The organism is Rhodococcus sp. 66b (genome assembly GCF_002076325.1).
Classification (GTDB): Bacteria; Actinomycetota; Actinomycetes; order Mycobacteriales; family Mycobacteriaceae; genus Rhodococcus_F; species Rhodococcus_F erythropolis.
In genome coordinates this window covers 57672-115342 of the sequence record NZ_MUZB01000020.1, presented here as the reverse complement: position 1 = coordinate 115342, position 57671 = coordinate 57672, and the positions used below count along the sequence as shown (strand labels likewise).

At 63.5% G+C, this 57671-nt stretch carries 46 protein-coding genes and 1 pseudogene (2 of these 47 cut by a window edge); 21 read left to right on the top strand and 26 right to left on the bottom strand.

What is annotated here, in order from left to right; all coding sequences use genetic code 11:
• Positions 1-364, bottom strand: the 5' portion of a protein-coding gene (locus B0E55_RS28400; protein WP_029255775.1) for a GNAT family N-acetyltransferase. It extends 368 nt beyond the left edge of the window; 364 of the gene's 732 nt are visible here — the first part of the coding sequence; it begins with the start codon at positions 362-364; its stop codon lies beyond the left edge, outside the window.
• A 216-nt stretch (positions 365-580) separates the two neighbouring features.
• Between B0E55_RS28400 and B0E55_RS28395 the strand changes: the two genes are divergently transcribed.
• A complete protein-coding gene (locus B0E55_RS28395; protein ID WP_019749288.1) occupies positions 581-1351 on the top strand; it encodes an HD domain-containing protein in 771 nt (256 codons plus the stop codon).
• A gap of 508 nt (positions 1352-1859) precedes the next feature.
• The gene (locus tag B0E55_RS28390; protein WP_046379971.1) at positions 1860-7343 is read left to right on the top strand and encodes an ATP-binding protein; all 5484 of its coding nucleotides are present in this window, start codon (positions 1860-1862) and stop codon (positions 7341-7343) included.
• A gap of 69 nt (positions 7344-7412) precedes the next feature.
• On the opposite strand, the gene B0E55_RS28385 is transcribed toward B0E55_RS28390, so the two are convergent.
• From B0E55_RS28385 to B0E55_RS28375, 4 genes and pseudogenes are all read right to left on the bottom strand, one after another.
• Positions 7413-7694 (bottom strand): hypothetical protein, encoded by a 282-nt coding sequence (locus B0E55_RS28385; RefSeq protein ID WP_021344953.1) that lies wholly within the window; start codon positions 7692-7694, stop codon positions 7413-7415.
• Positions 7695-7705: 11 nt separating this feature from the next.
• Positions 7706-8899, bottom strand: coding sequence for an HAD-IC family P-type ATPase (locus tag B0E55_RS32320; RefSeq protein ID WP_241896157.1), 1194 nt, complete (start codon positions 8897-8899; stop codon positions 7706-7708).
• Positions 8900-9431: 532 nt separating this feature from the next.
• Positions 9432-10151 (bottom strand): annotated as a pseudogene (locus tag B0E55_RS32315) (HAD-IC family P-type ATPase); the annotation flags it as partial.
• Between the two features lie 1673 nt (positions 10152-11824).
• Entirely contained in the window at positions 11825-12250 is a 426-nt protein-coding gene (locus B0E55_RS28375; protein WP_080910922.1) for a hypothetical protein, read from the bottom strand.
• Between the two features lie 183 nt (positions 12251-12433).
• On the opposite strand from B0E55_RS28375, the gene B0E55_RS28370 reads away from it, so the two are divergent.
• Complete coding sequence (locus B0E55_RS28370) at positions 12434-13381, top strand: aldo/keto reductase (RefSeq protein WP_007732210.1); 948 nt, start codon at positions 12434-12436, stop codon at positions 13379-13381.
• Positions 13382-13383: 2 nt separating this feature from the next.
• On the opposite strand, the gene B0E55_RS28365 is transcribed toward B0E55_RS28370, so the two are convergent.
• Both B0E55_RS28365 and B0E55_RS28360 read right to left on the bottom strand, forming a co-directional pair.
• Positions 13384-14154, bottom strand: coding sequence for a hypothetical protein (locus tag B0E55_RS28365; RefSeq protein WP_019749294.1), 771 nt, complete (start codon positions 14152-14154; stop codon positions 13384-13386).
• Between the two features lie 136 nt (positions 14155-14290).
• Positions 14291-15520: a hypothetical protein gene (locus B0E55_RS28360; protein ID WP_047888028.1), complete on the bottom strand. Its 1230-nt coding sequence runs from the start codon at positions 15518-15520 to the stop codon at positions 14291-14293.
• A 104-nt stretch (positions 15521-15624) separates the two neighbouring features.
• On the opposite strand from B0E55_RS28360, the gene B0E55_RS28355 reads away from it, so the two are divergent.
• A complete protein-coding gene (locus B0E55_RS28355) occupies positions 15625-16971 on the top strand; it encodes a DUF5691 domain-containing protein (protein ID WP_080910921.1) in 1347 nt (448 codons plus the stop codon).
• Between the two features lie 58 nt (positions 16972-17029).
• Here B0E55_RS28355 and B0E55_RS28350 read toward each other — a convergent pair whose 3' ends face one another.
• From B0E55_RS28350 to B0E55_RS28330, 5 genes are all read right to left on the bottom strand, one after another.
• Positions 17030-18160: an acyl-CoA dehydrogenase family protein gene (locus tag B0E55_RS28350; protein WP_080910920.1), complete on the bottom strand. Its 1131-nt coding sequence runs from the start codon at positions 18158-18160 to the stop codon at positions 17030-17032.
• An 8-nt stretch (positions 18161-18168) separates the two neighbouring features.
• The gene (locus tag B0E55_RS28345; protein ID WP_065351181.1) at positions 18169-19344 is read right to left on the bottom strand and encodes an acyl-CoA dehydrogenase family protein; all 1176 of its coding nucleotides are present in this window, start codon (positions 19342-19344) and stop codon (positions 18169-18171) included.
• Positions 19345-19451: 107 nt separating this feature from the next.
• Entirely contained in the window at positions 19452-19898 is a 447-nt protein-coding gene (locus tag B0E55_RS28340) for a hypothetical protein (protein WP_020970172.1), read from the bottom strand.
• A 67-nt stretch (positions 19899-19965) separates the two neighbouring features.
• On the bottom strand, positions 19966-22500 hold the full coding sequence (locus tag B0E55_RS28335; RefSeq protein ID WP_080910919.1) for an ABC transporter permease: 2535 nt from the start codon (positions 22498-22500) through the stop codon (positions 19966-19968).
• Positions 22501-22504: 4 nt separating this feature from the next.
• Positions 22505-23278, bottom strand: a complete 774-nt coding sequence (locus B0E55_RS28330; RefSeq protein ID WP_003945134.1) for an ABC transporter ATP-binding protein — start codon at positions 23276-23278, stop codon at positions 22505-22507.
• Between the two features lie 260 nt (positions 23279-23538).
• Between B0E55_RS28330 and B0E55_RS28325 the strand changes: the two genes are divergently transcribed.
• From B0E55_RS28325 to B0E55_RS28310, 4 genes are all read left to right on the top strand, one after another.
• The gene (locus tag B0E55_RS28325; RefSeq protein WP_019749300.1) at positions 23539-25101 is read left to right on the top strand and encodes a long-chain-fatty-acid--CoA ligase; all 1563 of its coding nucleotides are present in this window, start codon (positions 23539-23541) and stop codon (positions 25099-25101) included.
• A gap of 22 nt (positions 25102-25123) precedes the next feature.
• Complete coding sequence (locus B0E55_RS28320; RefSeq protein WP_019749301.1) at positions 25124-25534, top strand: YchJ family protein; 411 nt, start codon at positions 25124-25126, stop codon at positions 25532-25534.
• 56 nt (positions 25535-25590) lie between these two features.
• Positions 25591-26181, top strand: coding sequence for an AMIN-like domain-containing (lipo)protein (locus B0E55_RS28315; protein ID WP_019749302.1), 591 nt, complete (start codon positions 25591-25593; stop codon positions 26179-26181).
• A gap of 92 nt (positions 26182-26273) precedes the next feature.
• On the top strand, positions 26274-28172 hold the full coding sequence (locus B0E55_RS28310; RefSeq protein ID WP_019749303.1) for an ABC transporter ATP-binding protein: 1899 nt from the start codon (positions 26274-26276) through the stop codon (positions 28170-28172).
• Between the two features lie 101 nt (positions 28173-28273).
• On the opposite strand, the gene B0E55_RS28305 is transcribed toward B0E55_RS28310, so the two are convergent.
• A complete protein-coding gene (locus B0E55_RS28305) occupies positions 28274-30049 on the bottom strand; it encodes a DEAD/DEAH box helicase (RefSeq protein ID WP_003945121.1) in 1776 nt (591 codons plus the stop codon).
• A 102-nt stretch (positions 30050-30151) separates the two neighbouring features.
• On the opposite strand from B0E55_RS28305, the gene B0E55_RS28300 reads away from it, so the two are divergent.
• From B0E55_RS28300 to B0E55_RS28285, 4 genes are all read left to right on the top strand, one after another.
• Positions 30152-30979, top strand: a complete 828-nt coding sequence (locus tag B0E55_RS28300) for a carbon-nitrogen hydrolase family protein (protein WP_020908425.1) — start codon at positions 30152-30154, stop codon at positions 30977-30979.
• 55 nt (positions 30980-31034) lie between these two features.
• On the top strand, positions 31035-31661 hold the full coding sequence (locus tag B0E55_RS28295; RefSeq protein WP_024487772.1) for a phosphoribosyltransferase: 627 nt from the start codon (positions 31035-31037) through the stop codon (positions 31659-31661).
• A 126-nt stretch (positions 31662-31787) separates the two neighbouring features.
• Positions 31788-32486, top strand: coding sequence for a hypothetical protein (locus tag B0E55_RS28290; RefSeq protein WP_019749306.1), 699 nt, complete (start codon positions 31788-31790; stop codon positions 32484-32486).
• A 139-nt stretch (positions 32487-32625) separates the two neighbouring features.
• The gene (locus B0E55_RS28285) at positions 32626-34413 is read left to right on the top strand and encodes an AMP-dependent synthetase/ligase (RefSeq protein WP_019749307.1); all 1788 of its coding nucleotides are present in this window, start codon (positions 32626-32628) and stop codon (positions 34411-34413) included.
• A 56-nt stretch (positions 34414-34469) separates the two neighbouring features.
• On the opposite strand, the gene B0E55_RS28280 is transcribed toward B0E55_RS28285, so the two are convergent.
• From B0E55_RS28280 to B0E55_RS28270, 3 genes are all read right to left on the bottom strand, one after another.
• Positions 34470-35465, bottom strand: a complete 996-nt coding sequence (locus B0E55_RS28280) for an NAD-dependent epimerase/dehydratase family protein (RefSeq protein WP_080910928.1) — start codon at positions 35463-35465, stop codon at positions 34470-34472.
• Positions 35466-35543: 78 nt separating this feature from the next.
• Complete coding sequence (locus B0E55_RS28275) at positions 35544-36914, bottom strand: FAD-binding oxidoreductase (protein ID WP_080910918.1); 1371 nt, start codon at positions 36912-36914, stop codon at positions 35544-35546.
• On the bottom strand, positions 36911-37612 hold the full coding sequence (locus B0E55_RS28270) for a FadR/GntR family transcriptional regulator (RefSeq protein ID WP_021344968.1): 702 nt from the start codon (positions 37610-37612) through the stop codon (positions 36911-36913). Before B0E55_RS28270 ends, B0E55_RS28275 begins: the two co-directional genes overlap by 4 nt.
• A gap of 92 nt (positions 37613-37704) precedes the next feature.
• Between B0E55_RS28270 and B0E55_RS28265 the strand changes: the two genes are divergently transcribed.
• On the top strand, positions 37705-38322 hold the full coding sequence (locus B0E55_RS28265) for a cysteine hydrolase family protein (protein ID WP_042952418.1): 618 nt from the start codon (positions 37705-37707) through the stop codon (positions 38320-38322).
• Positions 38323-38327: 5 nt separating this feature from the next.
• Here the strand turns inward: B0E55_RS28265 and B0E55_RS28260 are convergent, their stop codons facing one another.
• Positions 38328-38969, bottom strand: coding sequence for an alpha/beta hydrolase (locus B0E55_RS28260; protein WP_080910917.1), 642 nt, complete (start codon positions 38967-38969; stop codon positions 38328-38330).
• An 83-nt stretch (positions 38970-39052) separates the two neighbouring features.
• Between B0E55_RS28260 and B0E55_RS28255 the strand changes: the two genes are divergently transcribed.
• Positions 39053-42496 carry a TM0106 family RecB-like putative nuclease gene (locus B0E55_RS28255; RefSeq protein ID WP_080910916.1) on the top strand — a complete coding sequence of 1148 codons (3444 nt, stop codon included), beginning with the start codon at positions 39053-39055 and terminating at the stop codon, positions 42494-42496.
• 28 nt (positions 42497-42524) lie between these two features.
• Here the strand turns inward: B0E55_RS28255 and B0E55_RS28250 are convergent, their stop codons facing one another.
• Together B0E55_RS28250 and B0E55_RS28245 are read right to left on the bottom strand one after the other, a co-directional pair.
• Positions 42525-43700: an amino acid deaminase/aldolase gene (locus B0E55_RS28250; RefSeq protein WP_080910915.1), complete on the bottom strand. Its 1176-nt coding sequence runs from the start codon at positions 43698-43700 to the stop codon at positions 42525-42527.
• 70 nt (positions 43701-43770) lie between these two features.
• Positions 43771-44418, bottom strand: a complete 648-nt coding sequence (locus B0E55_RS28245; RefSeq protein WP_172403544.1) for a TetR/AcrR family transcriptional regulator — start codon at positions 44416-44418, stop codon at positions 43771-43773.
• Positions 44419-44496: 78 nt separating this feature from the next.
• Between B0E55_RS28245 and B0E55_RS28240 the strand changes: the two genes are divergently transcribed.
• On the top strand, positions 44497-45810 hold the full coding sequence (locus B0E55_RS28240; RefSeq protein ID WP_080910913.1) for a D-arabinono-1,4-lactone oxidase: 1314 nt from the start codon (positions 44497-44499) through the stop codon (positions 45808-45810).
• 3 nt (positions 45811-45813) lie between these two features.
• Here B0E55_RS28240 and B0E55_RS28235 read toward each other — a convergent pair whose 3' ends face one another.
• The 4 genes from B0E55_RS28235 to B0E55_RS28220 all read right to left on the bottom strand — a co-directional run bounded on the left by B0E55_RS28235 (position 45814) and on the right by B0E55_RS28220 (position 49671).
• Positions 45814-46779 carry an adenosine deaminase gene (locus B0E55_RS28235; RefSeq protein ID WP_019749316.1) on the bottom strand — a complete coding sequence of 322 codons (966 nt, stop codon included), beginning with the start codon at positions 46777-46779 and terminating at the stop codon, positions 45814-45816.
• 7 nt (positions 46780-46786) lie between these two features.
• On the bottom strand, positions 46787-47548 hold the full coding sequence (locus tag B0E55_RS28230; RefSeq protein WP_019749317.1) for a crotonase/enoyl-CoA hydratase family protein: 762 nt from the start codon (positions 47546-47548) through the stop codon (positions 46787-46789).
• Positions 47549-47583: 35 nt separating this feature from the next.
• Positions 47584-48777, bottom strand: coding sequence for a class I adenylate-forming enzyme family protein (locus B0E55_RS28225; RefSeq protein ID WP_080910927.1), 1194 nt, complete (start codon positions 48775-48777; stop codon positions 47584-47586).
• 93 nt (positions 48778-48870) lie between these two features.
• Entirely contained in the window at positions 48871-49671 is an 801-nt protein-coding gene (locus B0E55_RS28220; RefSeq protein ID WP_021344976.1) for an enoyl-CoA hydratase/isomerase family protein, read from the bottom strand.
• Between the two features lie 40 nt (positions 49672-49711).
• Here B0E55_RS28220 and B0E55_RS28215 point away from each other — a divergent pair, with 40 nt between their 5' ends.
• Entirely contained in the window at positions 49712-51070 is a 1359-nt protein-coding gene (locus B0E55_RS28215) for an FAD-binding oxidoreductase (protein ID WP_443216817.1), read from the top strand.
• Here the strand turns inward: B0E55_RS28215 and B0E55_RS28210 are convergent.
• Both B0E55_RS28210 and B0E55_RS28205 read right to left on the bottom strand, forming a co-directional pair.
• Entirely contained in the window at positions 51030-52514 is a 1485-nt protein-coding gene (locus B0E55_RS28210) for a DHA2 family efflux MFS transporter permease subunit (RefSeq protein WP_019749321.1), read from the bottom strand. The genes B0E55_RS28215 and B0E55_RS28210 overlap by 41 nt on opposite strands.
• 2 nt (positions 52515-52516) lie before the next feature.
• Positions 52517-53140, bottom strand: a complete 624-nt coding sequence (locus B0E55_RS28205) for a PadR family transcriptional regulator (protein ID WP_019749322.1) — start codon at positions 53138-53140, stop codon at positions 52517-52519.
• 144 nt (positions 53141-53284) lie between these two features.
• On the opposite strand from B0E55_RS28205, the gene B0E55_RS28200 reads away from it, so the two are divergent.
• On the top strand, positions 53285-53974 hold the full coding sequence (locus B0E55_RS28200; protein WP_019749323.1) for a GNAT family N-acetyltransferase: 690 nt from the start codon (positions 53285-53287) through the stop codon (positions 53972-53974).
• Between the two features lie 35 nt (positions 53975-54009).
• Positions 54010-55044: a glutathione S-transferase family protein gene (locus B0E55_RS28195; RefSeq protein WP_020970189.1), complete on the top strand. Its 1035-nt coding sequence runs from the start codon at positions 54010-54012 to the stop codon at positions 55042-55044.
• Between the two features lie 10 nt (positions 55045-55054).
• Here the strand turns inward: B0E55_RS28195 and B0E55_RS28190 are convergent, their stop codons facing one another.
• Positions 55055-55465 (bottom strand): VOC family protein, encoded by a 411-nt coding sequence (locus B0E55_RS28190; protein WP_019749325.1) that lies wholly within the window; start codon positions 55463-55465, stop codon positions 55055-55057.
• A gap of 154 nt (positions 55466-55619) precedes the next feature.
• Here B0E55_RS28190 and B0E55_RS28185 point away from each other — a divergent pair, with 154 nt between their 5' ends.
• The 3 genes from B0E55_RS28185 to B0E55_RS28175 form a co-directional block, all read left to right on the top strand.
• On the top strand, positions 55620-56369 hold the full coding sequence (locus tag B0E55_RS28185) for a hypothetical protein (protein ID WP_080910925.1): 750 nt from the start codon (positions 55620-55622) through the stop codon (positions 56367-56369).
• 68 nt (positions 56370-56437) lie between these two features.
• Positions 56438-57439 carry an ABC transporter ATP-binding protein gene (locus tag B0E55_RS28180; protein WP_041815089.1) on the top strand — a complete coding sequence of 334 codons (1002 nt, stop codon included), beginning with the start codon at positions 56438-56440 and terminating at the stop codon, positions 57437-57439.
• Positions 57436-57671 carry the 5' portion of an ABC transporter permease gene (locus tag B0E55_RS28175; RefSeq protein WP_019749328.1) on the top strand. The gene runs 538 nt beyond the window's last position, so 236 of the gene's 774 nt are visible here — the first part of the coding sequence; it begins with the start codon at positions 57436-57438; the stop codon falls past the right edge of the window. The genes B0E55_RS28180 and B0E55_RS28175 overlap by 4 nt, the downstream gene beginning before the upstream one ends.

The following is a 57671-nucleotide window of genomic DNA, read 5'->3' as shown; positions in this document are numbered from 1 at the left end:
TTCCGAGAAGTTCGACCGACGGATCAACGGAGACTTCGAGTGCGGAACCGTCCATCTGCACCGAGCCGAACTGATCCACAACGCGCCACCCTTCCGGCGGCTGATGATCAAATCCTCGTAAACCTACTGTGCCGCCTGGACCTACGAGTGTGCGTAGGTTCTCCCAGTCTTCGGCGTCCAACTCGGGCGGATGACCGACAAACGGAGCGACTGTCGGGTCGTATCGCGCAACTCTCCCTGCCCAGCGAGCGAATTGCGCATGATGTCCGCGAAGACCTTGTCGCACAGGATCGTCCAGTGGATGGATGTCGACATCCGTGTCAACAGTCTCGACAAACGACGCCAGGGTCGCCTCCGTGGTCATCGAACCTCTTCCTACCCAAGTCTTCCAGTGATGGAGGCGACCGAAACTCCCCGCCCACCTCGATCACAACGCTAGGAACACTTGCCGTCGTAGTCGCCGGATAGAATCAAGATGATTCTGACTTCCGCCCCACGCCCGGTGACGACCACGGTTCGAGGGCAGATTCTCACAAAGACTTTCGTCGCGACACCTACACCAAACGAAAGGCTGTTCGCCATGAGCCACTCCGACCCGATCAGATCTGCATTCGACCAGCTACCTCTGAAGGAAATGGACGCAGCGACGCTGGTCTTCGCGATCGAGAGCGCCGTCGACGAGATGGCTCTCCCGGGTGAAACCTTGCGGCTCGCCATGGAGGTCGCGACCCTCGCCCACCTCGATCAGTTCAGAAAGAACGGGATCAAGTCAAACGAGGATCCCTACATCGTTCATCCCCTACGAAATGTGTTGCGACTGCTTCGGTACGGATGCTCCGATGTCGAGATCCTGAGCGCAACCGCGCTTCACGACACGGTCGAGGACCGACCACACGCCGTCATCGCACTCCTCGGTGGCCGGACTGCGGACGACATGTCTGCATCCGAAGCGCAAGAACGTGCGTCAACACTCATCGCCTCGCACTTCGGCCACAGAATCTCCGAACTTGTTGAGGCAGTGACCAATCCAATCGACTACCCGCACGACAACACCACCGGCTACCAGGATCACGTCATCCGCGCGATCGCGGATCCCGCAGTGTTCCTCGTGAAGTTCAGCGACTTCGTCGACAACGCGGGAAGCGTGAAGTACCTGAGCGAGACCGACAGGCTGAGGCTGGTCACGAAGTACGAACCACTCGTGGAGCACTTCAAGCGGGCTTCGCTTGCTCTCGCCAACGCATTGCAGCTCCCTCCCGCAGGACTCGACGCGATCGCACAGCACATTGCAACCATCGAAGGCGATTTCTCGAATACAGTCCGAGGGGACATAGAAAATACTCGCCAGTAGTACCGATCAGTAATAATCGAGCAATCGGGAGAATTCTCCGAATACGCGATTTTGTTACCAGCGAGTATTCACTTTCTTGCCAATTTCATTACCATCGTGATCCGTGTCACAGGGTCGAATTCCATTGCACCGCAATGATTTAACGCTATAAGTGTAACCGTGGTTCACGTTGACTAATATTCTTCAATTCGCCCAGGTGACATGAGCGTCGACATACTGCATTCTTAGATAAACCAGGGATTCCCTGGAAGCAGACACAATATGTTGCTGATTCGTGATTGGAGCGGTTCTGAGTCCACGCCTGCAGGGTGGCGTACAAGGCACGCCGTGCCTGAGCGCAGGGGACTCTACGAACCGGAAGGGCAATCACTTGCCGACGCGCAACCGGGGGAAACACAGCGCATCGCGGCGTAGTTCACGAACCAGGTAATCCGGGTATGTGGGACACGGTCGGCTCATATCGCAACGTACGTGACGAAGAATCTCATCAAGGACGGTGGCAGTGACAATGTTCAAACGAATCGCAGTGGTCAATCGAGGTGAGGCCGCGGTCCGGCTGATCAGGGCTGTACGCGAACTGAACGCCGAACACGACTACGGCATTCGCGTCATTGCACTGCACACCGAGGCCGAGCGCCGCGCCATGTTCGTCCGCCAGGCCGACGAGGGTGTGACCCTGCGCAGCACCGGCACCGGCAGCCCGTATCTCGACTACGCCGAACTCGAGCGAGCACTCCTCGCAGCCAAGGCCGACGCAGTCTGGGTCGGCTGGGGCTTCGTGGCCGAGGATCCCGCCTTCGCCGAGATCGTCGCGAAACTGGGCATCACGTTCATCGGCCCGAGCGCCGACGCGATGCGCCTGCTCGGAGACAAGGTTGCCGCCAAGATCCTGGCCGAGAAGGTCGGCGTACCTGTCGCCCCGTGGAGCGGCGGACCGGTCGAAACGCGCGCCGACGCTCGTCGTCATGCTCAGTCCATCGGATACCCCCTGATCATCAAGGCCCGAAGCGGCGGCGGTGGACGCGGTATCCGCAAAGTCTGGGCCGAAGACGAACTCGAAGTTGCACTCGAGCGCACGCAGGGCGAAGCAGAGCGGTCCTTCGGCGACCCCGTCGTCTTCCTCGAACGCCTTGTCACCGATGCACGCCACGTCGAGGTACAGGTCATCGCCGACAACCACGGCAATGTCTGGGCTCCGGGCGTTCGCGACTGCTCGATTCAGCGTCGCAACCAGAAGGTCATCGAAGAATCCTCCTCCCCCGTCCTGACCGAAGAACAGTCTGACCACCTCAAGAAGGTGTCCGCCGAACTGGTCAAGGCAGCCGGATACCAGGGCGCAGGCACGGTCGAATACCTCTACCAGCCCGAGAACAAGCTCTTCACGTTCCTCGAGGTCAACACCCGTCTGCAGGTCGAGCACCCGATCACCGAGGTCACCACCGGAATCGACCTCGTCAAACTGCAGATTCTGGTCGCCAGTGGTGACGAATTGGTCGGTGACTGCCCGCCCGCATTCGGCCACGCCGTCGAAGCCCGTCTCAACGCCGAGGACGCGGACAACGATTTCGCGCCGGCACCCGGCACGGTTCAGCTCCTCAAGTTCCCGCTAGGCTCCGGCATCCGGGTCGACACCGGCATCGCTGCCGGGGACGTCATTCCGCCCGACTACGACTCGATGGTCGCGAAGGTCATCGCCTGGGGTCGCAACCGCTCCGAGGCACTTGCGCGCCTGCGTACCGCCCTTCGTGAAACCACAGTCGTACTCGACGGCGGCACCACCACCAAGTCGTTCCTCCTCGATCTACTCGATCGCGACGAGGTCATCTCTGCATCCGCGGATACCGGCTGGCTCGACCGCACGGGCGCCCTGACCGGCACCACTCGCCGCGCGGACGTCGCACTGATCGCCACCGCTATCGATGCTTACGACGCCGAGGAGTCCCTCGAGCGTGCGGCCTTCCTCGCCTCGGCACGCGGCGGCCGTCCCCGCGCCAACCACGCGATCGGCCGTACCGTCGAGCTCAACTACCAAGGTCAGGCTTACAAACTGACCGTCGGGCGTATCGGCCCGCACCGCTACCGCGTCGACGGAGACGCCGGCGACATCGAGGTCGACGTCGATCGTCTCGGCGACTTCGAGTCACGGCTGGTGATCGGTGATCGGCGCTTCCACGTCGTTTCCGTCGTGAGCCCGGCTCGCTATCTCGTCGAGGTCGACGGCATCAGCCACCAGATCAGCCAGGACGACGCCGGAGTGGTCCGCGCGCCGGCTCCCGCCGTCGTGGTGGCTGTACCGGTCGCGGTCGGCGACGACGTCGAAGCCGGCTCCACCCTGGTCGTACTCGAATCCATGAAGATGGAGACCGCAGTTCGCGCACCGTACGCGGGCAAGGTGCGTGAAGTTCTCGCTACCGTCAACTCTCAGGTCGATGCCGGCGCGCCGCTCCTGCGCGTCGACCAGGTCAGCGAGGAAGCTGTCACGGAGAAGGCTCCGCGAGTCCAATTCGATCTTCCGGCGGCAACTTCCGGTTCCGACGCCCGCGACGACGCATTGGCACAGCTCGAAGCACTGACCGCGATGATCAGTGGCTACGACGTCAGCGGTAAGCACGCAAATGCTGTTCTGGCCGAGTACGACGCACTTCGCAGCGCACTCGAATCCGAGGACCGCGAACTGGTACAGGCCGAACTGGCTGTGCTGACCACCTTCGCCGACATCTGCGAACTCTCGCGCAACAAGCCCACCTCGGGTGAGTCCGCGAAGGACGAATCCGTCCACAGCCCCCGCGAGCACTTCCACACCTTCCTGCACTCACTCGACTCCGAGCGCGAAGGTTTGCCGGCGTCGTTCCGCACGAGACTCGAACGGGCACTTCGCCACTACGACGTCACCGATCTGGAAGATCGCCAGGCCGTCGAGGAAGCGGTGTACCGACTCTTCCTGGCTCTGCAGCGCATGGAAGCCCAGATCCCGGTCATTGCAGCACTTCTCGAAGGCTGGCTCGTCGGCGACAAGGCTCCCGGTTGCTCGGCTCAGGAGCTCAACGAGGTTCTCGATCGACTCATCGTCGCGACGCAGGTCCGCTACCCCGTCATCGGCGACGTCGCCCGCAACCTTCGCTTCCGGTTCTTCGACGAGCCGCGCATCCGCAAGGTTCGCGAAGACGTCTACGACGGAGTACGCGGCAACCTCGCTTACCTCGAAGAGCAGCCGGACGCTGCCGATTTCGACGAGCGAATCGCCAACCTCGTCGCCACTCCCGAACCGCTCCTGGACCTGTTGGGTCGAAAGATCGGCCTTGGCAACCGCGATGGCGGCCCTCTGCTCGAGGTCATCACGCGTCGCTACTACAAGATTCACTCCTTCGAAGACGTCCGCGTTTTCGAGCACGTCGACCGCCGTTTCGTGACCGGTAACTTCGACCTCAAGGGCGACGGGCTACATCTAGTCTCGACGGTGGCCGAATTCGACGCTCTCGGAACGGCTCTCGACGATGTCGCCACAATCGCGCAGGATGCTCCATCCGGTCGCGGCCTGGTAGTCGACATCTACCTCGACTGGCCGAATCAGCCCGCCGACGGCGACACGCTCGTCGAGACGCTGCGCACCGAACTCTCGCGCAACGAGACGATCACCCGGTCCCGCCGCGCGACTGTGATCATCTGCAATCCGAATGGGGAGCCGGTCCGCTGGGTCACCTTCCGCCCGATCGACGGTGAACTTGTCGAGGACAACATCATCCGCGACATGCATCCGCTCACGGGTCAGCGTCTGGACATGTGGCGCCTGAAGAACTTCAACGGCAAGCGCCTGCCGGCTCCGGAGAACACCTACCTGTTCCACCTCTCCGCCAAGGAGAACCCGAAGGACGAGCGCCTGATCGCTCTCGCGGAAATCCGTGACGTGACACCGCAGCTCGACGACGAAGGCCAGATGGTTGCGCTTCCGGCCATCGAGCGCACACTTGCCGCGTGCCTCGACGGCATCCGCCGTGCGCAGTCCCAGCGCGGAGACAAGCGTCGACTGGCAGCCAACCGCGTCGTGCTCTACGTGTGGCCGGTCGCCGACGTTCCCAGCGAACGCTTCTCCGTGATCGCTCAGAACGCAGCCCGACTGACCGTCGGCGCCGGGCTCGAAGAGATCACACTCATCACCCGCCTGAAGGACCGAAAGGGTGGCGCGCCCAAGGAAGTTGCGCTGCGATTCTCCTACCGCGCAGGTGCCGGTGTGGTCATCAACAAGACCACCCCTCCCACCGAACCGCTGCTCCCCCTCGACGCGTACGCCCAGAAGGTCCAGAGTTCGCGGGCACGCGGCACGGTGTACCCGTACGAGCTGATTCCGCTCCTGACCGGCACCAAGGGCACCTTCGTCGAGCACGACTTCGACGAAGCGGGCGTCCTCTCACCTGTCGAGCGTCCGTACGGGCTCAACAAGGCCGGCATCGTCGTCGGCCTCGTGAACACTCCGACGCCGCGCTATCCCGAGGGAATGACCCGTGTCGCGCTCTTCGGTGACCCCACCAAGGCGCTCGGTACCGTGGCCGAGGCCGAATGCTCACGTGTGGTCGCTGCCATCGACCTGGCCGAGAAGTTGAACGCTCCGGTCGAGTGGTTTGCGCTGTCCTCGGGTGCCACCATCTCGATGGAGAGCGGCACCGAGAACATGGACTGGGTCTCCCGTGGCCTGCGCCGGATCATCACCTTCACCCAGAACGGCGGCGAAATCAATATCGTCGTCACGGGAATCAACGTCGGCGCTCAGCCCTACTGGAACGCCGAAGCCACCATGTTGATGCACACCAAGGGCATTCTGGTGATGACCCCGGACAGCGCGATGGTGCTGACCGGCAAGCAGTCTCTCGACTACTCCGGTGGTGTGTCGGCCGAGGACAACTTCGGTATCGGTGGTTACGACCGCGTCATGGGCCCCAACGGCCAGGCGCAGTACTGGGCCCCCGACCTCACTGCGGCGTGCGAGATCCTGTTCCGTCACTACGCACACTCGTACCTCGCTCCCGGCGAACGGTTCCCGCGTCGCGCAGCGACGACGGACCCCGTCGATCGCGACGTACGTAGCTTCCCGCACACCCACCCGTCGAGCGACTTCGAGACGGTCGGCGACATCTTCTCCTCGGCGAAGAACCCGGATCGCAAGAAGCCCTTCGACATTCGCACCGTGATGCGTTCGGTGGTCGACCAGGACCACTCGGTTCTCGAGCGTTGGGCCGACATGGCCGGCGCCGACACCTCGGTCGTTCTGGACGCGCACCTCGCCGGACATCCGGTCACAGTGGTGGGCATCGAATCCCGCGCGATCCCACGTAAGGGGCACTTCCCCGCCGACGGTCCCGACACCTGGACGTCGGGAACGCTGTTCCCGAACTCGTCGAAGAAGACTGCCCGCGCGATCAATGCTGCGAGCGGCAACCGTCCGATCGTGGTGCTGGCCAACCTGTCCGGCTTCGACGGTTCCCCGGAGTCGCTGCGCAACATCCAGCTCGAGTACGGCGCCGAGATCGGCCGCGCCATCGTCAACTTCGACGGACCGATCGTGTTCTGCGTCGTTTCCCGCTACCACGGCGGCGCGTTCGTCGTATTCTCCGGTGCGCTCAACGACAACATGGAAGTTCTTGCTGTCGAAGGTTCGTTCGCCTCGGTACTCGGCGGCGCCCCCGCCGCCGCAGTGGTCTTCACCCGTGAGGTGAACACCCGCACCAACAACGACCCGAAGGTGCAGCAACTGGAAGCAGACTTGGCAGCAGCCAAGGACGACACGGAGAAAGCACACCTGCGCGTCGAACTGAACGCTCAGCGCATCGCCGTCCGCTCCGACAAGCTCGGCGAAGTGGCATCCGAATTCGAAGCGATCCACAACATCCAGCGGGCCCGAGAGGTCGGCTCGGTGGATGAGATCGTCCCTGCCGCAGAACTGCGTCCGCAGATCATCGCAGCAGTCGAACGCGGCATGAAGCGCGCACTCGCGCAGTAAGTTTCTCCGCACGTCGAGCGGTCCCGCGAAATGCGGGGCCGCTCGATTTGCGTCCGCACCGCGCCGGCATCAGACGCCCTCGAGCGCCTCTCCGATCTCTTCGAGGACGTGATTGTGCTGCTCTGTTGCGAGCAGATGCCCCGCCGCGATGGTGACTGCCACGGGCCACTCGATGATCTCGAACGCAACCATCAGTCCCATCACCGCAAAATAGGCGATCTGCTCGGGTCTCGGAACCGGAATGGCACCGACGATCGGTAGCTCCAACTCGAAGCTCCGTGCCGAACGGACGGATTCCACTACCGCGCGGTGATCGACGGGGTTCCTTTGGTCGACGGTGTTCTGGGACATGTCACGATTCCTCAGGATTCATCTCGGGTCGCCCGGGAGTTCGGCGACGTGTCACTTCCAGCAGCGACGCTCACAAGCGTGTCCGATTCACCGGTTTCCGCTTCTTTGATTTCCGCTTCGCTGATTTCCACGCTGTCGCGAGCGCTGACTCCCCCGGTTCGGGAGGTGTACGCGGTGCTCGTCCGCGTCGGGATCTTGCGAATCGTCGACTGACCTTCCGCGCTCTCCTCAGTTCCAGTCTCCTCAGTTGCGGCGATCCGCTCCAACACCCGCGGAGCCAGCGCCGCCAGCAGCGTCGCTGCCGACGCACAGCCCACTGCTTGGCCCCACCCAATCGGACCGAGCGGCGTGCAACCGAGAAATTGGCTCACCACCGGTGTGCTGACGAGCGTCGCCAGCGCCGCAGCGGACCCGGCAACTGTTGCGACCACCAGCGGACTGCGCGATTCGAGCAGCGTCTGCCCCAGTTGGGTGCCCACCAGGGCAACCAACGCCACCGTCGACGCTCGCCGCCGCCTGCCGCTCGTCCGGGCCAGAAGCCACGCTGCCAGCGCACCGATTGCCGTGGCACCGCCGCGGACAGCGATCGTCTGCCACAACGCATGAGTGTCCATCTGTTCGGACTTCTCGGATCCGTTCTCGGACGGGGTGCTCACCGCAAGCGCAGCAGCGGGCAAGGCGTCCGTCATCAGATTGACCAGTAGCAACTGCCTTGCGTTGAGCGGTGATTCGCCGGACAGCGCAGAACCGATCAGAGCGAATGCGACTTCACCCGCGTTGCCTCCGAGCAAAACCCCCACCGCTGATCTGACCCGCCGCCACAATTGACTGCCCTCGTCCAATGCGTCGGTCAATCCGCCGACACGGCCGTCGAGGAGCACGATGTCTGCGGCGCCGCGCGCCGGATCGCTGTCAGTCGACGCCACCCCGATTCCCACGCTGGAAACTCGGATCGCCGCAGCATCGTTCGCGCCGTCACCGACCATGGCGCACACGCGCCCGTCAGTCTCCAACGCTTGCACGATCTCGACCTTCTGCTCGGGTGTCACGCGCGCAAAGACGCTGCTGCCGCGGACGGCGTTCCGTCGTTCTGCGCGAGAGAAGTTCTCCCAGTCCGGACCGGTGACCACGTCCTCGCGCGCCACATCCATCCCCAGTTCGGTGGCGACCGCCGCCGCTGTTGTCGGATGATCCCCCGTCAGCACGCGCACTTGCTGTCCGTTGCCTTGAAGTTTCTCGAACAAGTTGCATTGCTTCGGGTCTCAGCGTGTCCGAGAGTCCGAGAAGGCCGACCGCTTCCAACCCCTCGGAGCAACACTGTTCGAGAAATTCCGAGTCCTCCGCAGCGCGTCGCGCATCGTGTTCCGACAACTCGCGCTGTGCGACGGCAACCACCCGCAGTCCGCGTCCGGCCATGCTCTGAACGTGCTTCGCCGACACAGCATTCGGATCCCGCCCTGCCTCCGCCACGAATTCCGGTGAACCCTTCAGTGCGATCCGTCTGCCCAGTAGGGCCGCCGAGTACGGCCGCCCAGACCTGAACGGAACGAGGTTGAGCGCGTCGGCAGCACCGAAAACCCGAGCCTCGTCCAGAGCTTGTTCGGCCGCATCGACCACAGCGGCGTCCGTCGAATGAAACACGCGATCGTCGCGACTTCCCAGAGCACTGCGCGCCGCAACTTCCAAAATCTCACTTTCGCCCCAACCGTCGACGCGTTCGACCGCGGCCACCCGTAGCTTGTTCTCACTGAGGGTTCCGGTCTTGTCGAAGCAGACCACGTCGACACGGCCGAGCGCTTCGATCGAACGTGGAGCACGCACCAACACTCCTGCTGCAGTGAGCCTTCGAGCTGCCGCCTGCTGAGCCAGGGTCGCAACCAGAGGCAATCCCTCCGGCACGGCGGCCACGGCAACGGCCACACCTCCGGTGACGGCGCGGCGGAGACCGGTACCACGAATCAGACCCGCGACTGTCACCAACGCTCCGCCGCCGATACTGGCCGGCAGAGTCGCCCTGGTGAGTTCGCGCAGTCTGTTGGTCAGGCCCACAGCAGGTCCGGATCGGGATACACCAACATCGGCGCGCCTGATCACCGTTCGAGCTCCGGTGGCCGTGACCACGCCACGACCGGAGCCGGCAAGCACTGTTGTCCCGGCATAGGCCATGCACCTTCGCTCGGCCAGGGGCATCCCAGGGGTCGGGTCGGTCTGCTTGTCGACGGGCATGGACTCCCCCGTCAACGACGACTCGTCGACTTCCAGCGATTCGGCGCTCAACAGTCGACAATCGGCGGGCACGATGTCCCCGGACTCGAGGGCCACGACGTCACCGAGTTCGAGCGCGTCTGCCGCAGTCTCGACCTCGCCAACGTTGGTTACTCGCCGAGCTACCGGTTCCTGAGTCCGCAAAAGTCGCTGCACTGCCCGTTCCGAGTGAAGTCGTTGAACAGCGGACATCGCGGCATTGCCGACCAAAACCGAACCGACCAGGACGGCGTCTACCGGTGAACCGAGGACTGCACTGGCCGCCGAGCCGGTTGCCAACACTGGCGTGAGTGGATCCGCCAATTCTGTTCGCAACGCCGACAATCCGTCACGGATCAACCTGAAGCGTGCGGGCGCTCGCACACGAGCGTCGGCGCGCTGCGGCGTATGCCGGACGGATTCGGCGAGTTCGCGAACGACAGAATCACCGTCCATCTCATGCCAGCTATCGCTCGGAGCACCGACAGGGGCGGGAGACTGAATCACAGATCGGGACAAGGTGTATCCGGTCCACAGTCCCGCGGCCGAACCAGCCGTGACCGGCCCCGGCCCAGCCCCCCGAACTCCCGGAAGCATAATCAAGGCACCCAATGCCGAAGAACCCGAGGAGAGTTCGACGCCGCGCCTCGTCGCTGTTCGGGCAGCCGAGAGCGCATGGACGACCCGCCACGCCCCGGCCAAGTCGGTGTGGATGTCGGCACTCAAGTGCTCGCCACTCGGTGGTGAAATCCCGATGCGTAGCACTGCCTGCCCCGCTATCGCCCTACTGGACACGATCGCAACTGTCCGACCCTCGGCCACCAGTGCCGAGAGAGCTTCGCGCAGGCCGGCTTCGGGAGTCGACGGCGCCGGATAGAGCTCGTCGAATCCGCTTCGCAGTGATCCGAGCCCGTCGTCGTCGATCGTGGCCGCTGCGACTCCGCTCGCGCGTATCTCACCTATCAGTGATTCCGCCAACCCTTTTCGCACCGGTCTTACGACAACTTCGGCGCCGTCGATGCGGTGTCTTCCGACCCCGAGCGAGCCGGCGTCAAGCGCTTCCCTGGCATGTGCCCACACCACGACGCGGTCCGACTCGGACACCTCTCGTATGTCGGAAACCCGGAGCGCGTCGTCGAAAAGGACACTCGGATCGACGAGGACGGTATCGACACGATCGAGCATGCGTAGAGCCGCGGGGTCCGAAACGGCGACGTGGTGCGTCCGCCACAGACCGTATGACAAACCAGCAGCGAACGATTCGCGTGACATCCGAAGCGGCCGCGGCGCCGAAACCTTGATGCTCGTCGCAACGGTGTCACCGCCGGCAGACACGGTAGCCAGTGCAGCCCCAGCCGCCAGCTGAACCCCAGCGATCCTGTCGGCATAACGCTCCCCCGGACCACTCGGGTCACGCCTCGTGGAAGCACCCCGACCGCCAGATTCGAATGGCCACACCCGACGAGAGTTTCGCGCCGCCAGAGTTTCGCGTAGCAGCATCGTCCGCAGCCCGAAATCCACACCCAATGACGCAGGCGCATAGGTCAGAACATCCGCGAACGACGTCGCCGACTCCAATGCGAAGTCGGTGAGCGAACGGCCAAGGCGCTGTTCGATTCGCCGACGCACCCGGGGTTGATAATTGATCGCTGACACCGCCGCCGAGACATAGGCGGAACCCGGCATTCGCGGGGCACGAAGAATCGATCCCGCTGCTGCAGGAATCATCCCGACGCCCGCCAGCGCAAGAGTGCCGGTCCGCAGCGCCACGTCGCTGACAGCGGTTCGCGGAATCGTCGAACCACCGACCAACGCCAGACCCGACAACGCCAGGCGCGGCGGCAAAGTTGCCACCGACACCGCACGCCGGGCCATCGCTGAGAACATCAGTGAGTGGATCGAGTGTGCGAAGAACTGTGAGTTCGATCCTGCGACCGACTGGCCGCCTTGTGGGAGTTTCCGCTCGATTCCTTCTTTGCCGGTTCCGTCTTGGTCGCGCGCCCAACCGCCTTGACCGCACGATCGGGCCGCGCGCTCTTGCGATCCCATTCGTGAAGTACCAGGGCCGTGCCGCCGACCGCCAAGAGCACCGGCCACTCCACCAATCCCGCCGCGCCGACGGCGGCCATCGTGAGAACCACGGTCGGCGTCGAGGAACTACCCGCACGAATTCCGTCTCGGACGCCCTCCGCCGTTCCGCGTATCCCGCCCGTCACTCCACCGATCACTCCACCACCGACGGCTCCAGCCACCGTCGTCGTTGCGTCTGCCACACCACGAACGACGCGGGTGGCTTCGTCGACAATCATCATCGGACGCTCCTATCAGCAGTCCATCGAAGAATTCAGTATTTGAGGCCATACCCAACACCGACGGCGGCAATCACGATCCGATACATTTTTCGGCGAACCTGGCGAGGGCGCGCCATCGTCAGCGCCGTGAGAGGGTACGGTGCGGGATGCAGCGACCACCTTCATCGACGGGAGTTCCACACAGTGGCGATCATCGGAAATTCGGACCTCGACATCTTCCGACTTAGCTTGGGCGGCAACCCTTTCGGATGGACAGCAGACGAGAAGACGTCCTTCGAGATCCTCGACTCGTTCGCCGAAGCCGGTGCAAACTTCATCGACACCTCCGACTCGTACACGGCGTCGGCTCCCGGCAATTCCGGCGGGGAATCCGAAACGATCATCGGGAAATGGATCACCGATCGGGGACTGCAGAACGACATCGTCGTCGCCACCAAGGTGGGTAGCCATCCCGATTTCAAGGGACTGAAGGCCGACAACATCGCGGCCGCAGCTGAGGCGTCGCTGCAGCGCCTGCAGACGGACTGCATCGATCTGTACTACGCACATTTCGACGACCCGCAGACTCCGCTCGAGGAAACTCTCGAAGCCTTCAATGCGTTGGTCGTCGCGGGCAAGGTTCGCTATCTCGGAATCTCCAACTACAGCCCCGACCGCGTCCGGGAGTGGCTGCGGATCACCGAGGAGAACGGTTACGCCGCGCCCATCGCGCTGCAACCGCACTACAACCTGGTGCACCGCAAGTCGTACGAACCCGAACTCGCGCAGATCGCCACCGACAACAACATCAGCGTCTTCCCGTACTTCGCTCTCGCTTCCGGCTTCCTGACCGGAAAGTACAAGACCCGCGCGGACATCGAAGGCAGCTCCCGCGAACGACTGACCGCCGGATACTTCAGCGACGCCGGACTCGACGTCGTCGCGGAACTGGCAACAATCGCGCAGGCACACGACAGCGAGATCTCGACCGTCGCGCTGGCCTGGCTGCTGACTCGACCGGGCATCACCGCACCGATCGCGAGCGTCAGCCGGCCGGAGCAACTCCCGGCGCTACTGGACGCCCCGAATCTGGTGCTGTCGTCGAATGAACTGGACACTCTCGAACGGGTGTCGGCGGCAGTCGGCGCCTGAAATCAGGCAGTTTTGAGATGAGCGCCGAGGGCCGTGTTGTTGATCGTCCAAAACGACCAGCCGTCATGGCTCTCGGTGTCGCCTGAAATGTGACCGGTCACGGCATTGGCGGCCGCGGTCGGATCAGGGAATCGGCGGCCTTCCATCGGTCCGCGCATGATCTCGACGACCTCGGTGCTTTCGTCGAAGCGTCCGACCCAGCGGTATCCATGGCAATCAGCCGTCATCTCGAGGCGATTGTCGACAACTTCGATCTCCTCGACACCGCTGGCGCGACGCTTCTTCGCGGCGACCGGCGACGTCTTGCGCTTGGTCGCAACCGGGGCCTCCACGTAAATGCTCGGATCCTTGACCGCGGCCAGGCCCAGCGCATCCCAACGATCGTGACCGTGTACGACGCGTCCGCGCGGAATCGCGTGATGTCCGGTGCGATTGCGTCCGGGGCTGTCCATGATCCACAGGTCGACCTCGGCACGGATGTCGTCCGCGACCTCGTTGGAGGGCAGCATGAAGAACTCGTGCGGGTCTGCAGCCAGGTCGACGAACACCCAGAACTCGGAGCGCGTGTCGTCGCTCTCGAGCGACTCGTCCTGACGCCTGGCCTGCCAGTCACCGTCGAGCTTGGAACGCACTCGGACGATTCGGCTGATGCCGTCTGCGCCCGTCACCTCGACGGGATTACGACGTGAGTGCGTGAGGCGGACAGCCTTGCCCCCACGCTGCGTAGCTTCGGAAATGAACGCATTGATGCCGCGGCTTGCGGTGTCTTCCATGATCGACCTGTCTCGAGCGGGTACGCCCGCATCACCGGATCGGCATCGGGGTCGAGCAAAGAGCGAATTCTCGGCCTGTTCTTCGATCGTGCGGCCGGTCAGTACCTTCGACCTTACAGCTCCGGCGACAGCCTGACTACGGCGCCCGACGCTCGTTCCCGGAGGTCAGCAGTGCAATGTCCCCGTAAAGAGCCGCCCGGTGAGCGAACATCAGTTCTTCCACACCGTCGAATTGATCCCCGACGTAGTGCGTGTTGGCAGCCGAAAGTTCACGTGAACCAGAGCGCGCGAGTAGGTCGTCGATCCGGCTGTCGAGGCTCGCTGCATGCGCAACCGCGCGCTGCGAACTCAACTGATCCTCGGCCCGTGCGACCAGGTCACCGATCCGCGCGAGCGCCGCGACGCGCTCGACCAGCTGGTCCCAGACCGTGCCGAGTGCTTCCCTTCGCGAAGCGATTCCGGCTCGGGTTCCCTCGTCGCGTGCCAGCGCAGCCGCGTCGTCCAGCTCTGCGAGTATCGAACGCAGCGCGACGGTATCGACCGCGATCTGCGTGATCTCGTCTGCCAAGTCCAGTTGATTACGTTGAATGACGAAGTGATCGGAATGCCACGCGCTGGAACTCTCGATCCGGTCGAAAAGATTCCCGGCGAGGTAAAGCAGTGCGTCGTACTCACCGGCGCGTCCTTCGGGTTCGGAATCGACCAGTCCGTCGAGGACTTCCGCGATGCGTCTTCCGGCATCGGCGATGACACCGGTTCCCTGGACCTTCCCGAACTGGGCGGCGAGTTTGTCGAGTGCTGCGTTTCCACTGCTGGCCACGACACCGAGACCCACCGGCAGCTTGGCTGGAACCGGCGTACAGGTGAGACCGGCAAAGAGAGCCTCGCGCTGCTCGACGTCGAGATGGAGACCGTCGCGGCGGTCCTTGCGGATGGCACGGACACTGCTCGCGAAGTGACGATTGGAATGCACGATCGCCGATCGCATCGACTGAACGCGCTTGTCCAGCGTCTGCACCCGCCGTTCGAGGACAACCTGAACGGGACCGATGCGTGTCGCGAGCAGTCGACGCCTGGTGCGGGCCAGCTCGTCGGTGAGATACCTCAACTCCGAAAAGCCGCCGATCTCCGGGAACGAACGTCCGACACCGCGCCGGTTCGCCAGGATCGACCGCGTCGACTCGTCCGCATAGCCGCCGGCGATCAGCAGTGCGACATCGTCGGACAACTCCGGCCGGTTCGACTCGACGGTCCCCGCCGCACACCACTCCCTGACTCGGGTGGAGATGAGCGTTCGCCGTTCGGTCACCGACGCCACGACAAAGACGTCGCCATTTCCGTCTGCCATCTCACGGCCATCCGTCATCTCACGCCTCCTGCTGGGTGCCGGTTACCACTGTTCCAGAATCTGCCGACACGCGCCCGACCCCTGCTCCCGAAGCCGACGCACCTCTGCCATACCGTAGGCGGGTGACCTCCCTGCGATCAGACGCGCAAGCAGGTCACTCGCGCGCACCGCGGACTCCTCCAGCGGTTCAACCACTACTTCCCGATCTCGCGATCGAACAACTCCAGTCGTTGTTGCAGGTACGTTCCTGGACTCTCGCGGAATGGTTCGCGATGGCCGACCAACGCGGATTCCTCGCGCCCGCGGCCAGTGTTCCGCTCTTCATGGAAGCCGCGCTGAAGTATCCCGAGCACCGCGAGGCGCTCCTTCGCCTCGCCGGTCGACGCGGGCAGTACCTGGCGGAGCAGAATCCCGATTGGGCCCAATTGCGGCGGATCGGGTCACGCCGGGACGAACTGTGGCTATCGCCCGATCCGAACGACCGTACGGCCTGGTTCGATTACATACGTACGGTCGACCCGGAACTGGCGAGCGAGGAGCTCGAGATCGCCTGGGACGACGAGCCCACCGCAAACCGCCTGCACTTCCTCGATCACCTCGAGGTCGGACTGGGTGAACACGATCACACCCTCCTCGAGCGTGCACTCGACGATCCAGCCGTGCGGGTTCGTGAGCGTGCAATTCAACTACTACGGCAACTCCCCCGATCTCCTTTTGCCTCTCGCATGGTCACTCGGGCTAAGTCGTGGGTCCGGCTCGAGACGAAGCCGTTGCGACCGCGCCTTGCCGTCCGGTTGCCAGGCTCGCTCGACGACCTCGCATTTCGTGACGGCATCGAAGACGTCCACTACAAGAACAAAGGCATCCGGCGCTGGTGGTTACGGCAAGTCGTGACCGCCACTCCACTGACGCTGTGGGAATCGATGGCCGGTTCGCCACGCGAGGCCCTCACCATCCCCATCGAGAAGCAATGGCGCACCGTGATGATCGAATCATGGACTGCCGCAACAGTTCTTCAGAAGAACACAGCGTGGGCGTCGGCATTTCTGGAGCGGGACGGGCGCACGACCGACCGGAGAATCGTCGCCATCGCGGACCCACGCGAGCGCGTCGAATACATCGTTGCCGGCCACGCGGACGAATACCTTCTGGGCGTCGACGGCAGCGCACTACTCGACGGCATCGACCGTCCATGGCCCCTGGCCGTCGCCGAAAAGTTGTTGAACGCCTTGGAGAACGAAGCGATGGAGCATGCTGCGACGGGTGAGGACTTGGGCATTCACTCGCGACACAGTCACTTTTCCACTCTGCGAAGCGTGCAGGCGCGCTTCCCTTTCGACGCCGTACCGCTTCTGCAGGACGCGGCGGCACGAACGAGTGACCCCGGGTGGCAACAAGCATTCACCGACAGCGCCGTCAACATCGAGCAGCGTCAACTCCGCTTGGACGTTCTACGTAATCACCACTGAACGACGAAGGGGCCGCATCCCTCGAACGGAATGCGGCCCCTCTGTCGATCGTGAAAGATCAGACCACGCTGACCATCTCGTGATCAGCCACACCGGCGGCCAACACCCGAAGGTGATCTTCGGTGCTGCCGAGGGTGTGCTCGATGGCGACGAGTCGGCTCACGTAGTGACCCACCGGGTACTCCGCGGTCATACCGATGCCACCGTGCATCTGGATCGCTTCCTGGCCGATGAGCCGAGCCGAACGCCCGATCTGTAACTTCACCCGCGAAGCGATCACCGGATCGACGACGCCGTCGGCAAGGGACATCGTTGCGTAGAGACTCATGCTGCGCGCTAACTCGAGCGAGACGTACAGGTCGGCGGCGCGGTGCGTCAGCGTCTGGAACTTCGCGAGCGGAACTCCGAATTGCTTACGCGTCTTGAGGTATTCGGTGGTCAGGCGTAGCGCCTCTTCCATCGCTCCGACAGCCTCGGCACACAGCGCGGCCTGCTCACGGATCTGTGCGGCTTGGATCAGAGCAGAAGCGTCACCGCCCTCACCGAGTGCTTCGGCCGGAGTATCGGTGAACTCGATCTGCGCCCCACGCAACCCGTCGTGAGTGGCATAGGACTTGCGTACCAGGCCGGAGGCATCGCTCTTGACGAGGAACAGTCCGACGCCACCGCCGGGGAGCGCAGCGCTCACGACCAGGATGTCCGCAGTCGCACCGTGGCCAACGGGATTCTTGATACCGGTGATGGTCCAGCCGCCGTTGACCTGCGCCGCCGCGGTGGCCCGTTCTGTTGCCGGCCAACGGATTCCGGGTTCCTGATCGGCGAACGCGAGGAACGTGGTGCCCTCGGCCACTCCGGGAAGAATCGACGAGCGCTGCTCTGCGCTGCCGCCTTCGGAGATAAGCCCGCCCGGCGTCACGACCGCGTCGAGTAACGGTTCGGGGGCCAAGCGTCGACCGATCTCGGTCATGACCGCACCGATTTCCACCGGGCCCGCGTCCATGCCGCCGTCGTCCTCGGAGAACGTCAGGCCGAGCAAGCCGACCTCGGCCAACTGCTTCCAGACCTGCGGACTCCACCCTGGATCGGAGTCGATGATCGCGTTGCGCTTTTCGGCGTCGTAGCTACGCGAGAGGAGGTCCTTGGTGGTGTCGCGGAGAAGCTTCTGTTCGTCGTTCAGTTCGAAGTCCATGCCACGCCTCACAATCCGAGGATCGAGGAGGCGATGATGCTGCGCTGCACTTCGCTCGATCCGCTGTAGATGGATACCTTGCGGTAGTTCAGGTACGTCGGGGCAGTGTGCTGTGCCCAGCTCGCGGAGGCGATGTCGCTGCCCGCGTCGTACGGCAGTGAATCAGGGCCGGCCACGTCCATCAGCAATTCGACGCTCGCCTGCTGCAATTCGGAGCCACGAAGCTTGAGCAGTGACGACGCCGGGTTCGGCTGGCCGTCAGCGGAACTGGCGACCACCCGGAGCTGAGTGAGCTCGAGGGCAAGCAATTCGCTTTCGAGTTCGGCGAGGCGAGCAGCGAAGAGCGGATCTTCGAGCAGGGTCCCGTTACCGACCTTGACCTCGGCAGCGCGGGCCTTGGCCTGGGCCAGACGAACCTTCGAGAAACCGACGCGGGTGACACCGGTGCGCTCGTTGCCGAGCAGGAACTTGGCGTAGCCCCAGCCCTGGTTCTCTTCACCGACCAGGTTCTCTCCCGGAACGCGGACGTCCTCGAAGAACACTTCGTTGACCTCGTAGCCGCCGTCGATCAGCTTGATCGGGCGGACCGTGACTCCAGGCGTCTTCAGGTCTACGAGGATGAACGAGATACCTGCCTGGCGCTTCGGCGCATCGGGATTGGTACGCACGAGGCAGAAGATCCAGTCGGCGTACTGTCCCAGCGTCGTCCAGGTCTTCTGACCGTTGATGACCCAGTCGTCGCCGTCGCGGACCGCGCGGGTCTTGAGCGAAGCGAGGTCGGAGCCGGCCTCGGGTTCGGAGAATCCCTGGCACCACCAGATGTCGAGGTTCGCGGTCGCGGGAAGGAACTTCTCCTTCTGCTCCTGCGAGCCGAAGGCTGCGATGACCGGACCGACCATGTTGGCGTTGAACGCCAACGGTTCGGGGACCGACGCTAGCTGAAGTTCGTCGAGCCAGATGTTGTGCTGGACCGGGGTCCAGTCCTTGCCGCCCCACTCGACCGGCCAGTGCGGTACCGCCAGACCGTGAGCGTTGAGGATCTGCTGCGCCTCGACCATACGGTCGCGCCCCAATTCCTCGCCGTGGGCGTACGCCTCCCTGATGTCCGCGGGGATTTGCGTACGGAAGAACGTCCGCATCTCGTCGCGGAACGCTAGTTCCTCGTCGGTCAATGCCAGGTTCATCGGGATTCCTTCGCACTCGAAACCGGATTCATGTTCGGTTCGACCGTACCCCGACGACACTGGAGGCGGAACAGGTACCGCGAAAGACGGCACTCGGAACCGAGCTACTACACGGTTTTGAGGACCAACAGGTAACCCCCACCCGCGGCGTCGATGCTCGTTTCCACGTTCAGCGACGGAGCCAAACGTGACAACCGGTCGATCAGCCAGTCCGACGCTTCCTGGGCGTCGTCCTTGCCGGGGCAGCGAGCGACGGCGACGCGGCCACCCTTGCGCTCGAGTTGCTCCACGACCCCGATGATCGGAGCGGGATCCACGACGAACAGCCGATCCGGCCATTCCACAACAGGTTTGACCGCACCCTTCTTGGTGTTGCATGCGCGGTGCGCCAAGCGTTCGACGCCACCTTTGGTCTTGCCACCCTTTTTCGCGGTGTTGATGCTGTCGATGCTCGGGCCGCGCGGATCATTGACGGACATGTCGGGATCGACCGGTTCGTCACACAGCCAGCAGCGCCAGGATTCACGTTCGCCGACTTCTTGAAGGGTGCTCATGTGGCAACGGTACCGTGCGCACTTTCGGCTGCTTCCGCTACCAAAAGTGCGCACGGGGCCGAAGGCCCTACATGTCTGCAATCGCCTCCAGTGGCTTCGTCTTGGCCGCTCGGTTGGCCGGCCACAGCGCCGCCAAGACACCGACCACACCCGAGCCGATCAGCATTCCGATCACCTGACCCCACGGGATCGTGATCTTGTCGAGGCCCTGATCCGCGAGAGTGCTCACGAAGGCCCAACCGAACGCGATGCCGAGAACAACTCCGACCGCCGCGCCGTACACCGCGATGAGCACCGACTCGAGGTAGATCGTGCGTCGCATCTGTCCGCGCTGCATGCCGACGGCTCGCAGCATTCCGATTTCTCGTCGCCGCTCGACCACCGACAGTGCCAAGGTGTTGATGATGCCCAGGATTGCGATCACGACCGCGAGTGCAAGCAGTCCGTAGAGGATCGCCAACAAGGTGTTGATCTGCTGGCCCTGAGTTCCCTTGAACTCCTCACGATCCTGCACCTGGACGACGACGTACTTCTCCGTGGCCGTTTCGAGCTCGGATCGCAGCGTAGTCAGATCCGCACCAGGCTTCGCCTTCACCAGCACCACGAAGTCCGGGAGACTCTCGGCGGGCATCAGCTTCCGGTACGCCTCGTCGGAGACGATCCACGAGCCGATCAGCTGGTTGTCCTCGAACACTCCCGCGACAACGGTCTGGTACTCGACGCCGCCCGGGCCGGTCAACGTCTGGGTCGAGCCGACAGTCCAGCCCTTGTCATCCGCAGTCGACTTCGAGACGAGCATGTTGTTGCCGGTCAGATCGACCGTGCCCTCGAGGATCTTGTACTCGAGCACGCCTTCGATCGGTCCGTCGAACGAAGCGCCTTGCTCGTCCTCGCCGTCGACCTTCGCGCGCACCCCGTGCAAGGACGTCGCGCTCTGTACGTCGGGTACCTGCCGGACCGCGTCGGCCGCACCTCGCGGCACACCGATCGCGTTGGGACCGGTCAGGATGTAGTCGGCCGAGACACCCACGTCCACAAGAGCATTGATGCTCGCCTTGGCCGAAGAACCGAACACTCCGATGACCGTCACCAGCATCAGACCGAGAGTCAGCGCGAATGCCGTTGCGGCCGTGCGGCGAGGATTACGCACCGCATTGGTACGAGCCAATCGCCCGATGGCGCCGAACGGCTTGGCGAACACGGCACCGAGCGCGCCGACGATCGGCCGCGACAGCGCCGGAGCCCCGAGAAGAACCGCGATAATCAACGAGAATGCACCGAGCCCGACGATCAGCGCCGCGCCGCCGCCGGTACCGCGAGAGCCGAACACGAGCAGTGCCACACCGATCACGCCGAGAATCGCACCGATCAACGTCCGCACTCGCAGTGAGTCACCGGTGGAGGCGAACTCCTCACGCATGGCCGCTACCGGCGGGATCTTCGACGCACGACGAGCCGGGGCGTAAGCGCTGAGCGTCGTGACGACGACGCCGACCACCAACGCGACGATGATCGTGCGGGCACCCACCTGGAGCGGGCCTTCCGGCAGACCGACGTCGAATGTGTTGAGCAGACTGCGCAATCCGTAGGCGAGACCGATACCGCCGAGCAGACCGATGATGCTGCCGATGAGTCCGACCACGAGCGCCTCGGTGACCACCGAACGGCCGACCTGCGCTCGGCTCGCACCGATCGCACGCAACAGCGCCAGCTCACGAAGACGCTGCGCCACGATCATCGAGAAGGTGTTGTAGATGATGAACGTTCCGACGAGCAGAGCAATCGCGCCGAACGCCAACAGGAAGTAGTTGATGAAGCTCAGCGCCGAGTCGACCTCGGCCTTGGTCTCCTCACGAACCTGGTCGCCGGTCTGCACCTTGAGATCGGGGAAAACCTGCTCGACGCGTTGCTGCAGTTCCGTCTGCGACACCCCGTCGCCCGCGACGTCGATGTACTCGACGTGTTGGCCGTCGGTGAAGAGTCCACGGGCTTGCTCGTCGGTGAAGAGCGCGCCGATGAACCCGCCGGTGTCACTGCCCGCCCCCTCGTAGATGCCGGACAACGTCACGTCCACGATTCCGCGGGCCGGTGCCAGAACCTTGGCGGAGTCCCCCACCTTCAGTCCGGCTCGCTCGGCGGCGCTGGTGTTCAGCGCGACCTGACCGGTCTGCGTCGGAGGCGCGCCCTCGACGAAGGTGTCGGGTTCGGCAATCGCCTGGCCCGGCGGTAGGTAGGACTGCCCGATACTCGGCGCGCCGCCGGTCTGAACAGCGCCGCCGTCTGCGTTGATCAGGACGATCTGTCCACTGACGGCCGGGGCTACCGCTCGGACGCCGTCGACTGCGGCAAGTTTGTCGACATCCTCGACCGGAACGCCACTGGTGTTGCGCTCTTCCATCGATACCCGGACGTCGACGCCCTGGGCGGTGTTCTCGAAGATCGAATCGAAAGTCTTCTGGAGGGTGTCCGTGAAAACGAACGACCCCGCGACAAAGGCCGTGCCAAGCACCACGGACAGAACCGTCAGCGCAAGTCGCACCTTGTGTGCCGCCAAGTTGCGCAGGGAAACCTTGCGTATCGGCGAGTTGCTTACCGAAGCCATGTGCTCAAGCCCCGGCTTCCACGTTCACGACCGCCTGCGGAGCGTCCAGACGCTTCATCCGGTCGAGGACCGAATCCGCCGTAGGCTCGCGCAATTCGTCGACGATCTTGCCGTCCGCGAGGAATACCACCCGATCGGCATACGCTGCTGCCCGCGGATCGTGTGTCACGATCACCACTGTCTGGTTGAACTCGTCGACAGCCGCCCGCAGGATCGAGAGCACCTCCCCGGACGACTTCGAATCGAGGTTTCCGGTCGGCTCGTCGCCGAAGATGATCTCCGGCTGACCCGCCAGCGCACGCGCGCACGCCACACGCTGCTGCTGACCACCCGAGAGCTCTCCTGGCCGGTGATCGAGCCGATCTCCGAGACCCAGCTTGGTCAGGACGCTGTTCAGCCAGGTCGGATCCGCTTTGCGTCCCGCGATGTCGAGCGGCAGCGTGATGTTCTCGAGCGCAGTCAGCGTCGGCACCAGGTTGAAAGCCTGGAAAACGAAACCGATGCGATCGCGTCGCAGTTGGGTCATCTGTTTGTCGGAAAGCGTCGTGAGTTCCGTGTCGCCGATGAGAACAGAACCCGAACTGGCGGAATCCAGACCGGCGAGGCAATGCATCAGCGTCGACTTGCCGGAGCCGGACGGGCCCATGATCGCCGTGAACTCACCGCGGGCGAAATCTGCGGACACCGAACTGAGTGCGTGCACCTGGGTATCTCCGGTGCCGTAGGTCTTGGACAGGCCGACTGCGCGGGCCGCGACATCCTGGGCGTGCGAACTCATGATCGCCTTTCCTGTTCACTTCGGTACTACTTGTGGGCGTGACGGGCGCCCGTGAAAACACGGACGCCCGCAATGGTTGGTTCCATCCTGTCGGGTGTCGGGCGCGCTCGCCATCGGGGACCACCCTGATATCTGCAGCCGAGCCGGTCAGGGTCGCGGGAATGTGCTCTCTCTGCTTGTGCGCATTGACGAGAAACAGCGATACGAAGACCGGGCGCACATTAACCTTGTGACACCAATCACACGAGAGAGGCGGCCGAATGTCCGACGCCACCGCTGGAATCATTTTCGATCGGCTAGAGCACTGGGCGACGGTCAAGCCTGATCAAGCAGCGATGACCTTCCAAGGGACCGAATACACGTGGGCCCAGTGGCGAGACCGCATCTTGCGTATCGCCGCCGCCCTCGCTGAATCCGGCATCGGCGCCGGCGACACTGTCGCGTTCGTCGACAAGAATCATCTGTCCTGCCTCGAAGTCACCTACGCCGCCTCACTGCTCGGCGCCGCGAATGTCATTCCCAACTGGCGACTTTCGGGCGAAGAGCTGGATTACGTCCTCGCGGACTGTGGCGCTCGCATTCTGTTTGTCGGCAGCGAACTACTCCCCCAGATCGTCGCCATGCGCGACCGCTTGACGGCCGTCGAATCGATCTTCGCCGTCGGCGGGGAACACGACGAGTTCGAACCGTGGATCGACGAGGTCGCACCGCTGCACTCCCGCCCCGAGGTGAGCCCCGATGCCACCGCTCTGGTTCTCTACAGTTCCGGGACGACCGGTCGCCCCAAAGGCGTACAGCTCACGCATCGAAACCTGTTCGCGCACAGCAACAATGTGCTCGAAATCCTGCCGGCCCACGAGGATCACCGATTCTTGATCGCGATGCCGATGTTCCACGTCGGCGGAACGTGCTACGCCATCATGGCAATTCACACGGGAGGGCGCTGTTACTTCACGAGAGAAGCCGACGGACCGTCGATCTTCGCCGGTCTCGCCGCCGGAGCCAACATCGCCTTTCTCGTCCCACCGGTCATTGCCGGAGTCCTGGCCGCAGGCGAGCAGGCCGTCGCCGCCTTCAAGGCATTCAAACGCATTACCTACGGCGCCGCCCCCATGCCCCTTCCGTTGTTGCGAGCAGCACTCGCGGCTTGGCCAGACACCGAATTCGTCCAGGTCTACGGCATGACCGAAATGGCAGGTGTCATTACCGCGTTGATGCCGGACGTTCACCGCGACGAGTCGCAGGTCGAGCGCATGGCATCAGCAGGCACGGCGATCCCCGGCGTCGAGATGCGTGTGGTGGACCCCGTCACGCTCGAGGACGTGCCCACCGGAACAACCGGCGAACTGTGGTGGCGATCCGAACAGTGCACCCCCGGATACCTGGGCAAGCCCGAGGCGACGGCCGAAACGATTACCGCAGATGGGTGGCTGCGTAGCGGCGACATGGGCCGCGCCGACTCCGACGGCTTCGTCTTCATCGAGGACCGCCTCAAGGACATGATCATCACCGGCGGCGAGAACGTCTACTCCCCCGAGATCGAACGAGTACTGGTGGAGCATCCGGCAATCGCCGAGGTCGCGGTCATCGGCGTTCCCGACGACCGTTGGGGTGAAACCGTCAAGGCAGTCGTGGTTCTCACTGCCGAAGCGCAGATCGACGAAGCCGAACTGATCACCTACACACAGGAACGCCTCGCAAAGTTCAAGTGCCCGACCAGTATCGACGTCGTCGAGATCCTTCCCCGCAATCCCACCGGAAAGATCCTCAAGCGCGACCTCCGCAAACCGTACTGGGACAACCGCGAACACAAACTGGTCTGAGTTCGCGTGCTGTAATGGGGCGGTGACTTCGCGCCGCCCCACCACACCCAGTCCGACCGATCCGTGCCCGTGCGGCAGCGGCAACGCGTTGGCCGAATGCTGCGGAAAGTACATCAGCGGTGAAGCGCACGCACCGACTGCCGAAACCCTGATGCGTTCGCGTTACACGGCCTTCGCTGTGATGGACGACGAATATCTCACGCAGACTTGGCATCCCGACCATCGCCCCACCGAACTCGATCTCGACCCCGACCAGACATGGCTCCGGTTGGAGATCCTGGACACCGAACGGGGCGGGCTGTTCGATTCCGACGGCGTCGTGGAATTTCGCGCTCACTACACATTCGGGCGCGAACGGGGAATGCTCCACGAACGCAGTCGATTTGCGCGAACCGAAGGCAAGTGGCTCTACGTCGACGGCGATATCGGTTAGGTAACTGCGGGCACCGCCGCCGCGGATCCCGATAACGCGAGCCCTACGATCGAGTCATGACAACGAACCGGACGAGATCATTTGCCGCTGTCGCTGCCATCGCAGTGGGCGTGAGCCTGACTGCCTGTTCGCAGGACGCGGAGACCACTCCCACGGCAGCCACCTCGGCCGTCACCTCGACCTCGAGTGCAGCAGCGTCGACCACAGAACCAGTCCCGACGGACAGCTCCGACAAGACGTCGGCTGCGGGCACCGAATCCAAGCTCACCGTCGTCGACATCCGAGTGGGCGAGCACGACGGATTCGATCGCGTCGTCTACGAAATGGGCGGAACCGGCACACCCGGATGGCGCGTCAAGTACGTCGACGCGGCGACACAGGAAGGCAGCGGTAAGCCCGTGGACATCAAGGGTGCCGCAGTGATCCAGGTCCTGATCGACGGTTCCGCCTACCCCTTCGACAGCGGAGTCGAGCAGTACTCCGGCCCCAACCCGGTCCCCGGCGTCGGCGGAGTCGTGACCGAGGTCAACGGGTCCAACGTCTTCGAGGGAGTCACCCAGTCGTTCATCGGCGTGACCGAGAAGCAGCCGTTCACGGTCACGACGCTCAGCGACCCTCCGCGAGTGGTGGTCGACGTGGCCCGCTGAGGCCGCACTTGACCTGAAGTTTGGTTGAGGTTCTACCTTCGTGTCGTACCGGCCACGTAATCTTCGTGGCCGGCGACCGGAGGGGCGAAGTCATGAGTATGGAAGTCACCGCGTGGAACGCGATGTACAACGCGATGCACGCGCAAGAAGATCGGCGCCCGTTCTCGAAGGCGACACTGAAGCGGATCGCGACGTTCGCAGTTCCACAGAAACGCAACCTCAGCTGGTACCTCGTACTGAGTGTCGTCACTGCTGCGCTTGCCGTGGCAACACCCGTCCTGGCCGGGCGCGTGGTCAACGCGATAGTCGGCGGCGACGCCGTCGACGTGGTCGTCAAACTTGCCGCCCTGATCGCACTGGTTGCACTTCTCGAAGCCGCTCTGGGCCTGTTGACCCGGTGGCTCTCGGCCAGCATCGGCGAAGACCTGATCCTGCATCTGCGCACCACCGTCTTCGATCACGTCCAGAAGATGCCCATCGCGTTCTTCACCAGAACTCGAACCGGAGCACTGGTCAGCCGTCTCAACAACGACGTCATCGGCGCTCAGCGCGCCTTCAGCGACACCTTGTCCGGAGTGGTCAGCAACCTGGTCACCCTGGTGATCACGCTGATCGTCATGCTCGGGATCTCCTGGCAGATCACCGTCCTCGCGCTGCTACTTCTCCCGATCTTCGTCATCCCCGCACGGCGCATGGGCGCAAAACTTGCAGCACTCAATCGTGAAGCAGCCAACCATAATTCGCTCATGAGCACCCAGATGACGGAGCGGTTCTCCGCTCCCGGCGCGACTCTGGTCAAGCTGTTCGGCCGCCCGTCGCAAGAGTCGGCGGAGTTCGCGGTTCGCGCCAGGCGTGTGCGCAACATCGGAGTCCGGACCGCAATGCTGCAGTCCGTCTTCGTCACAGCGCTGACCCTGGTCTCGGCACTTGCTCTTGCCCTCGTCTACGGACTCGGCGGCTTCTACGCGCTGCGCGGACAATTGGACGCAGGCGCCGTCGTGGCGATGGCACTGTTGTTGACGCGGCTGTACTCACCGTTGACCGCACTGGCCAGCGCCCGGGTCGATGTCATGAGCGCCCTGGTCAGCTTCGAGCGGGTATTCGAGATTCTCGATCTGGCGCCGCTCATCACCGAGAAGCCCGATGCACGCACGGTGCCGCAGGGCCCGGTGTCCGTCGAGTTCAAGAACGTCACTTTTGCTTACCCGTCTGCCGACAAGGTGTCACTAGCTTCTCTGGAGGAAGTCGCGATCCTCGACACCCGCGGCGGCGAGGACGTGTTGCACGACCTGTCTTTCCGCACGGAAGCAGGGCAGATGGTCGCCCTGGTCGGCACGTCCGGCGCCGGAAAGTCGACCGTGGCGCAGATGATTCCGCGCCTCTACGACATCGACTCCGGTTCGGTCGAGTTGGGCGGCGTCGACGTCCGCGACCTCAGTGCCGATTCCATCCGCGAGACCGTCGGCATGGTCACGCAGGACGGGCACCTGTTCCACGAGAGCCTTCGATCCAACCTGCTCCTTGCGCGACCGGATGCCACCGAAGAAGATCTGCGCGAGGTTCTGGAGCGAGCACGGCTCACCGACCTGGTTGCGTCGCTGCCCGACGGACTGGAGACCGTGGTGGGTGAACGCGGTTACCGCCTCTCGGGCGGCGAGCGTCAACGCCTGACCATCGCACGACTGCTCCTGGCCCAGCCTCGCGTCGTCATCCTGGACGAGGCCACCGCGCATCTCGACTCGACGTCGGAAGCCGCGGTTCAGGAAGCACTCGGCGAAGCACTCGCCGGGCGGACTGCGGTGGTGATCGCTCACCGGTTGTCGACGATCCGTTCCGCCGACCTGATCCTTGTCGTCGAAGCAGGCCAGATCGTCGAGCGCGGCAACCATGAGGAACTGCTCGCGCGCGGTGGCCGCTACGCCGAGTTGTACCGTACGCAGTTCGACACCAACGCCCGGAAGAACGGCGCCCTCGCACCGACGCCGATCTGATACCGCGCGGCGCCTTGCCCTCCACACAGAAAACAGGCGCTGTCCTCCTCGCGGAGGGCAGCGCCTGTTTCAGTCTTTATGTCAGTCGTTGAAGCTGTAGGTCAGTCGTTGTAGCGATCGCGTCCGCCACCGCGGCGGTCGTCACGTCCACCGCGATCGTCCCGGCCACCACGGTCGCCACGGCCACTCGGACGTCCCTGCGGCGGGCCGAAATCAGGCTGCAACTGGATCAGGACGCCGGAGATGCGTGTGCGACGCAAAGCTTCGAGAGTCTCGTTGGAGAGGTCGGCCGGCAGCTCGACGATGCTGTGATCCGGGCGAATGCTGATGTGCCCGAAGTCGCTTCGACGAAGTCCACCCTCGTTGGCGATGGCACCGACGATGGCACCCGGAACGACGCGGTGACGCTTGCCGACTGCAATGCGGTATGCAGCCAACTCCTGGCCCTCGGGTCCACGCGAGCGAGGAGCCGGGCCGTCGTCGAAACGACGAGGGGGACGCGGTTCACGCGGCTCGCGCTCACGACGCGGCGGTGCCGGCGGCTCGGGAGAAAGCAAGAATGCTTCGCCGTCGCGCGACTGCAATGCCAGAGCGGCAGCGATGTCGATGAGCGGAACATCGTGTTCCTGGTCGTAGTCCTCGATCATCTTGCGGAACATCGCGAGATTCTCCGAGGCCAGGCTCTCGGTGATGGAGTCACCGAACTTGGCCACGCGCTGGGCGTTGACGTCGTCGACACTGGGAAGCTGCATCTCCGCAAGCGGCTGACGCGTCGCCTTCTCGATGGACTTGAGCAGATGACGCTCACGCGGAGCGACGAACAGCAACGCGTCACCCTGACGACCGGCGCGGCCGGTACGACCGATGCGGTGAACGTACGACTCCGTGTCATGCGGGATGTCGTAGTTGACGACGTGGGAGATTCGATCGACGTCGAGGCCTCGAGCGGCAACGTCGGTCGCGACAAGGATGTCGAGGGCGCCGTTCTTGAGCTGACCGATGGTCCGCTCACGCTGTGCCTGGACGATGTCGCCGTTGATCGCGGCGGCCGAGTGCCCGCGGGCCCGCAGCTTCTCCGCCAGGTCTTCGGTGGCCTGCTTGGTACGGACGAAGATGATCATCGCCTCGAATGCCTCGACCTCGAGGACTCGGGTCAGTGCATCGAGCTTGCGCTGATGAGCAACCTGAATGTAGCGCTGCGTGATGTTCGAGGCGGTCGACGTCTTGGACTTGACGGTGATCTCGACCGGATTGTTCAGGTACTGCTTCGAGATCCGGCGAATCGAGCCGGGCATCGTTGCGGAGAACAGGGCGACCTGCTTGTCGCCGGGGGTGTCGCGGAGGATGCGCTCGACGTCCTCCTGGAACCCCATCTTGAGCATCTCGTCGGCCTCGTCGAGAACGAGGTACTTGAGATTGGTCAGATCCAGGGTGCCCTTTTCGAGATGGTCGATGACACGACCCGGGGTACCGACGACGACGTGTGCGCCGCGGCGCAGGCCCGACAGCTGGACGCCGTAGCTCTGGCCACCGTAGATCGGCAGCACGTTGAGTCCGGGGATGTGCGCGGAGTACTTGCCGAATGCCTCGGCAACCTGAAGCGCCAGCTCACGCGTGGGAGCAAGCACCAGCGCCTGGGTCTGCTTGATCGACGTGTCGATCCGCGACAGGACTGGAACTGCGAAAGCTGCGGTCTTGCCGGTACCGGTCTGTGCGAGACCGACGACGTCCTTGCCTTCGAGCAGCGGCGGAATGGTGGCAGCCTGAATGGGCGAGGGCGACTCGTAGCCCACGTCTGACAGTGCCTTCAGTACCCGATCATCGATGTCGAGGTCGGCAAATGTTGGGGGTTCGGGGTCACGCTCAATATCACTCATTTGACCAGCAGTTTAGCGGATAGAGTATAGACACGACGACATACCGGGGGTGCATTTACGACAGATCCACCCTCCCAGCGGGTTTCGCCTAGCGTATGGAGCATGACCGAAGCCACCGTTGCCACCCCCGCCCAGACCGTTGTCGCGATTGCCCAATTCGCCCCGGGGACGGACAAGAAAGCCAACCTCGAATCACTGCGATCACTGGCTTCCGATGCAGCAGCACGGGGCGCGAAAGTTGTCGTGGCGCCGGAATACTCGATGTTCACCGCACCGAAGACGGATGAACGACTGATCGAGTCCGCGGAGGACCTGGACGGCGAATTCGGTTCGGCATTGGCGGCGGTCGCCGCGGAGTTCGGAATCTTCCTCGTAGCGGGAATGAACGAGCGGATCGACGACGTGAGCAGAATCTCCAACACCCTCGTCGCGATGGACCCGAACGGCGAACTGGTGGCGACCTACCGGAAGCTGCATCTCTACGACGCATTCGGTTACCAGGAGTCGGCCGTGATCCGTGCCGGCGACATCACGGAACCGCAGACATTCGGGTGCGACGGCCTGACCTTCGGCCTCCAGACCTGCTACGACCTGCGCTTCCCGGAAGTCACCCGGCGCATAGTCGACGTCGGCGCGGACATCCTGCTCCTGCCCGCCCAGTGGGTGCCCGGGCCGCTCAAGGAAGACCACTGGACCACTCTCGTACGCGCCCGGGCCATCGAGAACACGATGTACATCGCAGCGGCTGACCAGAGCGCGCGCGGCGGCGCGGGTGCCAGCATGATCGTCGATCCGATGGGCGTCGTGATGTGTTCACTGGGCGAGCAGGTCGGGGTTGCCGCCGCGACTGTTTCGGCCGCTCGCATCGCCGAAGTACGCGAGAAGAATCCCGCTCTCGCGCTGCGGAGGTTCACAGTCTCGTCGCGGTGACCTGCAGCGGGTAGCGTCGAACAGGTCGGGGTTCGAGCTTCTCGAGGACAACGCAGTGACCCAGTATCGGGATCGATCTTCCGCCGGCAAATTTCTGGCCGGGCGGCTCGAGTCTTTGCGTCTCGACAAGCCTGTCGTTCTCGGACTCCCACGCGGCGGAGTACCGGTCGCAGCCGAGGTGGCTGCGGCACTGAACGCTCCGCTGGACATCGTGGTGGTGCGCAAGCTCGGCAGTCCGTACAACCCGGAACTGGCGATGGGCGCCATCGGTGAGGGTGGCGTGCGGGTCCTCAATCACGACGTCATCGCAGCGGTTCGCGTCTCGAAAAGTGAACTCGTCGCCGTCGAACGCGACGAACGAACCGAATTGGAACGGCGAGCGCGGCTCCTGCGCGAGGGACGGACCCCGGTTTCCCTCCACGGACGCACCGCAGTGATCGTCGACGACGGAATGGCCACGGGTGCGAGTGCCGCCGTTGCCTGCCGCTGCGCGCGCACCGCGGGTGCTGCCTCCGTCATCGTCGCTGTCCCAGTTGCCTCCCCTGAAGCAATGAGAGTGATCGCGTGCTCAGCCGATCGGGTCGTCTGCCCCTTCGTTCCTGCCCTGCTGGGCGGCGTCGGTGCTGCATTCGAGGACTTTCATCAACTCAGCGACGACGAAGTGCTGACCTTCCTCGCCTGAGAGGACACCCCTCCAGCCTGAGCGCAGTCCAAGAGATCTCTGAGAATTTGTGATGTGTGCAACATTTCGCTCCTCGGTGCCGATAGCCCAAATGGAACAAAAAGAATTCGGCTTTCTGGAGGAACCGTGACCATCTCGACCGATACCGTCGACGCCGTCGCAGCTGCGTGCCGTGACCGCCTGGGCGACCCTTCCGCCTGGGTTGCGTCAGACGCTTATCGACAGAGCCTCGCCCTGTGCATCATCGAATCCGTTCAGTCCACGTCGGGTCACAGCGAAGTGACCGTCGTAGATCGCTACCTGGCCTACCGGAAAGCCCGCGAAGACAAACCCGTCACGGACGGCGCACGCGAACTACTCCGCACCTTCGAGGAAGCCGGGAGTTCGGACCAGTGGGCAGGCAAGATCGGCTCGTACAAGCGTCGCTACACGGCGACGGGTGTCCCGATCGAGGCACGTCACATCCAACAGGTCGCCGAGAAACTCCATCACTTGCGGATCAACAGCGTCGAGGACCTGCTCTCTGCTGCAGATTCCGACAACGCTCTCGATGCGGTTCACCTTGCCTGGGTGGACGCCTGCGGAGACGGTTCCGAAGTGACCTGGGCACACCTGTTGATGTTGGCCGGAATTCCACACACCGATCTGGGTACCGCTGCCGACACGTTCATCAGCGCAACACTCGGCACCACCGAGTTGCCAGGAGACACCTCGGAGATCCTTGCAGCTACTGCAGAGCAACTCGGAGTGGATCCGGACCGATTGGACTACGCAATTCGCCGGTGGTTGTCCGTGCACGGCCGCATGCTCCAACACGTCGCCTGAGTACCTGTAAACAGGCGGTCACACTAAACTGCAGGTCAGCGCCCGACCAGTTCTACCGAATAGTAACGACAGTGCAAAATGACGACTAATGTGATGCAATGCACATCAGAAATGTCAGTAGTCACTGGAGGGGTCAATAGTGCGCGAGTTCTCAGTTCCACAGTCGTTCTCAATTCCGGAGAACGTATCCATGGCCGACTCCGTGTTCCGTCACGCCGAAGAAGACCCCACATTCGTGCCGTTCAAGAGGCCGTCGAACGGTGGATGGGTCGACGTCACTGCAGCTGAATTCGCGAAGCAGGTCTCCGCAGTTGCCAAGGGCCTGATCGCTTCGGGCGTCGAGCTCGGCGACCGCGTCGCTATCCTGTCAGCAACTCGCTACGAGTGGGTCGTTCTCGACTACGCCATCTGGACTGCCGGCGGATGCACCGTCGCGATCTACGAGACCTCCTCCCCTGATCAGGCGCAGTGGATCCTCGAGGATTCCGCGACAACACTTCTGGTCGTCGAAACGGCCAAGCACGCGGAGACTCACAAGGAAGTCACCGACGGTGCAGAAGCCCTCCGCGAGGTTCTGGTCATCGAGTCAGGTGCTATCGACGAGCTGTCCAGTCGCGGTTCGGCAATCACCGACGAAGAACTGCACACTCGTCGTCACCAGGTCACCGCTGCCTCGCCCGCGACCCTGATCTACACCTCCGGAACCACCGGACGCCCCAAGGGCGTCCAGCTGACGCACTCCAACTTCTACGCCGAGTCCAACGCCTGCCGCCTGGCGATGCCGGAGTCGATGGTCCCCGGCAAGAAGACGCTGATGTTCCTGCCGCTCGCCCACGTATTCGCGCGAGCGATCTCCTTCGGCGCTTTCGACGCCAAGGTCACCGTCGCCCACACGTCGGATCTGACGACGCTCCTCGAGCAGTTCGCCGGTTTCAAGCCGAACTTCATCCTCTCGGTACCGCGCGTGTTCGAGAAGGTGTACAACTCGGCTCGCCAGAAGGCAGTCGACGGCGGTAAGGGCAGCATCTTCGACAAGGCTGCCGCCACTGCCATCGAATACAGCGAGTCCCTCGAAAAGGGTGGACCCGGGCTGGCACTCAAGCTCAAGCATGCGGTATTCGACAAGCTCGTCTACTCGAAGTTGCGCGCAGCTCTGGGCGGCGAGTGCGAGCGTGCAGTCTCCGGTGGCGCAGCCCTCGGCGCGCGTCTCGGCCACTACTTCCGCGGCGTCGGCATCCCGATCTACGAGGGCTACGGACTCACCGAGACCAGCGCCGCAATCACCGTCAACACCTCGAGCGCGCAGCGCGTCGGCACCGTCGGCAAGCCGATCAACGGCCATGCAGCACGGATCGCCGAGGACGGCGAACTCCTCCTGCAGGGCCCGGTCGTGTTCGCCGGCTACTGGCACAACGACAAGGCGACGGCCGAATCGATCGTCGACGGCTGGTTCCACACCGGCGACCTCGGATCGATCGACAACGAGGGCTACGTCTCCATCACCGGGCGCAAGAAGGAAATCATCGTCACGGCCGGAGGCAAGAACGTCGCACCGGCAGGCCTCGAGGATTCCCTGCGTGCGCACGCTCTGATCAGCCAGTGCCTCGTCGTCGGCGACGGTCAGCCGTTCATCGGTGCACTGATCACCCTCGATCCGGAGACTCTGCCCGGTTGGGTCGAGCGCAACGGCCTGCCCGCCGGCACCGCTATCGCAGATCTGGTGAAGAACGCCGACCTGATCGCCGAGATCGACTCGGCCGTTGCCGACGCGAACAAGAAGGTCTCCAACCCCGAGCAGATCAAGAAGTACACGATCCTCGAGGTCGACTTCACCCAGGAGACCGGTGAATTGACGCCGACGCTCAAGCTCAAGCGCAACATCATTCACGAAGCTCACAAGACCAAGATCAGCGATCTGTACGCCTGATCGATCGTCTTTCACGAGTCTGGCCCGGTTCGAATGCGAACCGGGCCAGACTCGTTTCACTCTCCGGCGGAGAGTAGTTCCTTTTCGATCTCGGATGGAAGGCCGTGCACCGCACGATCCTCCCGCTGGGTCGGCAGAGTTTCCCGTTGCATCCATTCCCAGGTATCGCGCACGGTGTCTTCGACGGGACGGCACCGCAACCCTGCCCGCGCCGCCTTGGCAGTGTCGGCTTCGAGGAAACCCGCGAACTCGCCCTCTTGCGGGACCCAACACGGCAGTTGTGTCCACGGTTGCGCTCCCGCTGCTGCAAGTCGGTCCTCGTCGATCCACACCAACTCCGCACCCGAACCGGTGGCGTCCACGCACGCCTCGAGGAGCCCGGAGGTAGTGGTGTGCCCGGACGCACTGATGACGTCGTACGTCCCGCTGATTTCGGCCGCCAGTCCGGACAGGACAAACAATGCGATGTCGCGGGCATCGACGTACTGCAACGGTCTGGTCGGCGCTCCGGGAGCAACGACGCGTCCGCCCTCAGCGATGCGCTGCAACCACCACGGCAACCGCCCGATGTCCTCGTGCGGGCCGAGGATCAACCCTGCCCTCGCGAGCAGCGCGTCCGGGAAGGATTCCAGGACAGCGAGTTCGGCTCCGCGTTTGGCGGACGCGTAATCGCTGTAGTCATCGGACGTCGCAGATGCGGCAACCACCGGCGAGCCCTCGTCCACGTGCAAGCCCCATTGGTAGACGGATCCACTGGAGATGTATGCGTACCGGTCGACGTGACCGTGCAAGACGCGTGCATTCTCACCGACAACTCGGGGGCTACCGGACCAGGTGTCGACGACAAAATCCCATCGACGATCACCGAGCGCCTCAACCATCGCTCGCTGATCGGTGCGATCCGCGAACAGAACCTCCGCGGCAGGTGGTGGCGCTCCGGTGAGCCCCCGATGGAGCACTGTCACTTCCCAGCCCCGTGCCAGGGCGTCGTCGACGAGGGCACGGCCGAGGAACCGTGTTCCTCCGAGCATCAGCAGCTTCATGACGGCCATCGTCACTCGAAAAGCGTCGTGCAGCTACAAGTTCGTCTGGTAGCGCAATTTCCGACGAGTGAGGGTCGGAAGAAGCGCTCAGATACCCCGTCCGGGATTGAGAATGCTCTTCGGATCGAATGCGGCCTTCACCGCAAGCATCAACTGGCGTTCGGTCTGGCCGACCATGTCTGCCATGTACGGCGCTTTGAGAACCCCGATACCGTGTTCACCGCTGATCGTTCCGCCCAATGCCAGTGCGCCGGCAACGATATCGTCGAAAGCTCCGCGCGCACGATCCTGCGCTCCCGTTTCGGCAGCGTCGAACACGATGGTCGGGTGGAGATTGCCGTCGGCGGCGTGGCCGAAGGTTCCGATCGTGACACCGTGGCGATCGGCCGCTTCACGAATGCATTCCAACATGGACGGCAACGCCGGCACCGGCACCGCGACGTCGTCGAGAAGTACCGTGCCCAACGCCTCGAGAGCTGGCAACGCCATCCGGCGGGCGGCAGTGAACTCTTCACCTTCCACGGGATCGTAGGTGTGGAAAACCTCTCGAGCCCCGGCACTTTCGCACGCCGCGGCGCAGTCCGCTGCCTCGGCGGCCGCCGACCTACCGTCGCACTGGATGAGCAGCATCGCCCCGGCCGATTCGTCCAGCCCCATCTTCGTCAGCCGATTGACCGCGCCGATGGTGACGTCGTCCATCAACTCCATCTGACACGGTTCGGCCACTGCCGACACGGCGAGGACGGCATCGATCGCGGACTCCGCGGAATCGAAGAAGGCGACGACGGTGGTCGCCGCAGTGGGCGCCGTACGCAACCGCATCGTGGCTTCGACGATGACCGCGAGAGTTCCTTCCGACCCCACGAGCAGATGTGTCAGGTCCAGCCCCGCAACATTTTTGCGCGTCCGTGCACCGGTACGGATCACACGCCCGTCGGCGAGTACCGCCGTCAGGGCCGCGACGTGATCACCGGTGACGCCGTACTTGGCGCAACAGATGCCGCCTGCATTTGTCGCCAGATTGCCGCCGATACTCGAGATGGCCCGGCTTCCCGGATCCGGTACGTACCAAAGACCCTGCTGTGCAGCAGCTTCCGCCAGGTCACCGTTGATCACTCCGGGCTCCACCGTGGCGGTGCGCGCGGCAGGATCGATCTCGAGAATGCGATCCATGCCCGCGACGCTCAAGACGATGCACCCGTCGAGCGCATTGGCAGCGCCGGCCAACCCGGTACCTGCCCCTCGTGTCACCACCGGAACGGAGAGTTCGTGCGCCACTGTCATAACCGCGACGACGTCGTCGACCGCCTTCGCCTTGACCAGCGCGGCGGGCCTTCCGGCTGCAGTGAGCAGTGATTGATCCCGGACGTAGGCGCCCATCCGGTCGGGATCGGTTGTCGCCCTGTCCCCCACCGCTTTCTGCAAGCGTTCACCCAACAGATCGATACTCGTGGTCATTCCGTTCGTCCTTCGTAGAATCCGCGCACATGGCGCTCGACCAAATCGGCGGCCTCGTCAGCTGCGCCGCGCTCGATCGCGTCGGCGATACCCTCGTGCTCTGCCAGCAGTGCGCCGAGCGTGGCCGCCGAGTTCTCGCGCGAGTCGAGTTCGCTCAGCAGGTAGCCGGCGATGCTGTCGCGGAGAACCGTCATGACCAACCCGAACGCCTTGTTGCCGCCCGCTCCGGCGAGCGCAACGTGAAAGTCGACGTCGGCGTCGTGGAATGCGACCGAGTCGTCGGCAAGTGTTGCGATGCGCATTCGCTCGATCGCAGCCCGGGCGTCGTCTGGCACGACGGCGACGGTTCGCAGCGCAGCAGCTTCGAGCAGCACTCGCAATTCGACAAGATCGCCGAGCGGAACCGCGCCCACTTGCAGTGCCGTACTGAGAGCGGTGGCCGCAGAATCGGCGGTGTGCTCGTGCGTCACCCGAGGCCTGGCAGTAGAGGTGGTGTCCGCGCCGGTCAACAATCCCTGTGCCTGCAGGACACGAAGTGCCTCGCGCACCGTCGACCGACCCACCGAGAACGTCTGCGCGAGTTCCTGTTCGGTCGGCAACGCCTCGCCGACGGGAAGCGAGCCGTCGAGTATGGCAGCACGGATTCTTCCCGACACGGCAAGGCTGAGCGGCATGCGCGACAACGGAGTCGTATCCATCCCGCGACGCTACCACCCCTTGCCTGCTTGTCTGACAAACTGTTTAATTGAGGAGATTCGTGACCCGGACCACAACAGACAAGGTGTCGACCATGACCGACAAGCTCGAATTGGATCCAGCAACCACAGCCGTCGTGCTCATCGAGTACCAGAACGACTTCACCACCGAGGGCGGTGTTCTTCACGAGGCCGTCGCTCCGGTCATGGAATCGAACGGACTCCTCGCGAACACCACTGCGCTGGTCGATGCGGCTCGGGCGGCAGGTGTCACCGTGATGCACGCACCGATCACCTTCGCCGAGGGATACAACGAAATCACCTCGCATCCGTACGGCATCCTCAAGGGCGTCGTCGACGGCAAGGCTTTCGTGAAGGGTTCCTGGGGAGCTGCGATCGTCGACGAACTCGCCCCGAAAAACGGCGACATCGTCATCGAGGGCAAGCGCGGACTCGACACTTTTGCCAGCACCAACCTCGATTTCATTCTGCGCAGCAAAGGAATTCGCACGATCGTTCTCGGCGGCTTCCTGACCAACTGCTGCGTCGAATCGACCATGCGCACCGGATACGAGAACGGTTACCGGGTCATCACACTCACCGATTGCGTGGCAGGCACCTCGGTCGCCGAACACGAGAACGCAATCACCTACGACTACCCGATGTTCTCGCACCCCGTCACGTCGAAAGAGGTGCTCGGCGCGCTCTCCTGAGAGGACTACCTGGAATGCGCGAGAAGGAATTCACGGCTGACGTTGGTGACACTGGCGTGAACCTTCTCGTGCAGCAGGTCGTGACCGGCGTCCTCGAACTCGCGCATCTCGACGTTGCGCAGCGTCCGCGCCCAATCCCGGACGGGATCGACCGGGGCGATCCGGTCGTCGGTACCGTGAACGACCAGGACTGGGATGCCCGCGTCGGAGAGTTCCGCCCACCCGTGTTGCTCCACCGCGCTGCGCGGAATGCCGCACAACACCGCGGACGCGAATTCGTGATCGCGATGAGCCAGCACCGTCAGCGCAGTCACAGCACCTAACGAATGACCCATCACCGCCTGCGGAACGTCGGGCAGTTCCGCCAAGGCGATGTCAGCCAGCGCGGCTGCATCGGCAGCAAGATCGGAGAGCGGAGCCCCGACTCCCGGATCACCCTCCGACAAACCGTGCCCGGTGTGATCGATCGCCCACACGTCGATCCCCGACGCCGTCATTGCGCCCGCGAAACGGTGATACTGCCCGCTGTGCTGACCGAGGCCGTGCAGAAAGACCAAAGACACAGTGGGCACTGCGCCCCCTGCCGCCGGCCAATGCCGAAAGTGCACCTGACCGGTTCGTCCGTCGAAGAAGGGCATGCTCGTCATTCTGCACTCTCCTACGGGTATCCGCGGGCGGTGGGCGATTACTGGTGGGTTGCCTTGTCGGTGAGCGATGGCACAATCTCCGTGTGTTCCTACTCGATGATCAGATCGTCTACAGCGCCAGCGACCTCTCGGCCGCGGCCTCGTGCGAGTTCGCACTGTTGCGACAACTCGACGCCCGCACCGGTCTGATCTCAGCCGAGGCGGCCGAGGCGGATCCGATGCTCGAGCGGACGTCGAGCCTCGGCGACTCGCACGAGCGCGAACAGCTTCAGAAGTTCATCGATCAACACGGAGACGGCGTCGTCGTCATGCCGCGACCGGAACACTCACGCGCAGGCCTGACCGCCGCCACGTTGGCCACCGTCGAGGCAGCCCGATCGGGCGCGCCAGTCATCTATCAGGGAACCTTTTTCGACGGCCGATTCCTCGGGTTCTGCGATTTCCTCGTCCGCGAAGGCAACACCTACGCGGTCTACGACAGCAAGCTCTCCCGGCACGCCAAGGTGTCGGCACTTCTACAACTCGCCGCATACGCGGATGCGTTGGAGCGCAATGCAATTGCCGCCTCCGATCAGGTTCATCTACTGCTCGGCGACGGCAGCACGTCGTCGCACGACATCGGAGACATCGCGCCGGTATTCGCAGCACGCAGAGCTGAACTCGAACGAGTCCTCGACGAGCACCGTGCTGAGGGGAAACCGACACAGTGGCTCGACGATCGGTACCTGCGTTGTGGTCGATGCAACACCTGCAGCGTCGAAGCCGAAAGCCATCGGGACCTGCTGCTGGTTGCGGGCGTCCGCGGCAATCAGCGTGAACAACTGATCGTCTCGGGGATCACGACAATTGACGAACTCGCCGCGAGCACCGGCCCTGTCGAGGGAATTCGACGGGAAACACTCGACAAACTCCGTGCACAGGCCGCGGTTCAACTTCGTCAGGAACAATCCGGCAACGCCGAATTCGAGGTCTACGAACCCTCGGCGCTCGGCGGACTACCCGTCCCCGACGACGGCGACATCTTCTTCGACTTCGAGGGCGATCCGCTCTGGGCCGAGGACGGATCCACCGACTGGGGGTTGGAATACCTTTTCGGTGTGGTCGAAGGACCGGCGGACGACTACGTGTTCAAGCCGTTCTGGGCACACGATCGCGACGGTGAACGCCAGGCACTCCTCGACTTCCTCGACTATGTCACCGCGCGCCGAGAAGCTCACCCCGGCATGCACATCTATCACTACGCCGCGTACGAGAAATCGGCGCTGTTGCGCTTGGCCGCACGTCACGGTGTCGGCGAGCAGACGGTGGACACGCTGCTCAGCGAGAACGTGCTCGTGGACCTGTACCCGATCGTCCGCGCCTGCCTGCGGATCGGACAACGCTCGTACAGCATCAAGAAACTCGAGCCGCTCTACATGGGTGAGCACGGCCGCGACGGCGACGTGACCAACGCCGCCGCTTCGGTTGTCGCTTATGCCGACTACTGCCAATTGCGCGACGGCGGACAAGCCGACCAGGCCAGGGAACTTCTTCAGGGCATCTCCGACTACAACGAATACGACTGCGAATCCACTCTGCGCCTGCGCGATTGGCTTGCCGAGCGCGCCGCAGAACACGGCGTCGAACTTCGTGAGCCGACCGGGCAGATCAAGATTCCACTCGAGGAGCTCACCGAATCGGAGATCGCGCTCCGCGAATTCGCAGGACACAAGGCAGGTTCGGCGCGTACCCCCGATCAGCAGGCAGCTGCTCTACTGGCTGCTGCGGTGGGGTACCACAATCGTGAGCGGAAGCCGTACTGGTGGGCCCACTTCGACCGATTGGTCACACCGATCGAAGACCTGGTGGACATCCGCGACGTCATGGTGGTCGAACAGTCCGAAATCGAGGCGGACTGGCACAAGAGCACCCCACGTCAGAAGAAGTTCCGTCGACACATTCAGCTGACCGGAAGTTTCGGCACCGGAACGTCTTTGAGCCCGGGCAGTGATCTGTTCGCTCTCTACGCAACCCCCTCCCCCGATGCCGTTGCAAGCGAGAACCCCACCCAACGCGGCACCAGCAGCGTCAAGGTCACGGCCGTGGTCAAGTCCGAAGGACTCGACGTGGTCACCGTCGAAGAACTGCTCGGCGGTGACGAATACCTCGATGCTCCAGTCGCATTGGCACCTGGTCGTCCGATTCCCACCGGACGCATGGAGAAGTCCATCGCCGCTGCCGCATCCGGCGCCAGCGAGATCCTGCCCGAACTGCCACCCGTAGCAGCGGTCGACATTCTCCGGCGCAGCACCCCGAGGACACGCTCGGGTTCACCGCTCCCGCCCGTCGGCACCGACAACAACTACGCGGACGCCATCACCGCCGCACTTCTCGACCTCGATGATTCCTACGCGGCAGTACAGGGTCCCCCTGGTACGGGCAAGACCTACACGGGTGCTCGTGTCGTCAAGACACTGATCGAACAACATCAGTGGCGAATCGGAGTGGTGGCTCAATCACATTCGGTGGTCGAGAACATGCTCGGCGGCATTCTGAAGGCCGGCGTGGACCCTGCACTGGTCGCGAAGAAGGGCAGCCGCAGCAAGACCGCAGAATGGCAGGACATCGCATCCGAAGAATATGCGGGATTCATCGCCGAGGCCGAAGGCGTCGGCTGCGTCATCGGCGGCACTGCGTGGGACTTCGCGAACACCGATCGTGTTCCAGCGGGCAGCTTGGACCTGCTCGTGGTGGACGAGGCGGGCCAGTTCGCGCTCGCCAACACCATTGCCGTCGCGATTTCCGCGCGAAACCTGTTGCTGCTGGGCGATCCGCAGCAGTTGCCGCAGGTGAGCCAAGGTACTCACCCCGAACCTGTCGACGAATCGGCGCTCGGTTGGCTCGCCGAGGGACACGGCGCACTGCCACCCGAACTCGGCTATTTCCTCGAGAAGACTTGGCGGATGCACCCGGATCTGTGTGCGCCCGTGTCCGCACTGTCGTACGAGGGCAAGCTCCATTCTCAGGAAACCGTGAGTGCGGCAAGAAAACTCGACGGACTCGCTGCCGGAGTGCACACGGTGTTCGTCGATCACCGCGGCAATTCCACGTACTCCCCGGAAGAGTCCCAGGAAATCGTTCGCCAGATCCAGGGCCTTCTCGGTACGCCATGGACCGATCCGAGCGAGTTCGAGGGAACCCGGCCCCTGGAGCAGTCGGACATCCTCGTGGTCGCGGCATACAACGCCCAGGTCGGTACCGTCGAGCGCGATCTCACCGAAGCCGGTCTCACGGAGGTCGAGGTCGGGACCGTCGACAAGTTCCAGGGCCGCGAGGCCGCGGTGGCAATCGTGTCGATGGCCGCATCTGCCGTCGAGGACGTCCCGCGAGGAATGTCGTTCCTCCTGTCGCGGAACCGCCTCAATGTTGCTGTCTCCCGCGGCAAGTGGTGCGCGATCATCGTCCGATCACACGCGTTGACGCAGTACATGCCGAGCACGCCCGCAGGATTGGTGGAGCTGGGCGCGTTCATGAGGTTGACGAGCTAGCCAAATATTTTCACACCCAAAGCCTGTCCTACCCGAAACACTGCCCTTCGCCGCGGTAGGTGGGAACCGAGGTTCGGGTGCCGTCGGCTTCGACCACATACACGCGGTCGAAGCGCTCGCACAGCTCGCCGGCTTTGGCGTGACGGAACCATACGCGGTCGCCGATCGCGATGTTTCCGGCTTCCTTCCCGGTGACCGGTGTCTGGACTTCGCCGGCTCCTTCGTTGCGGAGCAGTTTGAGACCAGCGGGCCAGACCGGTGACGGAACGCGGGTGGCTCCGGCAGGTCCCGACGCGATGTATCCGCCGCCGAAAAGGGTCGTGACCGACGGCGTCGGCTTGCGCACGGCCGACAGTGCGAAGAACAGCGCCGGATCGGGACGGAAGGCACGGTAGCGGTCGAACAGGGTCGGTACGTACAGTCCGGAGCCTGCTGTTACCTCGGTCACCACAGGATCGGCCGAGCTGACCTCCAGCGACCCCGTACCGCCGCTGTTGACGATCTCGAGTGCACCCACGACATCGGTGACGGCCGCGACCACAGCGCCCCTTCTGGACGCCAGTTCGCGGGCAGAGGCCTTCTTGACCCAACCGATCGGAGCGCTGGTGTCCGGGAGGCCGGCGATCTGGGCTTCGTAGAACATCACGCCGACGACGGAGAATCCGCGCTGACGAGCACGCGCCGCGAGTGCGGCGACCGCGGCAGGTTCGCGCAGCGGCGAGCGTCGTACGCCTAGATGAATCGGACCGATCCGAAGTGACGCATCGACGTCGAGACACACCCGGACAGGCGCATCTCCCGTCGACGCCGAACGAATGAGATCCAACTGCGCATCGTCGTCGACCATCAAGGTGATCGATTGGAGGGCGGTGTCATCGGCAGCGAGATCCGCGATGGCGCCACGATCGGCGGTCGGGTATCCCATCAGGATGTCCCGTGCGCCGAGCCCGACCAGCCACAGAGCCTCGCGCAGTGAGTACGCCATGATTCCGCGGAACCCGCCGGATGCAGTCAGTGTGTCACCGAGAGTTTCAGTCAGAACCGTACGACAACGAACCGATTTGCTCGCCACTCGCACCGGGGTTCCACCGGCGCGGCGCACCAGGTCGGCTGCATTACTGCGCAGTGTGGTCAGATCCAGAGCAGCCAGAGGCGGGTCGAGTTCTCGCGTGGCAGCAGTGAGTCGATCGAGGGTCCTGGTCACAGATGATCCAATCGTCGCGGCGTGCGACCAGTCAATCACCAATCCTGGACGTATGTCCAGGATGGCGGTTCTACTGAGGCGCGCCCACTGCTTTATTGGCGATTACCTGAACCATTTCTCCGAACTCGGCAATGGTCGCGTCGGAGTCACGATCAACCAGCCAACGCAGAACAAGGCCGTCGATCATTGCAAGACTCAGTCGCGCAATCGAACTCAACGGCTCCGTCCACACCGTGCCCGATATCTTGGCGCACTCTTCGAGAAACGACACCGCGAGCTCATCCATGATTCGGTACTGCTCAAATGCAACTGCCCCAGCACGTTCGGCTCCGAGATTGCGACTACGCAGTGCCTGCGCGGTAATTTCGTAGGTCAACAACTGGCGATCCGGGGTTGCTTCGATGGTCGGCCACATTCCGGTCAGGCCGATATGCAGCAATTCCCTGAGCCCCTGCACGCCACTGAGATCCGGCGCATGGCGGACCTGCGCGAACGCATACTGCATCGACGCACTGAGCTGCAGAATGAGCGTTTCACCCATTGCCGCGATCAGCGCTTCCTTGCTCTCGAAGCAGTAATGAACGACGCCGAGCGATACGCCGGCCTCCTCTGCCACCGCCCTTACCGTCACAGAACTGACACCGCGCTGTTCCGCAATAGACAAAGCGGACTCGACCAATTGTGTGCGGCGTTCGTCCGCCGGAAGCCTGTTCAGCATCCAATGATCGTAGAACGCAAATGACAAAATCTTCGCGCAATACTTGCCTGGACGACCGTCCAAGTACATTATTGCGTAATGGCTTCGGACACTTGGCAGAACTGGGCGGGCACTCAAAGTGCCGCGCCGCGTCGCTTTGCGACGCCGACAAATACCCGTGAACTTTCGTCGTTGGTCGCCGAGGCCGCGGCGCGCGGCCAACGTGTGAAGGCCGTCGGCGCCGGCCATTCGTTCACCGGTGTCGCGGTCACCGACGGTATCCTCGTCAGCCTGGACAACTTGAGCGGAATCGACTCGATCACGCCGACCGACGACGGTGCGCTGGTCACTGTTTTTGCAGGCACTCGCCTTCATGCTCTCAACGAGGCCTTGTGGCAACGCGGATATGCGATGGCCAATCTCGGTGACATCGACGTCCAGTCACTGGCCGGCGCGACGTCCACCGGCACACACGGCACCGGCGCACGATTCGGCGGTATCGCCACACAGATTCGCGGAATCGAGATCGTTCTCGCCGACGGATCCGTCGTTACCGCAAGCGCTGACGAAAACGTCGAATTGTTCGAAGCAGGCCGCCTCGGATTGGGCGCAATCGGCATCATTTCGAAGATCACTCTCGCCTGCGTCCCGCGATTCACACTTCGCGCAATCGAGGAACCCGACACGCTGTCTCACATACTGGACACCCTCGAGAGCGATCGTCTGGGCTTGGACCACTTCGAGTTCTACTGGTTTCCGCACACCGACCGTGTCCTGACGAAGAGCAATACGCGACTGCCCGGAGATACCGAACCCGATCCAGTGGGCAAGGTCCGCGCGTTCGTCGACGACGAACTCCTCTCGAACACACTCTTCGAAGGTGTCAACCGCGTTGCCACCCTGGCACCGGCCGCGATCCCGAGAATCAACAACGTGTCGTCTCGATTGCTCGGCGCCCGGGAGTTCACCGATCGCAGTTACCGAGTATTCGCGTCTTCGCGCCGGGTGAAGTTCAAGGAGATGGAATACGCGATTCCCCGCGAACACGTCACCGAGACACTCCACGAAATCGACCGCTGGATGAAGAAGTCCGGAACTAACGTCGCGTTCCCCGTCGAAGTACGTTTTGCTGCCGCCGACGACCTCTGGCTCTCGACTGCTCACGGACGCGACACCGCATACATCGCCGTACACCAGTACCACCGACGACCCGAAACCGAATACTTCGCCGCAGTGGAAGCCATCGCCCGCGCCGTCGACGGCCGGCCGCATTGGGGAAAAATGCACAACCGGACCGTCGACGACCTGCGTCCTACGTACGACCGACTCGACGACTTTGTCGCCGTGAGAGACAAGTACGACGCGAATCGTGTGTTCGACAACGAATACTTGCGTCAGGTACTCGGCGACTGACGGTCAGCGCCGCAGCAGTTCCGCTTTTCGTGCATCGCTCGCAAACGAGGCTTTGATCGAGTTCCGGGCGAGGGTGTCTCGCTCGGCCTCGGTCAGACCCAAGGCTCGGCCCAGTTCGGTGAAATTGTCGTCGACGTATCCCCCGAAGTAGGCCGGGTCGTCGGAGTTGACCGTGACGATCAAACCCATCTCGAGCATCGATCGAAGCGGATGATCCGACAGCGAATCGAACACCCGCAGACGAACGTTCGACAACGGGCAGACCGTCAGTGGAATCTCCTCGTCGACCAGACGCTCGATCAGGGCAGGATCCTCGAGTGCCCGGACTCCGTGGTCGATCCGCTCGGCGCCGAGAATGTCGAGCGCCTGCCAGATGTACTCGGGCGGTCCCTCCTCGCCGGCGTGAGCGACGACGTGCAAACCCTCGGCACGCGCGCGGGCGAACACGTCCTCGAACAGTGACGGCGGGTTGCCGACCTCCGCGGAGTCGAGTCCGAGCCCGACGATCGGAGCCTGCAGGCGAATTATCTCGGAGAAGATCTCCTCGGCGTCCTTGACGGGCTGATCTCGGAGGATGGCGGCGATTGCCGCGCTGCTGAGCCCGAACTCGCGCTCGCTCGATGCCACCGCATCCATGATCCCGTCCAGGACCTCGGTCAGCGGAACACCACGGACTACGTGCGCCTGTGGATTGAAGAAGAACTCGGCATGCGCGACGCCGGCCGCAGCCGCCCGGCGGAAGTACGCTCGCGTCAGGTCGGCAAAATCCTCCGCGGTGCGCAGGACGGCCATGTTGGCGAAGTAGAGATCGAGGAACGACTGCAAGTCGGTGAACTCGTACCTCGACTTCAGATCGTCGATGTCCTTGTACGGCAGATCCATTCGATTGCGCTCGGCAAGTCGGTAAATCTGTTCGGGCTCCAGAGAACCCTCGATGTGCATGTGCAGTTCTGCGACAGGTGTAGCCATGTCGGTGTTACCGCCCCTTCCAGACCGGGGCGCGCTTCTCGGCGAACGCCGTCGCACCCTCGCGTGCATCTTCGGATGCGAATACCGGCGCCATGACCTGCAACTGCTTCGCGAAAGCTTCATCGTCGGACCAACCGCCGGCCTTGACGATGATCTCCTTGGTGACCGCTACCGCGAGCGGTCCGTTGCGGGTGATTCGATCAGCCAGCTCCAGTGCGCCGTCGAGCGCCTTGCCCGGTTCGGTCAACGTGTTCACGAAGCCGTAGCGGTATGCCTCCTCGGCGGTGAAACTGTCGCCGGTCAGCGCCAGTTCCAGAGCCTTCTGGTACGGAATCCGCTTGGGCAGGCGCAACAATCCGCCGCCACCTGCAACCAGTCCTCGCTTGACCTCCGGGATACCGAACTTCGCTTCGGACGACGCCACCACCAGGTCGGTGGCAAGCACGAGTTCCGTGCCGCCTGCCAACGCGAAGCCCTCGACCGCCGAAATGATCGGCTTACGCGGTGGCCCTTCCGTGAATCCGAGACCGCGTCCCGGCACGAGGACGTTCTCGCCGGCCACGAATGCCTTCAGATCCATACCGGCACAGAAGTTTCCGCCGGCTCCTGTCAGCACGGCCAAGGACAGATCGTCGTCCGCATCGAGCTCTTCGACCGCGGCGGCCAACGCGTGACTGACCGCCGAGTTGATGGCGTTACGCGCCTCGGGCCGGTTGATGGTGATGATCAGTGTCCGCCCGCGCCGCTCGGTGAGAACCTCGTCCGCCATGATGTCCCTCTCGTTTGTCGACCACGCTCGCGTGACTACGCGACGTTGCGTTCGACAATACGGACGAAGCCATCGGGGTCGATCTGCGCGGTGTCGTGAGTGCAGAACCACCCCTGGGTGAACCTCGTCGAGGTCGCTTGCGGCGAGTTCCAATACCGACGCGTGACACTCGGTCCACGGCACAACAACTCGCCGAAACCACCTGGCGCATCCGGGCCGTACAACGCCACTTCCATTCCACCGAAAGCGATTCCGACGCTTCCGAGGTGGGTGGGCGCCGACTCGGTTGGCAGAATGAGACCAGCCCCACAGGTTTCGGTTTTACCCCACCCGATCACATGCCGAGCGGCCGGGAACAGAGTCAGCAGCTTGGATTCCTGTTCGGCCGTGATCGGCGACCCGCTGCAATCGATCCACTGCACCGACCTCGAACCGGCACGTGCCGCCGGTCCGAGCGTGAGCAACCGTGGCTCGAGCAAGTCCTCGGGCCGCCCGGTCACGATGTCGACGGTATGCACACTCTCACGCCAGAAGTCCCCGGCGAGGACCACCGTTCCACCGACCACCAACGTCGCGAGCACGTGCACGAAGTGCCGCACCGACTTGAAGTCGTTGTCCACCAGCAGATTCCGCACACCTTCGACGCCGTAGTCACGCGAGTGCAGAATTCCGACGATGGCAGAAAGCACGTTCTCGTTACTCAACTCGACGCCAAGCATCTCGCCCGAAGAATCCGCGGTGTACGCGAGGACCGCCATCTCGTCCGGGGCGGCGCCGTCGTCGATGAACGGAACACCGTGCGGGAGTTCCCCGTCGAGCACCAACACCGAACCACTGTCCGCGATGACGAAGTCCGCCGCGTCATCACTCAAGTGCACACCGACGGAGACCGGAACGCCGCCGGCGAGGATGACGCCGAGGCACGCCTCCATCCATCTCACCCCAGCGGCGACACGAATGGCCACACGGTCACCGATCTCGACGCCTCGCGACTTCAGCCCTCCCGCGACCCGCGACGCCTCGGCCCACAGCTCCGCGAAGGTGACCTGCTCGCCGTCGACCTCCTCGACCGCGACGCGTGAGGAGAACCGATGGACGGCGATGTCCAGTAGTTCGGACAACGACGGGTCCAGTTGGCTGTACCGAAGCACCCCGTCACCGGCGCGGGTGACGCGGGCGTCGGCGAGGAGCTGATTCGAACACGGGTATTCCACAAGCGTCGACCGCATCGATACCTCCACGTCACTGACAACCCACCGGCCATTCGACTATATGACGTGGATCACAGTTCGTGGAGGTCTCTGGCGATAATCGTCGCAAACTTACTTTCCGGAGTAGACCGCTTTGCCCGGTCCGACGTCGAGGAAACTGCGGACAGCGCCGCGTAGGTCATCGGTGGCGAACAGCGCACCGGACACTCCGGGAGTCACCGAATCCGCATGAGCGATCCCGCCGGAACGCCAGGCCGCGACGATCTGCTTGGTGGCGTCGTGGGCTCGCGTGGGTCCGTCCGCCAGCCTGGTCGCCAGGGCACGCGCCGCAGCATCGACATCGTCGTGAACTGCATTGACGACGCCCCACGAGTGCAGGGTTACGGCGTCGTAGAGGTCGCCGGTCATGACCAACTCCCGAGCCCGTCCGGAACCGGCACGCTCGGCCAAACGCTGCGGTCCACCCATGGACGGCGTCAGTCCGACCACTGTCTCGACCAGTCCGAACTTCGCCTTGGGCGCCGCGAGGATGATGTCGCAGGCCAAGGAGATCTCGAATGCAGCAGTCAGCGTCAACCCGTGCGCCGCATAGATCACCGGGCACGGCAACGCCTCGAGCGGATGGCAGATCTGGGCGAACAGTTGGCGCCACAACTCCGCGCCCTGCTCCGGGTCGAGGCCGTCGAACACATGGACGTCGACGCCGGCCGAGTTGACCTTGCCCTCGGCGCGCAGAAGCACCGCGCGCGGTGGGTTTTCGGTCAGCGCCGCAACATCGGCGATGACCGCGTCGAACATGGCCTGATCGAACAGATTGAGTGGTCCGTGCGCGAACGTCAGGACAGCCACCTCGGCACCACCATCGGTGGTGAAGCGCTCGAGACGGGTGGGATGCGATTCGGGAGCAGTCATCCCGCCACACTGCCACATCGAACCGGCCTACGATCGTCGGGTGGACGGTCTGAGAAATGCGCTCGCGGACGTTGTGGGACACCGGTTCGTCGTCACCGACGCCGACGTGTTGGCGACCCGTTCCACCGATCAGACAGGGCGGTACACGGGCCGTGCCTGCGCCCTGGTCCGACCGGCCGATACAGCCGAAATCGCTGCACTGCTGAACGTGTGCCGCTCCCGCGGTGTACCGGTCACCGTTCAGGGCGGGCGAACGGGCCTGGTCGCCGGCACGGTGCCAGAACACGACGACGTCCTGCTCTCCACCGAACGCCTCGCGGCGATCGGCGACGTCGATCTTGCCGCCGGGCGGATCACCGTCGGGGCGGGAGTGACACTCGCGCAGGTACATTCCGCGGCGGCCGCCGCCGGTTTGAAGTTCGGTGTCGACATAGCCTCGCGGGACACTGCGACGATCGGCGGCATGGTGTCCACCAATGCCGGTGGCCTGCACACGGTTCGATACGGGAACATGGCCGAACAGGTGCTCGGACTCGAGGTGGTACTCCCCGACGGAACAACGGTGCGCCGGTCACCGAAAGTGCTGTCGGACAACTCCGGATACAACCTGCCCGCGCTGTGGGTCGGTAGCGAAGGAACTCTAGGGGTGGTCACTTCCGTCGACCTGAAATTACGGAAGATACCAACCTACCGCGTGACGTCGCTGATCGGTTTCGACACACTCCAAGACGTCGTCGAGGCGGGGCGAGTGTTGCGCACTCTCGACGGCGTCGACGCACTCGAATTGTTGGACGGGCGCGGTCTCGAACTGGCCGCACGCCATTTGAACGCCGCGGTTCCGACGGGGCGACCGTGGTACCTCCTCGCCGAGGTGTCCGCGGCCCACGATCCGCTGGAAGACCTGGCCGAGCTGCTCGAACGCATCGGCCCACCGCAGACCCCGGCCGTGGCGGTCGACGCCCCCGGCTCGACGCGCTTGTGGGCGGCCCGCGAATGCTTCGCCGAGGTGGTCGGATTGTTCGGTCCCCCACTGAAATTCGACGCGGCGCTACCGCTGGACTCGCTTGCCACCTTCACCGAGGACGCAACGGCGGTGATCGCGAGCCGAGCGCCCGAGGCAATTCCGATCCTGTTCGGACACGTCGCCGAGGGAAACATCCACCTCAACGTCCTGAACTGCCCGAACGCCGACACCGTGTATCGCAGTGTCGTCGAACTGGTTCGCGATCACGGCGGAAACGTCAGTTCCGAGCACGGGGTGGGCTCGCTCAAACGCAACTATCTGGACCTGGCCCTCTCGGCGCAGGACATAGCCACGATGTGGGCGATCAAGCGAGCCCTTGACCCGAGCGACTATCTCAATCGCGCAGTGATGTTTCCCGACGCGCTTCGGCACTGACGGCCATCGCGTCGTCGTGCGCGTCCCCGCGTAAAGGCCGGGCGAAGCACACCGACGCGACGAAACCGATGAGCAGCACACCCGCAGGTAGCCAGATCGACTCCGACATCGCCGTGCTGAACGGTTCACGGACGAACTCTGGGAGGTGACCCACGCCGGCTTCCGAACTGCCGCCGGTCAGTCCCTGAGCCGCCAATCGTGCAGTGATCAGAGCGCCGATCGCAGCGCTGCCGAGAACCGCACCCACCTGCCGGGTGGTGTTGTAGACGCCGGCGCCCGCGCCCGCCTGCATCGGAGGCAGGTTGTGTGTGGCGGTGGCCGCGAGCGGAGACCAGATGCACGCGTTGGCGAAGCCGATCAGGCCGATCGGCAGGAGCAGTTCCCAGATCGCGACGTCGGGAGACATCACCAGTGCCAGCCAACCCAAGGCGACGGCGAACAGCAAGAAGCCGGTGCCGGCGATGTAGCGCGGATGTGTCTTGTCGACGAGCTTGCCGATGATCGGGGCGAAGATACCGGTCAGCACTGCCATCGGAACGAGCAGCAACGCCGACTGCGTCGGGGAGAGGCCACGAACTGCCTGTGTGTAGAACATCAGCGGAAGGACCATCGACGTGATCGCAAAGCCCATCGCGGTGATGGCGACATTGGCGAGTGAGAAGTTGCGATCCTTGAAGAGCTCCAAGGGAAGCAAGGGTTCGTTCTTGTTGCGCGACTGGTAGAACACGAACACCGCGAGCAACACCACACCGGCGCCGATCAGGCTCCAGACGAATCCGTTCCAGTCGTACGAACTGCCTTCCTGGATTCCGAACACCAGAAGGAACATGCCTGCGGCACTGAGAATCACGCCGGGGATGTCGAATTTGTGCTCGCTGGTCGGCAACGACGGAACGAGCTTCCACGCGAGCAGGAAGGCGATGACACCAACCGGGACGTTGACGATGAAGATCCATTCCCATCCGAGATTGTCCACCAGGACGCCACCGGCAAGCGGACCCACCAGGGTGGCAACACCGGCAACGGCGCCCCACAGACCCATTGCGGCGCCACGCTTGTTCGGCGCGAACGTGCGTGTGATGACGGCCATCGTCTGAGGCGTCATCATTGCAGCACCAAGACCCTGGAAAGCCCTTGCGACGATGAGCATCTCGACGCTGCCGGACAGACCGCACCACAGTGATGCGCCGGTAAACAGTACGAGGCCGATCATGTACAGGTTCTTCGGACCGAACCTGTCACCGAGTCGGCCCGTGACGAGCAGCGGCACCGCGTACGCCAGCAGGTACGCGCTGGTGACCCAGACGACCTTGTTGATGTCGGTGCCGAGGTCCTCCATGATCGCGGGGTTGGCGACAGCGACGATGGTGCTGTCCACCAGAATCATGAAGAACCCGATACACAGCGCCCACAGCGCGTGCCAGGGATTGACCTGCTTTTCCATCTTCAGTCCTTAGGTAGTGCGGACGAGCCTGCGGAGCCGGCCAGCCGGTCGAGAAGTTCTTGTGAGAGCCAGGGCATTTCGCCGCTCTCGATGTCTGTCACCAACGCGCCGATCCACTCTCTTTCGGCGACGGTCAGTGCGTGGGCGTAGTCCGCGCCCACCGTGAAGATTCGTGGTTTCTCCGCGGCCTTCACCGCTTCGTAGTCCACCTCGAATTTCGCAATCGTCTTGTCGAGGTGCGCGAGACGGATCCGAAGCATCTGACACGCAGTTGATGCGGAGAGGTTGTGCATCTCGGCAAGCGCGAGTGGCAACCGCGGATACTCCCGCACCGGAACCGCCAACATCTCGCGTAGTTGATGTTCGAGGGCATCACGGCCGCGGGCAGTGATCTCGTACGTCGTCCGCTCCGGGCGGTTGCCCTCACGATCGGTCCCGATCGAAGCCAGAAGTTCCTGCTTCTCCAACCGGGAAACCGTGTGATAGAGCGATCCCGGCTTGATTTTCACCAGCTGATCGCCCCGCCGCACCGAGGCGAGTTGGTACATCTCGTACGGGTGCATCGAACGCTCGGACAGCAGGCCCAGCACGGTGATTCCCAAAGGCGTCAGTGACACGTCACCCATGAGTCCCCCTCCCTGACAAGCCGTAGTTGACTGACGAGCCGCAATTGACCATTTCTTGACTATTCCACCCGAAATAGTCCACATGGAATATACGACCTCTGTCCGTCTCGATCAACCCGTTCGAATCGGACTAGCCTGTAGCGAGTGGACGATCATCACCTCGACATCATCCGACTTGCCTGGGCGCGTGAGCTGGGACTCGGCGACTCGGCACTGCGTCCGGCGCACACGGCCCGGGTCGTCGGCGACGACATCCACGTTCTCGATCTGGCAGGCTCCGGTGCGATCGTCGGGCCACAGTGGTTCATCGAGCGCACAGAGGGCATCTCCGTCGACGCACTACTGCAACCGACACGTCTCCTCGAGATCGCCGGCGATCACGGCGGGCGAATCACCGGTCCCGTCGATCTCGCTTTCCTCGGCGACTACACGGACGCGCCACCCGACGAGCAACTGCTGATTTCCCACGAGGTCGACGACGCCCTCGCCGTCGCTGCGCTGTGCCCACCCGACGACAGCACCACGGCCGACCTCGAGAACCGGACGCGGTGGTTCACCGCCGTCACCGATTCCACCGAGGTGCTCGGATGCGCGGCATACTCCGAATTTCAGGGATTCGTGGCAGATCTCACGACCCTGACTGCTCCTGCGCATCGCCGTCACGGAATCGGCTGTGCAGTAACGCTTCTCGCCGCGGAGGACGCTCTCGATTCCGGGTTGATCCCGCAGCTACGCACGAGTCGCGGCAGCGCGATCGCCGCGACGCTTCCACGTAAAGCCAAATTCGACGTTCTGGGGGCATACGCTCGGGTACACGTGCACCTGCCCAGTTGACACTCGAAATGACACTCGAACGAGAGGGACCGCAGATGAGTACGGAAGACGGCGCGAGCGAACCGACATTCGTCGAAGAGGGTCGTGAATTCAAACGCGACACCAACTACATCCCGACCCGGATCACCGAGGACGGTCGCGACGGTTACCCCGTCGAACCGGGGCGATACCGGTTGATCGTGGCACGTGCCTGCCCGTGGGCAAACCGCGCCATCATCGTCCGCCGTCTGCTCGGCCTCGAAGACGTACTGTCGATGGGCATCTGCGGTCCGGTTCACGACAAGCGAAGCTGGACTTTCGATCTCGACCCGGGCGGCGTCGATCCCGTACTGAAGATCCCGCGACTACAGGACGCGTACTTCGCCCGAGATCCCGAATACCCCAGGGGAATCACGGTGCCCGCCATGGTGGAGATCGCGACGGGCAAGGTGGTCACGAACGACTACCCACAGATCACCCTCGACTTCTCGACGCAATGGAAGAAGTACCACCGCGAAGGCGCACCGGATCTGTACCCGGAGCCTCTGCGAAACGAAATCGACGAAGTGGCCGAGTACGTGTTCCGCGACGTCAACAACGGCGTCTACCGCTGCGGTTTCGCCGGTTCACAGCAGGCGTACGACGAGGCATACGACACGCTGTTCGCCCGCCTCGACTGGCTCACCGAACGTCTTGCCCGGCAACGCTTCCTGGTGGGAGACACCATCACCGAGGCCGATGTGCGCCTGTTCACCACGCTTGTGCGATTCGATCCCGTCTATCACGGCCACTTCAAGTGCAACAGAAGCAAACTCAGCGAGATGCCGGTGCTGTGGGACTACGCACGCGATCTGTTCCAGACTCCCGGATTCGGTGACACCATCGACTTCACACAGATCAAAGCGCACTACTACATCGTGCATTCCGAGATCAATCCCTCCGGAATCGTGCCCAAGGGACCGGAATTGACGCACTGGCTCGAACCGCACGGCCGCGAACAGTTGGGTGGCCGACCGTTCGGGGACGGCACACCGCCTCACCCGCCCATCCCGTCGGAAGTGGTTCCAGCAGAGCACTGGGCCACCAGATAGGTCGCGGCGGCTACTCCCCTGCGTACGTGCCGAAACTCCAGTACACACCTTCGGGATCACGGCAGGTGAACCCCCGCGAACCGTAGTCCTCGTCACGCAATCCCTGCGTGATCGTGGCGCCCGCCGCGACAGCGCGTTCGTGGAGTGCATCAGCTGCGTCCGCGTCGTCCACGACGATGTACACCGAACCGATTCCAGGCGGCAGGCCGGCGATCGCCGAATCGGTGCGCGGCGAACCCAGCATGATGCCGCCACCGCCCGGCCAGTCGAGTTGGGCGTGGTCCACCACGTCTCCCTCGCCGTAGACGACCTTCTCCACGAAACCGAAGGTGCTCACCAGAAAGTGGATTGCAGCCCGGGCGTCGAGGTAGCGCAGTGTCGGCCAGATGGTCGTCGAACGAGATTCCGAAGTGGCGGTCATAACACTCGAACTCCTGCCTGGGAAAACTCACGAAGAAAACCGAGTCTCGTACGAGCCTATGGCCCCTGCGATCACCGCCGCTACCGAAAACTTCACCTATTCTCGAGATACGGTCCACCTCGCTTCAGAGGAGGACAACTGTGGAGGGGCAGCAATGAGCAAGTCGACGAACAACGACAGCGGGCGTATCGAGAAGGTCCTCGTTTCCGTTCTCGACAACGGAAGCCGCCTGCAAGCGCCCGCAGTGGCCAAATACGTCAACCACGTCCGTAAAGCGCACCCCGACGAGTCACCTGCTCAGATCGTCGAGCGGATGGAGAAGATGTTCATTCTCGCCGTGACCGGAAGCGGCAGCGCCGTCGGTGCCACGGCCGCGGTGCCGGGCGTCGGAACAGTCGCGTCCATCGCTGCAGTCGGTGCGGAATCGGCTTTCTTCCTCGAAGCGTCGGCGCTGCTCACATTGGCAATAGCGTCTGTCCACGGAATCTCCGTGCAGGATCATCAGCAACGACGTGCCCTGGTACTGGCAGTCGCACTCGGCGAATCCGGCATGGAGATCGTCCAGAAGGCCACCGGGATCACGGCCAAGAACTGGGGAACGGCAATCACGAGCAAGATCCCCGGACCCACGATGAGGGGAATGAACAGCACCCTCGTGCGGAAATTCGTGACCAAGTACGCCGCCAAGCGCAGCGCACTGATCCTCGGCAAGCTCGTTCCCGCCGGAATCGGTGCGGTCATCGGCGGTGCGGGTAACCGTGCCATCGGCAAGGGCGTCGTCAAGAATGCGCGCGAAGCCTTCGGACCGGCACCGGCCAGGTGGACCGATCACCTGATCGTGATGCCTGCCGACGATGCCGCAGTGCTTCCCCAGACGCAGACACGCCGGGCCATCCGCAGATAGCCGTCCGGGCCGTAGGCTCGCATCACGTATTCGCCGCCGACCCGGGAGCAGCATTGACGAACACCGCAATGGGATCCTTCTCTGCCCCCATCGAGATTCGTGGGTTGACGAAGACGTTCAAGGCGGCGCGTGCGGTCAACGACCTGAGCTTCGACGTTCAGGCGGGCTCGATCACCGGGTTTCTCGGCCCGAACGGTTCGGGCAAGACGACCACGTTGCGGATGCTCCTCGGACTGGTGTCACCGACGTCGGGATCGGCCACGATCAACGGCACTCCGATGCGTTTGCTGTCCAACCCGGCCCGGACCGTCGGCGCAGTACTCGACGTCGGCAGTCTCCATCCGAAACGAACGGCGCTCGGACACCTCGAGATCTACGCGGCCGCTATCGGCACGCCGACTCAGCGCGCGGCGCAGGTGCTGGACATGGTCGGTCTGAGTTCGGTCGGAGCCCACAAGACCGGCACCTTCTCGCTCGGGATGCGCCAACGCCTGATCCTTGCCACCGCGATGCTCGGTGATCCCGAGATCCTCGTGCTCGACGAACCCGCGAACGGACTCGACCCCGAGGGCATGGCGTGGCTACGTCAGTTCCTGCAGACCTTCGCCGGTTCCGGCCGAACGGTTCTGATCTCGAGTCACGCGCTTCGTGAAGTGGAAGCGACCGTCGACAGCGTGGTCATCGTCAGCGCCGGCTCACTCGTCTACCAAGGGACCATGGACGAACTTCGTCGCTCCCAGCGCAGTCGACTGCTCGTCTCGTGTTCCAACCCAGCGCTCCTCGCCACGGCACTGGCCGCTCGGGGAATCATCGACGCCCAGATCACGCAGGACGGACGGCTCGCCGTGGGCGGCACCGATACGTCGGTGCTCCCACCTGTGGCGTCGGCGGCCGGTGTCACGATCTTCGGTGTCGCGACCGAAGGCGCAGATCTCGAGCAACTGTTCCTCGCGATGACAACACCGCAGTACGCGGTTCCCCAGGTCGGATACCACCGCCCACCCGGTCCCGGTTCCGGACCGGGCTATTACGGCCCTGCCGCATACGGACCTTCCGGAGGACACAGATGACCACGCTCGTGCGCGCGGAGACACTCAAAGTTCTCACCTTGCGCTACTGGTGGGCGCTGGCCATCGCACCGGTGGTCGTGGCCGTGCTGATTGCTGCCTCGACTCGGACGTTCGTCGAAGTTGTGGCCGATTCGGCCGACACCACTTTCGACGTCGATGTCGTGTCCACCGGCGTCAGCCTCGGTGTCTCCAACACGCTTGTCCTGGTGTTCGCGGCCGTCTTCGGAGCGCT

Bases quoted from the DNA above. Each gene is read 5' to 3' on its own strand.
- B0E55_RS28395 (WP_019749288.1), top strand. From the start codon at position 581: ATGAGCCACTCCGACCCGATCAGATCTGCATTCGACCAGCTACCTCTG.
- B0E55_RS28390 (WP_046379971.1), top strand. From the start codon at position 1,860: ATGTTCAAACGAATCGCAGTGGTCAATCGAGGTGAGGCCGCGGTCCGG.
- B0E55_RS28385 (WP_021344953.1), bottom strand. From the start codon at position 7,694: ATGTCCCAGAACACCGTCGACCAAAGGAACCCCGTCGATCACCGCGCG.
- B0E55_RS28375 (WP_080910922.1), bottom strand. From the start codon at position 12,250: ATGATGATTGTCGACGAAGCCACCCGCGTCGTTCGTGGTGTGGCAGAC.
- B0E55_RS28365 (WP_019749294.1), bottom strand. From the start codon at position 14,154: ATGGAAGACACCGCAAGCCGCGGCATCAATGCGTTCATTTCCGAAGCT.
- B0E55_RS28360 (WP_047888028.1), bottom strand. From the start codon at position 15,520: ATGACGGATGGCCGTGAGATGGCAGACGGAAATGGCGACGTCTTTGTC.
- B0E55_RS28350 (WP_080910920.1), bottom strand. From the start codon at position 18,160: ATGGACTTCGAACTGAACGACGAACAGAAGCTTCTCCGCGACACCACC.
- B0E55_RS28345 (WP_065351181.1), bottom strand. From the start codon at position 19,344: ATGAACCTGGCATTGACCGACGAGGAACTAGCGTTCCGCGACGAGATG.
- B0E55_RS28340 (WP_020970172.1), bottom strand. From the start codon at position 19,898: ATGAGCACCCTTCAAGAAGTCGGCGAACGTGAATCCTGGCGCTGCTGG.
- B0E55_RS28335 (WP_080910919.1), bottom strand. From the start codon at position 22,500: ATGGCTTCGGTAAGCAACTCGCCGATACGCAAGGTTTCCCTGCGCAAC.
- B0E55_RS28330 (WP_003945134.1), bottom strand. From the start codon at position 23,278: ATGAGTTCGCACGCCCAGGATGTCGCGGCCCGCGCAGTCGGCCTGTCC.
- B0E55_RS28325 (WP_019749300.1), top strand. From the start codon at position 23,539: ATGTCCGACGCCACCGCTGGAATCATTTTCGATCGGCTAGAGCACTGG.
- B0E55_RS28315 (WP_019749302.1), top strand. From the start codon at position 25,591: ATGACAACGAACCGGACGAGATCATTTGCCGCTGTCGCTGCCATCGCA.
- B0E55_RS28310 (WP_019749303.1), top strand. From the start codon at position 26,274: ATGAGTATGGAAGTCACCGCGTGGAACGCGATGTACAACGCGATGCAC.
- B0E55_RS28305 (WP_003945121.1), bottom strand. From the start codon at position 30,049: ATGAGTGATATTGAGCGTGACCCCGAACCCCCAACATTTGCCGACCTC.
- B0E55_RS28300 (WP_020908425.1), top strand. From the start codon at position 30,152: ATGACCGAAGCCACCGTTGCCACCCCCGCCCAGACCGTTGTCGCGATT.
- B0E55_RS28280 (WP_080910928.1), bottom strand. From the start codon at position 35,465: ATGGCCGTCATGAAGCTGCTGATGCTCGGAGGAACACGGTTCCTCGGC.
- B0E55_RS28275 (WP_080910918.1), bottom strand. From the start codon at position 36,914: ATGACCACGAGTATCGATCTGTTGGGTGAACGCTTGCAGAAAGCGGTG.
- B0E55_RS28270 (WP_021344968.1), bottom strand. From the start codon at position 37,612: ATGGATACGACTCCGTTGTCGCGCATGCCGCTCAGCCTTGCCGTGTCG.
- B0E55_RS28265 (WP_042952418.1), top strand. From the start codon at position 37,705: ATGACCGACAAGCTCGAATTGGATCCAGCAACCACAGCCGTCGTGCTC.
- B0E55_RS28260 (WP_080910917.1), bottom strand. From the start codon at position 38,969: ATGACGAGCATGCCCTTCTTCGACGGACGAACCGGTCAGGTGCACTTT.
- B0E55_RS28245 (WP_172403544.1), bottom strand. From the start codon at position 44,418: ATGCTGAACAGGCTTCCGGCGGACGAACGCCGCACACAATTGGTCGAG.
- B0E55_RS28240 (WP_080910913.1), top strand. From the start codon at position 44,497: ATGGCTTCGGACACTTGGCAGAACTGGGCGGGCACTCAAAGTGCCGCG.
- B0E55_RS28235 (WP_019749316.1), bottom strand. From the start codon at position 46,779: ATGGCTACACCTGTCGCAGAACTGCACATGCACATCGAGGGTTCTCTG.
- B0E55_RS28230 (WP_019749317.1), bottom strand. From the start codon at position 47,548: ATGGCGGACGAGGTTCTCACCGAGCGGCGCGGGCGGACACTGATCATC.
- B0E55_RS28225 (WP_080910927.1), bottom strand. From the start codon at position 48,777: ATGCGGTCGACGCTTGTGGAATACCCGTGTTCGAATCAGCTCCTCGCC.
- B0E55_RS28220 (WP_021344976.1), bottom strand. From the start codon at position 49,671: ATGACTGCTCCCGAATCGCATCCCACCCGTCTCGAGCGCTTCACCACC.
- B0E55_RS28210 (WP_019749321.1), bottom strand. From the start codon at position 52,514: ATGGAAAAGCAGGTCAATCCCTGGCACGCGCTGTGGGCGCTGTGTATC.
- B0E55_RS28205 (WP_019749322.1), bottom strand. From the start codon at position 53,140: ATGGGTGACGTGTCACTGACGCCTTTGGGAATCACCGTGCTGGGCCTG.
- B0E55_RS28195 (WP_020970189.1), top strand. From the start codon at position 54,010: ATGAGTACGGAAGACGGCGCGAGCGAACCGACATTCGTCGAAGAGGGT.
- B0E55_RS28190 (WP_019749325.1), bottom strand. From the start codon at position 55,465: ATGACCGCCACTTCGGAATCTCGTTCGACGACCATCTGGCCGACACTG.
- B0E55_RS28185 (WP_080910925.1), top strand. From the start codon at position 55,620: ATGAGCAAGTCGACGAACAACGACAGCGGGCGTATCGAGAAGGTCCTC.
- B0E55_RS28180 (WP_041815089.1), top strand. From the start codon at position 56,438: ATGGGATCCTTCTCTGCCCCCATCGAGATTCGTGGGTTGACGAAGACG.